A 56,872-nucleotide genomic window follows, 5' to 3' on the forward strand; every position below is an offset into this window, starting at 1 on the left:
GGGGCACCCCCTCTGACTTTGCCGATGGTCCTTGCCGCTGCGGCTTGTGGCGGCCCCCGGAGGAGACGCCCTCGCCGGGCACCGCAGCGCCTGTGCTAGCCGACGGCCCGGTCCAACTCCCCCGGGTCCCCCGCGTCGAAGTCGTCGACATCGTCAAGGTCGTCGAAGTCGTCGTTCCCGCCCAACGGCAGCTCCGCGGGCAGCGGATGCGCCCCGGGCGTGGCCGCGGCGTGGTAGCCGTGGCTGACTCCCGAGAGGAAGATGTTGGCGTCGTGCACCCGCGGGTAGCGGGACAGCGCCGCCTTGAACCGCGGGCCGTGGCCGTCGCGCGGCTCCACCAGGTGGGCGAGTTCGTGGGCCAGCACGTAGTCCTGCACCCACTGCGGCATGGCACGCAGCCTGTCCGAGAGCCGGATCCGGCGGCTCTGCAGGCTGGCCGAACCCCAGCGCCGGTTTTGGTTGGACACCCAGACCACCGAGGCCGGGTCGGCGCGCCCGCCAAAGAGCTCCGCGTCCATGGACCGCGCCCTGGCCGCCAGCAGCGCGTCCGGGTCGGCGGTGGTGCCGCGGGCGACCTTGCGCATGACCTTCTTGACCATGTCGGCCACCAGCATGCGTTCGGCATGCTCGCCCAGGCCGGCGGGGACGGAGACCACCATGGTGTCCTGCCGCCACGCCCCGGAGATCGTCTTCTTGCGCTTGGCCGAGCGCACCACGCGGATGCGGGTGCCTTCATCGTCCACGTATTCGATGGTGGATGGTTGGGTGCGCATGTTCGTGTCCTTTCCGCCGCTGCCTGGGTGCCGCCGCGTGTGCCGATGCCTTGCCGAAGCCTTTGCCGCCGACCTGTTCCCCGGTGCCGGAGCACTCTCCCGCTCCGGGGTGTGGATAGCCGGGGCGGTGCGTGCCGCCGGTGCCACGATGGGTTCATGCAGGGCGCCGGCGACGGGCAATCGCGCCGGTGCCGCCGTTCCCCCAAAGGAGCAACATCATGAGGATCAACCCGGGCTTGCAGGTACTTAGCCTAGTGGAGGGCGCCATCCAGATTGGCACCGGGCAGCGCGCGCGGTGGATAACCGGGCTCACCGCGGACGAGAAACGCTTCGTGCTCTCCCTGTGCGAGCGTGGCCCGCGCCCCGTCGGCCCCGCCCCCGACCTGCCCGACGAGCGGCGGCGCGGGGAGATCCTTCAGATGCTGGGCCCGGCGCTGCTCCGGTCCGCCGCACCACCGCCGTCCCCGGGGGCGACCGGCGCGGCAAGCGGGCTGGACACCGGCAACGGGTTGGGTGCGCGGTTGGTGCCCGATGCCCTGCAGTGGGGCGCCGCCTACCAAATGGATGCCGTCCCGGTGCTGCAGCGCCGGGCCGAGGCCAGGGTGGCCCTCTACGGCTGCGGGCGGATGGGCCAGCTGCTGGCCCACGTCCTGGCCGGCGCGGGCGTCGGGTCCCTGATGCTCTGCGACGGCGCCCCGATGGACGCCGGGGACCTGGGCGCCGGGACCACCGGCATCACCGGCGTGGGCGCCCCGCGTGCCCGCGTCACCGCCCGGGCGCTGCAATCGATCCACCCGCACCTGGTGGTGGCCGATGCCGCCGGGCGCAGCCCCGACGCCCCGGCCCTGGACATGGCGGTGGTGATCGCCGGGGGCATGCTGCCGCCGCTCGCTTCCCTGGCCGCCGATGCGGCGATGTTGCCGGTGCTGTTCACCGATTCCGGGATGCACCTGGGCCCGATGGTCATCGACGGGCTCACCATGTGTGCGCCATGCGCGTGGGAGCAATGCGACCCCACGCTGCGGATGCTCGACGCCAACGAGTATTCCGGGCAGGCCCCGGCGCTGCGCCCGGAGGCCTCGCTGGCGGCCGTGGCGGCGGGACTGGCCGCCATGGCTGTGCTGATGGCCCTGGACCGGATCAACGTCCCGGCGGCGGCCGGCTCGATGATCGTGTGCGACCTGCCCACCGGGTCCATCAGCTCGGTGCCGGCCCGAGCCCGGCCGCGCTGCGACTGCCTGGACCCGCTGGCCGCCTGATCTCCGACCCGGCTATTCCAGGGTGCCGCCGGCCAGGACCGCCAACACGGCCTCGCCGTAGCGCTCCAGCTTGCCCTTGCCGACCCCGGAAACACGCCCGAGTGCCGTGAGCCCGTCGGGCTTGGTCTCGGCGATGGCCATCAGCGTGGCGTCCGTGAAGATCACGAAGGCCGGCAGCGAGTTGGCCTGGGCCACCTGCAGGCGCCAGGCGCGCAGGGACTCGAACACCGCCTCGTCGTAACCCGCCGGGCAATTGCCGCAGCGCCCCAGCTTGCGTTCGGCGGCGGAAGTCAGCAGCGTGCCGCAGACCCGGCACATCGGCGGGCCCGCGGGACTCCGGCGCTTGGCGGCGCGCGGGGCCGAGGCCACGCGCGAGGTGCCCGCCGGCCGCAGCCCGTCCAGGAAGCGCGAGGGCCGCCGGTTGGCCCGTCCCCCGGGGGTGCGGGCCAGGGACCAGGACAATCCCAGGTGCATGCGGGCGCGGGTGATGCCCACGTAGAGCAGCCTGCGTTCCTCGTCGTACCCGGCCTGGTCGTCGGCGAAGGAGATCGGCATCAGGCCCTCGGAGAGCCCGACCAGGAACACCGCGTCCCATTCCAGGCCCTTGGCCGCGTGCAGCGAGGCCAGCGTGACGCCCTGCAGGGTGGGGGCGTGCTGGCTGGCGGCGCGTTCCTCCAGCTCCGCCACGAAGGTGTTCAACGTGAACGGGACCTCGGATCCGGCGCGGGAGGCGGCCATCTCGTCGGCGAGCGCCACCAGGGCGGAGAGCGACTCCCACTTTTCGCGCACCGCGCCGGAGGCCGCCGGGGCGGTGGCGCTGTAGCCCAGTGACACCAGGATGTCGCGGGTCAGCTGCGGGACGCTTACGCCGTCGGCCTCGGTGGTGGCGTGGCGGGCGGCGGAGCGCAGTTGCAGCATCGCGTCGCGCACCTCGCGCCTGGCGAAGAAGCGTTCCCCGCCGCGCAGCAGGTAGCCCACGCCCGCGGAGGCCAGCGCCTGCTCGTAGGCGGCGGACTGCCCGTTGGTGCGGAACAGGATCGCGATCTCCGCGGCCGGGGTGCCGTCGGCAATGAGCTTCTTGATGCGCGCGGCGATCTCGGCGGCCTCGGCCTCGTCGTCCTTGGCCTCGAAGAAGCTCGGCTCGGGGCCGTTCTCGCGCTGGGCGATGAGCTCGAGCGGGGTGGGCCAGGGGTGGTCGCGGTCCGGGACCCCGGCCTCCGGGCGGCGGGCGGCGAGCACGCGGTTGGCCAGGTGCACCACCTGCGGGGTGGAGCGGTAGTCGCGCACCAGCTTCACCACCGGGGCGTGCTCGTAGGTGGCGGTGAAGTCCAGCAGGTGGCGCGGGGTGGCGCCGGTGAAGGAGTAGATGGTCTGGGACGCATCTCCCACCACGCAAAGTTCGTCGCGCCCGCCGAGCCACAGATCCAGCAGGCGCTGCTGCAGCGGGGAAACGTCCTGGTATTCGTCGACCACGAAGTGCCTGTACTGTTCGCGCACCGAGGCGGCCACCCGCACGTCGTCCTCCAGGATCGCCACGGTCAGCAGCAGCACGTCCTCGAAGTCGATGAGCTGCCGGTCGGTCTTCACGTCCTCGTACGACTGGAAGATCCGCGAGACCGTGATGGGGTCCAGCCCGCCGGGCTGTCCGCGGTCCGCGGCGGCCGCCACGTAGGACTCGGGGGTCAGCATCGAGACCTTCGCCCATTCGATCTCGCTGGCCAAATCGCGCACCGTGGCGCGGTCGGCGCTGGTGCGCAGCCGGCGTGCCGCCTCGGTGATCAGCGGTGCCTTGTAGTCGACGATGGACGGCAGCTGCCCGCCGATGGCCTGCGGCCAGAAGTATTGCAGCTGGCGCAGCGCCGCGGCGTGGAAGGTGCGGGTCTGCACCGCACCGGCGCCCAGGTCGCGCAGCCGCGAGCGCATCTCGGCCGCGGCGCGCGCCGTGAAGGTCACCGCCAGCAGCGAACTGGGCTTGTACACCCCGGTGTGCACGCCGTAGGCGATGCGGTGTGTGATGGCGCGGGTCTTGCCGGTTCCGGCGCCGGCCAGCACGCACAGCGGTCCGCGCAGCGTGGTGGCGACCTGCCGCTGTTCCTCGTCCAGTCCGCCGAGGATGCGTTCTTCCAGGGCTCCCATGTCGGTGGTCTCGGTCATGTCCTAGTTTTCCAGGCGTTCGGGTTCGGGCAGCGTGCCGCCGTACCAGTGCTCGATCAGCGCACTGGCGATCGAGGTGCCGGTGGGCACGCCGATGGAACCGGAGCGGACGGCCTCGGCAAGTTCGGCGCGGGTGAACCAGCGCAGGTCGATGATTTCCTCCCCGTCCGGCATCAGCTCGGTGCCCACGGCGGTGGCGGTGAAGCCGAGCATCAGCGAGCGCGGGAACGGCCAGGGCTGGGAGCCCATGTAGCGCGGGTCGCGCACTATGACGCCGGATTCCTCGGCGACCTCGCGGATGACGGCGGACTCCAGCGATTCGCCCGGCTCCACGAACCCGGCCAGGGTGGAGAATCGCGTCCCGCCCCAGGCCTTGTTGGCACCCAGCAGCAGCCGGTCCTCCGTATCGGTGATGGCGACGATCACGGCAGGGTCGGTGCGCGGGAAATGTTCCAGGTCCTCCGCGGCGCAGTGCTTGACCCAGCCCGAGGCGCGCAGGCTCAGCTCCCCGCCGCAGCGCGGGCAGAAATTCACGAAGTGGTTCCAGTTGGCGATGGCAACGGCCTCCACGAAGAGCCCGGCATCGCGGGCACCGAGCCCGGCGGCCACGTCGCGCAGCCCCAGCCATTGCTCCGGATCCGTGGAACCGAGTGCGGCCTGGCCGTCGGCAGCGGCCGGCGCATCGCGGAAGGAATGCAGCACGATTTCGGAGCTGCCGTCAAAACCCAGGTAGATCTCCGTGCCGCCGGCGGGGACGCCTGCGTGGTCGATGAGCACCAGGTCGCCGTCGAGCACCCGGGCACGCCCGCCCACCAGCACCAGGTGGCGGGTCGCCGAATCCGCGCGCAGCGCATCGAGCCAGCCGTCGTCGGTGCGCCGTTCGCAGCCGCGATCGGTGGTGGCGCGGGCCAGGGGCAGGGCTCCTAGCGCCGGGAAGCTGGTCACTGGGTTCTGCACGGTATCGCTCATAGCATCAACCGTACTGACCGTTGCGGCCCAACGCCTACTTCAGGACCCCGGTTGTGGCCATCGGCGCACCGGACGGCGCCGCGGCACACCGTCCCCCGGATCCCGCCAAGGAGGGCTAGCGGGCAGTGATTGGTCGCAAATCATGCGACTCGCCGCCACACGGCAGGACTCGGGCATGGCATGCGGTCTACGGTGGAGGATGTGAAACGCTCTCCCATGGAACTCGCTGCCATCGCCACTGCTGCGGTCCCCGGCTTGGCGCCCACGGGCGTCGCCTCGCTGCCGGACGACGGCAATGATTTCGACTCGGTGCTCATCGTCGACGCTGCCAAGAACCGTTGGCGCGTGCGCTCCCCGCGCCATGAGGAAGCCAGTGTGCGCCTCGAAACCGAGCTTGCCGCCCTGCGTGCCTTCTCCGCCGGCATCCGCGCGTCGCTGCCCTTCCAGTTGCCCTCCGTCGCCGGAACAGTGCGACAGGGTCCGCTGCGGACCTTCGTCTACAACCACGTCCCCGGCAAGCAGTACTCCCTGGAGGACCTGGTGTCCTTGGGTTCGCGCTGCGCCCGCGACCTGGGCAGCGTCATGGCCGCCATCCACTCGATGCCCGCCTCCGCGATCGACCGCGCGGACCTGCCCTCCTACACCGCCGAGCAGGTGCGCCAGCGCCGCCTGAACGAGCTTGACGCGGCTGCCACCACCGGCATGATCCCCTCGCGGCTCTTGCGCCGGTGGGAACACGCCCTGGAGGACGTGGCCCTGTGGCGCTTCAATGCCACCGTCATCCACGGGGACCTGCATGAGGACCAACTGCTGGTCCAGGACGCCAAGGTCGTTGCCGTCACCGGGTGGACCGACCTGCAGGTCGGGGATCCGGCCGACGACTTCGCCTGGCTCGCGGCGGTGCACGAGCAGTCCTTCGCCGAGGCCGCCTTCGAAAGCTATGTCTCCGTGCGCGGGGACCGCGCCGATCCGCACATCATGCGCCGCGCTGCCCTGGCCGCCGAGTTTGCGCTGGCCCAGTGGCTGGTCAAGGCCATCGCCGGCGGCGAACCCGAGCGCATTGCCGAAGCCAAGCTGATGCTCGAGGAACTCGACTCGGACATTGCCGAGTACGGCGGGCAGCCCATCTCCGTGGTCGAGCCCCCGCGTGCGGCCCGGTCCGAGGAGGCCGAGCAACAGCCCGTGCCGGTGCCGGCCGCCGAAAAGGTCACCGTTTCCGGCATCGACCCCGACGAAGATGACGAGGCCGAAACGCCCGCACCGTCGGTGCCCGCCGAGCCGGAAACCTCGGCACTGAAGATCGTGCCCTCCCCCATCAGCGCCGCACCGGTGCCACCCGTGGCCCCGCCGGTCCCGGCCGCTTCACCGTTGAAGCCCCTCGACGCCCCCAAGCACGCATCGGAGAAAACCGGCACCGCGACGGAATCGACGGACAAGCAGCCCGGGGCTGCCGCTTCCCCGGACAAGACCGTCACCGAAGACGCGGATGCCGACACCGTGGAATCCACGGGCGACAAGGACGCGGCCAAGACCAAGGGTGCCGACCCTTCGAAAAGCGCCCCGACGACAACACTGTCAGAGGACGCCGACGAGGGCACCGCTGGCGCCGCCGAGCAGAAACACGACGGCCCCGCGAAGGACTCCGCCGGAACGGACACCACCGCGATCCCCGTACAGTCCGCCGAACCCAAATAACGGGCAGGAGGTCGCTTTTACGACCCTCCCGACACGGATCGGTTTCCGCTTCATATTAAATCCACTTGGTAGAGTGTAGGTTGAGCGACGATGCCTTTGGCATCGGATCGCGATTTCCAACTTCTTATGCATAGCGGGGACAAACGTATGAAAAATTTCAAGAACAGCACCATGCTGCTGTCAGCGACCGCCGGGGTACTGCTGGCCCTGACCGGATGTTCGGCCGCCGCAGACAAGCCTTCCGGTGTCGCGACTACCGGATCCGAGGCCGCCCCGGTGGAGGCGGAAATCGTAGTGCCGGAGGCCAAGGAAATCTTCCCCAAGACGTCCGCCGCCATTGAGAAGGCCACCTCGGCAACCGTCGTCGGTGACCTCACCAACGGTTCCGAGAAAGGCAATTTCGAGCTTTCGGGCACCGTCGATGGGACCAATTCCCTGATGAAGATGAGCCAGGACGACGCCTCCGTCGAACTACTGACCGTCAACAAGGTCTCATACATGAAGCCCAACAAGGCATTTCTGACCCAAACAGCAGGGGCCGAGGCCGCGAAGATGCTCGATACAGTCGCAGCGAACAAGTGGATTTCCACGAAGAAGGCCGACCAGTTCGGGGACTTCACGGTGGGTTCCTTCCTTGCATCGATGGACACCGATGAACTCGGAGCAAAGGAAGCCGCAAAGATCACCAAGAAGTCCCTCGACGACCTCAACGGCACCAAGGCCTTCAAGTACACCGGCGACGAAGTCACTTTCTGGATCGCGGCCGAGGGCGAACCCCTCCTGCTGAAGCTTGAAGGAACAGGATCCGCAAGCGACGGCACCGGAACCATGACCTTCAGCGAGTGGAACGCAGTCAAGCCGCACGAGGCTCCGGCCAAGTCCGACGTGGTCAGCGTCCCGGGCCTCTAAGCCGCAAAGCCAAGGGGCGGGGACGATCGGATCACATTTCCGATCGTCCCCGCCCCTTGCGCTTGCCCCGCGAAGTGTCGGCAATCAGCCGTTCAGTGCGCCCATTGAATTGCTGATGAGGCTCTCCAGCTCCGCCTCGTCGGCCAGGTCGTGCGGCCTGATGGTGGTGCCGGAGCCCACATAGTAGAACGCCGCACGGACCTCGGACACGTCGATGCCACGCAGCCGCGCCCAGCCCAGCCGGTACACCGCCAACTGCAGGGCCTTGATGCGCAGCTCCTCGCCACGCGGCACCCGTCCGGTCTTCCAGTCCACGAGCAGCCAGGCCCCGTCGGGTTCCTGGAAGATCGCATCGATGCGGCCACGCACCGAGACGGGGCCGATGCGGGTCTCGATTGCCGCCTCCACGAATGCCGGCTGGCGGTTGGCCCATTCGGAGTCCAGGAAGGCGTCCTTCATGTCCTCCAGGTCAAGCGCGTCGTCGATGTAGGCGTCGGCCGCCTCCATGTAGTCCCCCAGCTCCAGCATCCCGGTGGAGTCGAAGTACTCCTCCAGCCAGGCGTGGAACGCGGTGCCGCGGCGGGCTGCGGTCCCCGGGCGCCGGGGAACGGGACGGCGCAGCTCGGCCAGCACCGCTGAGGCGTCGGTGGCAAGGTCCACGAACACCGAGGCACGCACATGCTTGGGGATCACCGTGGTCCGTTCCTCGGCGGCCTCCTGTGCCTTGCGGGCCAGCAGCAGTTCAGCCTCCTTGAACCAGCCCCTGCCCGTCGGCGTGTGCCAGGGCCCCTGCTCCCCCGTCCAGGTGTCCCCATCGGTGGTCACGGCCACGGGACCGACGGGTGGCGCAGAGCCGTCCGCCGCGTCCTGGGCGGCCAGCAGCACTGCGGCCGCGGAGGCCTCCAGCTTGGCGCGGCGTCCGGGTGGCCGGGGGCGTTGCACGCCCCCACCGGTGATAACCGGTCCCTCCAGCGGGTCGTACGGCCAGCGGGCCTCCAGCGGCGCCTCGCGGAACGGGTTCGCCTCCGGCGCGTCCTCGTCCTCGATCCACGTCGTGGATTCGGCCGAGGGGTTCGGCTGATCGGCCAGCGGCAGCATGTCCAGCAGGAAGCTGGAGGGTTCGGTGAGCTTGGTGCGCGTGCCCGTCCACGCGGTGGCTGAACAGATCAGCAGCGACTTGGCCCGGGTCAGCGCGACATAGGCCAGGCGCCGTTCCTCCAGTTCGGCGTGGGCCAGCACCTCCGACTTGAACATGCCTTCGGCCTTGACCACGTCAAAGAGGCATTCCTGGTCGGTGTCCCACTGCGGCAAATCGTGCTTGTCCCCGCGCAGTGGCCACGGCAGGGCCGCGTCCCCGCTGGTCCAGCGCGAATCGCTGGCGCTGGGGAAGATGCCCTCGTTCATCCCGGTCACCGCCACCACGTCCCATTCCAGGCCCTTGGAGGCGTGGATGGTCAGCAGCTGCACCGCGTCCGGGTTCGATTCACCGGGCACGATCGCCAGCCCGCCCTCCTTCTCGGCCGCGGCCTCCAACCAGGTCAGGAAGCCCGCCAGGTCCACGCGGGCCGAGGTGCTGGAGTAGTCCTGCGCGATGTCGGCAAAGGCGTCCAGGTGGCGCCGGGCCTCGTGGATGCCGACGCCGGGCTTGGCCGCGACCTCGATGTCCAGGCCCATGGCGCGTTCGGTCTCACGCAGCAGCGCTTCGAGGTCGTCGTCGATGAAGCCGCGCAGGTAGCGCAGCTCGTCGCGCAACGTCCGCAGCCGCGCCAGCGCCTCGGGGCTCAGGGCGCGCCCGTCCCCGGACACCCAGTCGGGGTGCGGCAGGTGGTCCAGGGCCTCGACGAGGCTGGCGGCGTCGTTCAGTTCCGCCCGTGCCTCCCCGCGGGTGACTTCCTCGGCGCTCTCGGGCGCGTCAAGGTTCTCCGGCCCGCCGTCCTTGAGCGCAAACTCGCGGCGGCGGGCCAGGAAGCGCGACCAGTCGGCAAAGGCCATCAGGTCGGCCGGGCCGATGCGCCAACGGGCACCCGCCAGCAGCCGCACCAGGTGGTCGGAGCGGTTGGGGTCCACCAGCACGTTCAGTGTCGCGACGACGTCGGTGACCTCGGGCATGCTCAACAGGCCGCCGAGGCCCAGGATCTCGTAGGGGATGCCGGCGTCCTCCAGCCCTCGGGAGATGGGGGTCAGCTGCGACCGGGTGCGGCAGAGCACCGCCATGGACGGGTTGCGCCCGTGCTCGGCGGCGTAGGAATTGCGTTCGTCGATGAAGCGCTGGGCCAGGGCCGCCGCTTCCTGGGATCCGGTGGCGTAGCGGGCCAGTTCCACCGTTCCGGTTCCGGCAAAGGCGCTGGGTTTGAGCGAGGGCACCGAGATGCCCGAGGGGGCGACGGAGTTCAGCTTCGCAGAGACGGCGTTGGCCGCCTCAAGCACGTTGACCGAGTTGCGCCACGCGGTGCTCAGGTACGCCACCGAGGCGGGGCGCAGCCCGCCGTCGCCGTCCTGGCCGTCCCCGTCCGCCCCGGCCACTCGCGCCGGAAATTCGGTGGGGAAGCGGAAGAGCTGCCCGGCCGAGGCCCCACGGAAGCCGTAGATGGACTGGTTGGGGTCCCCCACCGCGGTCAGCGCGTGCCCGTCGCCGAAGATGCAGGAGAAGAGCACCATCTGCGCGTGGGAGGTGTCCTGGAACTCGTCGAGCAACACCACCTTGAACCGCGCGCGTTCGCTCTTCGCGGCCTCGGGGATTTCCCGGGCGATGCGCGCCGCGAGCGCCACCAGGTCCCCGTAGTCGAGCGCGCCGCGGGCGGCCTTGGCGTGCGCGTAGCCCACGGCCAGTTCGGCGATGGTGGAGCGGGTGCGCAGCTTGTCCAGCAGCTTGCGGGCCTCCAGCGAGGGTGCGGCGGGCTTGTCGATCCGGTAGGGCAGCGCTTCGAGCCTGCCGACCAGCTCATCGATCCACTCCTTGGCGTACACCGGGTCCACCAGGTGCTCGGCGCATTCCCCGGCGAAGGTCACCACGGCGTCGATGAGCGTGTTCTTCGAGGAGGCCAGGTGGTCGTAGTCCCCGGTGTAGCCCTCCACCACGGCCGCGGCGACCTGCCAGGCCTGCGCGGTGCCCAGCAGCGCGGTGTCGGATTCGACCCCGATGCGCAGCCCGTGTTCCTTCACCAGCGTGTTGGCGTAGGAGTGGTAGGTGGACACCGACGGATCCAGCAGTCCCTCCTCCTCGAGCTCCAGCAACCCGGAGCGCGCCAGCTTTTCCAGCTGCCCGCGGATTCGCTGGGCCAGCTCGCCGGCGGCCTTGCGGGTGAAGGTCACGCCCAGGATCTCCTCGGGGCGCACTTTCTTGTTCGCGACCAGCCAGATGACCCGGTCGGCCATGGTGGCGGTCTTGCCGGACCCGGCGCCGGCGATGACCAGCAGCGGTTCCAGCGGCGAGGAGATGATGGCGGACTGCTCGGGCGTGGGCTGGTGCTGGCCGAGGATCTCGGCGAGCTCCTCGGGCGAATACACGCGCGGGGGCGCGGCCGGCGAGTCGATGCCGGCCAGCGGTCCGGCGGGCGGGGTTGCTGCTTCGGTGCGGCTCACGGCTCGGTGACCTGCCTTCCTTCGGAACACAATGGACAGATGCCCGGCAACCGGCAGTTGCTGCCGCTGCGCCCGCCGCGGGCCGGGTCGTGGCGGGAGAGGAAGTCCGCATCGCCCATCAGTTGCGCGGCGGCCAGCACCATCGGGGTGGCCCAGTCCTCGTCGGTGATGGCAGGCTGGGCCTGTTCACGCGGGGACTTGGTGGTGGTGCCCAGCTGCACCAGGGACGCCCCGGCGGGCACGCGGGTGAGCTCCTCGGCGGTCTTTCCGACCAGTGCCCCGTTGATGACGGCGGCCTGGTAGGCGCCGAGCTGCGGGTGCTTTTCCACGTCCTTGCCGCTGGGCTGGGACTTGCCCGTCTTCAGGTCGACGACCCACGGGTTGCCGTCCGCGTCGGCTTCCACCCGGTCGACGACCCCGCGCAACAGTGCTGCGCGCGGGGCGTTGGGATCGGGCAGGGCCCCGGTTTCCGGTCCGGGCACCGAGGCGTCGGTGGCGGGCGGCGCGGGGATGGTGACCTCGAAGGGGATCTCCCGGCCGATGAGGCGCCGGTTTTCGGTGCGCATCATCACGTTGTACTGGGCCAGTTTTTTCAGCATCGACTCGGCGCGTTCCCGGTCCCTGGCGCCCTCCCAGTTCTCCGGCATCTCCAGCTCGCCCCAGCGTTCCTCGAGCACGTCCAGGTATTCGCCGCCGCTGGCCTCGGGGTGTTCCTCGGCGATGGAATGCACCAGGGTGCCCAGCGAGCGCGCGAAGTCGGTGGCCGCCTCTCCCCCGGCGGCCTGGACGAACCAGTTCAGCGGGGAGTTCATCACGGACTCGACCTTGGAGGGGGAAACCTTCACCGGATCCCCCGGCGGGACCACCGGCCCGGTGGAAGTCGATTCGGCCAGCCCCCACCAGCCGGCGGGGTGCGCCCCGCGGACCGGGTGCGGCGCGGCGACCAGGGCGCCGAGCACCGAGGTGGCGTCGCGGTGCAGCATCTCCCGGGCCTCGTCCAGCGCGGTGGCCTCGGCGGCCTGGCGCAGCTCGGCCACCAGGGCTCCGAGGGTGCGGGGCCGCGGGACGAAGACCGCCCGGCGCCCGTGGATCGCCCCGTCCGGGTCCACGATGTCCAGGAAGGAGGAGGGCTGGGTGTCCTCGGAGGCCACGGCGATGGCGACGACCTTGGACTTGGCGCGCGAGATCGCGTTGGCGAAGGTTCGCAGTTCGTCGGCCCGGGTCTCGCGGATCAGCGAGGCGATGTTGCGCACCGGGAGGATCTGCGGGCCGTGTTCGATCACGTCGCTCAGCGCTCCGCCGCCCAGCAGCTCGCCGCGCAGCTTGGTGTTGGGCCAGATGCCCTCCTGCATCCCCGGCACCAGCACCAGGTCCCATTCGCGCCCGGCCGCGGCCGCGGTGGTGAGCACCTGGACTGAGGCGGCGGACCCGCCCCGGCTGGCCAGGGTGTCCATGGGCAGTTCCTGGCCCAGCACGTGCTCGACGAACTGGGCCACGGAGGAACCGGGCAGCTGGTCGACGAAGCGTTCGGCCGATTGGAAGATCGCCAGCATCGCATCGAGGTCGTGGTCGGCGCGGGCGCCCAGGATGCCGCCGGCCAGCGCGGCCTGGGTCCACTTCTCGCCCATCCCGCTGGCCGCCCACAGCGACCAGAGCGCGGTCTCGGCGTTGACGTTGCTGCCCGCAAGCTCGGAGCGCAGCGCCTGGTACATCCTGGCCAGGCGCCTGGCGCCGGCGGCCTCGCGGCCCATGGTCTCGAGCAGTTCCAGCTGCTCCAGCATCCCGGTGAGCAGTTCGGCACTCGAGCGGTTGCCTCCCTGCGCGACCTCGTGGCGGCGCAGCCCCTGCCGCAGCCGGCGCACGTCCAGGGCGGAGGCGTTGGCATAGCGCGACATCAGCAATTCCTGCAGCAGCAGCGGGTCCTGCGGAGCCTCGGGTGCCAGGGCAAGCTGCATCAGGTCCAGAAGGGGCCGCACGGCGGGTTCCTCCCGCAGCGGGGTCTCGGCCGGCGGGGTGTTCACCGCGATGCCGGCCCCGGCCAGGTACTTGGCCATGGAGCGGACCTGGGATCCGTTGCGCAGGACGACGGCCATGGAATCCAGCGGCCGATGGTGGATCAGGTGTTCCTCCAGCAGTCGCTGGGCGACGAGGCGCTGTTCGTGGATCGGCGAGTCCACCAGCATCACCTCCAGGCTCCCGGGCGCGGGGGCGTCCGGGGCATCAACTTCTTCGTCGCCCACACGGCCCGGGTTCCCGGCGTCTTCCCGGACCCCGACCGGGTGCGGTGCCGTGACCCCGGAGGCTTCCTCCGCCTCGGGGAAGTCCAGGCTACGTCCGGCCCCGCCGGCGGCCACGGGGATGCGCCTGGCGACCCTGCCCCAGGCCGTCGCCAGTTCCGCGTTCAGGCGATAAGAGGTCTTCAGCTCCAGGATGCGGGCGGGGTAACGCTCGGTTTCCAGACGCCGGCCGAATTCGCCGAGCATGTCCGGGCGGGCGCCGCGGAAGCCCTGCACGACGTTGTCGGGTGCGGCGAAGGCCACCAGGTCGCGGCCGCGGGCCAGCAACGACAAGAGGCGGTGCTGCGCCGGGTTGGCCTCCTGGAGGTCATCGACCATCACCAGGTGCAGGCGTTCGTGCTCGGCTGCCAGGAACTCGGGGTTGTATTCCAGGATTCCGGCGGCGGCGGCCAGCAGCCCGGCCGGGTCGAAGGCTTCGGCGCTGCCCAGGTCCAGGAGGTCGCGGTACTCCTGGTAGAACTGGGCTGCGGCGACCCATTCGGGGCGGCCCAGGGACTCCCCAAGGTCCTGCAGGGCACCGGCTTCGAGCCCGTGCTCGGAAATCCTGTCGAAGAGTTCGCGCAGCTCCTTGCGGAAACCCCGGGTGCCGATGGCCTCGCCGAGGGACTCGGGCCAGTCCGGGCCGGGCGTGATCCCCAGGGCATGGCCCTCGAGCAGCTGCCCGATCAGGGTGTCCTGCTCCGGCCCCGAGAGCAGCCGCGGCGGCCGCTGCAGTGCAGGCAGCAGCCCGTCCAAGCGGGCCCTGCGGATCAGGTCGAACGCGTAGGCGGACCAGGTGCGCACGGCGGGTTCGGAGAACGTCTTCTCGGTGCCGGCCGAAAGGTCGTCGCGCAGCGTGGCCGCGGCGGAGCGAGTAGGGGAAAGCACCAGCACGTGCTGCGGATCCAGCCCGGAATCCAGGCGGGCGGTGAGCACGCGCAGCAGCGCCGTGGTCTTCCCGGTTCCCGGCCCGCCCAGCACCAGCACCGGTCCGTGGCCGGGTTCCAGCTCCAGCAGTTCCTGCTGCGCCGCATCGGCGGCAAAGGCCGTCTCCGCGGCAATGGCCGCGGGGTCCTGGGTGGATGCGAGGGTCTCCATATACTCCATCAGATCATTCGCGGGTGACGTTTTGGAATCGGCAGCAATTCGGCCACGCTATCGATGCGGGCGTGCTCTTCCTCGGTGGGTTCCCAGCGGGCCTGTCGCATCCGGACCCCGGCCGCGGTGCGGGGCGTGGATTCCCGTTCCCAGTGCACGGCGGCGACGGGCTGCAGGGCCTCGGGTAGGGTCCCGTTGGAGCGGATGACCCGCCACCAGGTGACATCGGCCCCGCCGCGGCCCATCGACTTTCCGACCTGGCGCGGGCCGCCGGAGCCCAGCAGCTCGGCGACGTCGCCATAGGAGAGGACCTTTCCGGCGGGGATCATCGCGACCACGGCAAAAACCGCTTCGTCGTAGTCCAGTGAGGCACTTTCGCCCGAGGGACCCGGCAGCGGTTCCCCGCTTCGTGGAATCAACGTGTCTCCTTCCGCTCCGCACACGTCCCGTCCCATTATCCGGGCTCGGACGCGGTGTTCATCCACAGGCGCGGCGCGGTGGGCCAAAGTGTCTGTGATTCCCGGTAGCGTTGGTGACATGAATTCTTGGCACAATCTCCCCCGCGCAGCATTCGACCTGGAAACCACTGGTCGAGATCCGCTCGACGCACGCATCGTCACCGCTTCCATCGTCGTGGTGAACGGCCGCTCGGAAATCCTGCAGACCCGGGAATGGCTGGTTGATCCCGGCGTGGCGATTCCCGAGGAAGCTGCGGCAATCCACGGCGTCACCACCGCCAAGGCCCAGGCCGAGGGCATGGATGCCGCCACCGCGGTCGCCGAGATCTCGGCGTTCCTGGCCGACCTGTTCCTGACCATGCCGGTCATGGCCTTCAACGCCGCCTACGACTTCACGGTGCTGGATCGCGAGGCCAAGCGCCACCTGGTGGCCCCGATCGTCGCTTCCCCGGTCATCGACCCGTACATCCTTGACAAGCAGGTCGACAAGTACCGCCGAGGCAAGCGAAACCTCTCGGTGATGAGCGATTTCTACGGCGTTCAGCTCGTCAACGCCCATACCTCGGCAGCAGACGCCGCGGCAACCATCGGGATTGCCGATGCACAGGCCGCGAAGTACCCGAAGCTGCAGGTTGATGCCGCGGAGCTTCACGCCTCCCAGGTCGTGTGGGCCGCCGAGCAGGCAGCCAGCCTGCAGGAATTCTTCCGCCGCAAGGATCCCGCCGCAGTCGTCGACGGGCAGTGGCCGGTCAAGTCCTGACCCGACGCCTCACAATTCATGACGGAGGGGACCCCACACAGGGGTCCCCTCCGTCATGCGTATCCCGGTCGTTGCGGTTTCCAGCCACGCGAGCCGCTGCCCACGAGGGCCGGATTCCGCCATGCGGAGTGCGCCATCGTCGCAACATGGTGCAACATTTCCCACCTGCGCAAGCCACGTGACGCGCTTCACCTTACGCTGGAGTAACCCGACCAACCATTTCAGCGATGCCGCATCGGCGACATCTTCGACAAAGCCATGGAATTCCCGCGCAACCAACAGTCGATCCCGCCGCGGTGGACAACGCTTGCAAAAAATGGCAGGGTATGGCCACGATTGCGCCGCATTCATTCGATAGTGATTGAATGTCCAGTACCCCTTTTCTTTTTTGATTGCTAAGGACACCCCTTTTGATCACAGTCACTGACCTGCGCAAGGTCTACCAGCAAGGCGGACGCACCGTCGTCGCCCTGGATGGCGTTTCCTTGCACGTCGACGCCGGCCAAATCCACGGCATCATCGGGCATTCCGGAGCCGGCAAGTCAACGCTCGTCCGTTGCCTGACCCTGCTGGACCGGCCCACCTCCGGTTCGGTTGCCGTGAACAACAAGGAACTGGCCAACGTGTCGGATGCCGATTTGCGCACCGCGCGGCGGCGCATCGGCATGGTCTTCCAGCATGCCAACCTCATGGATTCGCGCACCACGGCGCAGAACGTGGCATTCCCGCTGGAATTGATCGGCACCCCCAAGGCAAAGATCGCCGAAAAGGTCACCGCCCTGCTCGAACTCGTCGGCCTGACCCAGTTCGCCGACGCCTACCCCGCACAGCTTTCCGGCGGCCAGCGCCAGCGCGTGGGCATCGCCCGCGCCCTGTCCTCGGATCCCGACGTGCTGCTCTGCGACGAGCCGACCAGCGCCCTGGACCCCAAGACCACCGACGAGATCCTCGAGCTGATCAAGTCGGTGCGCGACCGCCTTAACCTCACGGTCCTGATCATCACCCACGAAATGAATGTCGTGAAGCAGGCCTGTGATTCGGTCTCACTGCTCGAAGCCGGTCGCATTGTCGAACACGGTGACATCGAAAAGGTCGTCGCCGACCCGGCGGGCCGCCTCTCCCAGGCGTTGCTGCCGATGCCCGGTGAATTGCCTGACGACCTTCCGGCGGGAACCGTCCTGGACCTGCTGTACTCTGGCGCCCAGGCCACCGAGCCGGTGATCTCCTCGATTGCCCGCACGTTCAACACCGACGTCAACGTCTTGGCCGGCTCCGTCGAGCATCTCGGCGAGCACCAATTCGCGCACATTCGCATCCAGCTTCCCGAGGGAGCAGACATCACCGCCATCACCAACCACCTGCTCGCCAACGGCGTCGCTGTCACCGTGAAGGAGGGCAAGTAAGCCATGGACTTCTTCAATGACCTGATGACCAACCCCGGCATCACCAAGGCCATGTGGCCTGCCTTCATCGAAACAATGCAGATGACCGCCATTTCGGCATTCTTTACGGTCGTGGTTGGACTGCCGCTGGGCATCCTGCTGCTTAACACCGCAAGAGGCGGACTGACCCCGAACCGCGGATTGAACGTCGTGCTCTCGGGCATCATCGTGAACATCACCCGTTCGATCCCCTTCGCGATCCTCATGGTCTCGCTGATTCCGCTGGCAGCACTGATGGTGGGCACCTCGCTGGGGCCCATTGCCGCTTCAGTCTCCCTGACCATCGGCACCATCCCGTTCTTCGCCCGTCTGGTGGAAACCGCCCTGCGTGACGTCTCGTCCGGGAAGATCGACGCGGCCCTGGTCATGGGTTCGACCAAGATGCAGGTCATCCGCAAGGTGCTGGTCCCCGAAGCGCTGCCGGGCATTATCGCGGCAACCACCACCACGATCGTGACGCTGATCGGCTATTCCGCAATGGCCGGTCTGGTCGGCGGTGGCGGCCTGGGGCGCCTGGCATACAACTATGGTTTCCAGCGCTACGAACCTGCAATCATGGTAGTCACCATCGTGATCATGGTGTTGCTGGTGCAGTTGGTCCAGATCGTGGGCGACTGGATCGCCCGCCTGGTCGACCACCGCTAGATCCCACCCGGAGTGCAAACGACGCTCCTCCACCCAGGCTTCCGGCGGTTCACACCGCCGGCGCGCAGCCAGTAGCCGCTAGCTGCGTTAGTTACCCGATGCCAACCAATATCGGGTCTAGATGAAAAGGAAACGCAGCCCATGCGTAAGAAGCTCGCACTCGCCCTTACCGGCGTCGCAACCCTGTTCGCACTGACGGCTTGCGGTGGCGGCACGGCCGTCGCCCCCAGTGCGACGGCAACGCTCGACCCGGCCAACCCCACGGTCGTCAAGGTCGGCGCCAGCCCGATCCCGCACGCCCAGATTCTCGAGTACATCGACGAGAACCTGGCCGCCGAGAACGGCATCGACCTGGACATCACCGAGATCGACGACTACCAGACGCCGAACATCGCCCTGGACGACGGCACCCTTGACGCCAACTTCTTCCAGACCGAGGCCTACCTCGCCGACCAGATGGCCACCAAGGGCTACAAGTTTGAACACGGCGCGGGCGTCCACATCGAACCGCTGACCGCGTTCTCCACGAAGTTCAAGGAAGTCGCCGACGTGACCGAGGGCAGCCTCGTCGTGTTGAACAACGACCCGGTCAACCAGCTGCGCGGCCTGCGCGTGCTGGAGTCGGCGGGCCTGCTCAGCGGCCTGGTCGACGGCGATTCGGCACTGACCGTGCAGGACGATGCGGCCAAGAACCCGAAGAAGCTCAAGTTCCAGGAAGTCAACTCGGAGCAGGTTCCGAAGTTCTACCAGGAAGACCCGACCGTGGGCATCGCCGTGGTGAACGGCAACTACATCGTCCAGGCCAAGCTGAACCCGGAAGAGATCCTGTTCCAGGAAGAGGCCAAGGACAACCCGAACGCCAACTTCCTGACCTGGCGCGAGGGCGAGCAGACCGCGGCGATCGCCAAGCTCGACGAGCTGCTGCGTTCGGACGAGGTTCGCGAGTACATCAAGACCACCTGGAAGGACGGCAGCGTTCTTCCTGCCTTCTAAGCCGCAAGGGTTCCCGTTCGCGGAAACCGTTGAAATGCGCCGTTCCGTTCCCTCCGCAGGGGAAAGGGACGGCGCATTTTCGTGTACAGGGGCCTTCCACGTTCGGCGCCACTTGCCCGGAATCCGAAACATGCACTTGACTGGAACCGTGTTGCCTACATTTTCGCTCCGAGCCGCCACGGACGCCGATGCCCGGTGGATCGCCGAGCTGCGGGCAGACGTGCTCAGGGACGACCTGGTACGTCTGGGCAGATACGACCCAGTGCGCGTGCGCCAGCGCTTTCTGGACGGCTTCGAGGCCGGACAAACGCAGGTCATACTTGTCGACGGCGTCGAGGCAGGCAGCCTCGCTCTCCGGCCGACCAGCGACTGCCAGTGGATCGAGCATTTCTATATCGATCGCTGCTTCCAGGGCAGGGGCCTGGGCGGATCGGTCCTGGCCCACGTCATGACACGGCACTCCGATGCACGGGCATTTCGCCTGAACGTGCTCGCCGGCAGCCCCGCGCAGCGGCTCTACCTGCGCCACGGCTTCACCATCGAGTCCGAGGACCCCATCGACGTGTACATGGTGGCCCCCGGACGCCCGGCCTGACCCACCCCCGTGTGCGAGGGACTCCCCCCTGCGCGCTTTCGTCAGGTACGAGCGGCTCGGCTCGTCGACCAGCGCGGTCGAAGCGGTCATGAACCAATGAAAAAAGAACCCGCCGCCTACTCCCCCTGTGTGGGTGGGAAAAGGCTGCGGGTTCTCTCGGCCCGAACACCGAGCCCGGTGCTCGGGCCCACGGACTACTTGCTGTCGACCAATTCGTTTTCGGTGCCGTCGATGATGGCGATCTGCTTGGCGAACTTCTCGTTCAGGCGCGAGTGCTTGCGGCCGTAGGAGAAGTAGATGACCACGCCAACAATGAGCCAGAGCACGAAGTAGATCCAGGTTTCCACGGCAAGGTTCAGCATCAGGTACGTGCACAGCAGCGCGGAGACGATCGGGATGACCGGGCCGAACGGAACCCGGAAGGCAGGCTTGAGGTCGGGGCGCTTGCGGCGCAGCACGATGATGCCCAGGCTGACCATAACGAACGCGGAAAGCGTGCCGATGTTGATCATTTCCTCGAGCACGTCCACGCGGGTGAAGCCGGCGGCCAGCGCCACCAGCGTGCCGCAGATGACCTGGATGCGCACCGGGGTGGAGCGCTTGGCGCTGGTCTTGGAGAGCTTGTACGGAAGCAGCCCGTCGCGGCTCATGGCCAGGACCACGCGCGAGAGGCCCATGAGCAGCACCATGACAACCGTGGTGAGGCCGATGAGCGACCCCACGGCGATTACCGAGGCCGCACCCTCGTTGCCCACCAGCGAGAACGCGGTGGCCAGGTTCGGGGTGTCCACGGCGGCCAGGTCCCGATAGGACACCATGCCGGTCAGCGCCAGCGAGACGCCGATGTACAGCAACGTCGTCAGCGCCAATCCGGCGAAGATCCCGCGCGGCAGGGTCTTGCTGGGGTTCTTGACCTCTTCGGCGCTGGTGGCCACGACGTCGAACCCGACGAAGGCGAAGAACACCAGCGCGGCGCCGGCGAAGACGCCCATGAGTCCGTATTGTGCCGGGGCGGCGCCGGTGGCGAAGGCAAAGAGGGATTGCTTGAGCACTTCTGTGGTGCCATCCCCCGAGGCCGGCATGGCCTCCGGGATGAACGGCGCGTAGTTCTCGGCCTTCACGTAGAAGAATCCGACGACGATCACGAAGAGCACGACGCCGATCTTGATGACGGTGAAGACGTTGGAGACGGTGGCCGAGAGCTTGGTGCCCAGGACCAGCAGGATCGTGAACAAGGCCACGATCAAGAAGGGCCCCCAGCTCATGGTGACGATGCCTAGTTCAATGGTGGGTGAGAGGTGTACTCCCACAAGCTGGAAGACTTCGGTGAGGTAGATTCCCCAGTATTTGGCGATCACTGCCGCTGCCGTGAACAGCTCGAGGATCAGGTTCCATCCGATGACCCAGGCCACGAATTCGCCCATGGTCGCGTAGCTGAACACGTAGGCCGATCCGGCGACCGGGATTGCCGTGGAAAATTCGGCGTAGCACATGATCGCCATGGCGCAGGTCAGTGCGGCGATCACGAAGGAGAGCGTGACCGCGGGCCCGGAGAAGTCGGCCGCCGCGCGGGCTCCGACGGAGAAGATTCCGGCGCCAACGGCGACGGCCACTCCCATGATCATCAGGTCCCAGGCGTTCAGGGACCGCTTGAGCTGTCGCCCAGGTTCCGCGGCATCGGCCAGGAAACTTTCCACGGGTTTGGTACGAAAAAGACTCACGGTTTTCCTCGGTGGCAATGAAACACGAAAACTAACCGGACAAGCCTAGCCGCGTCGGCTAGGTACCGCAGGAAGCCGGTGGCCTTCGGAGATCCCGGCGCACTCCCCCGTCCGGTGCCGCTGTCGGCACTTTCCGGTCCGGTTGCCGCGAGAGCTAAGTTCGGCTTGACATGGCTTTTTCCTCAAACATGGAGCACGTTTCCCCATCGGGATAATCCCCCGCCCCGGCAGCGTCAACGCTGCATCGGGTCGTGCTCGAAAGTGGCCTAGACCTCACCATTTTTTGGTTCTCCGGCCGGCGATCGGTCCCCGGAACGTGAAAACGCCCCCGATTGTTTCCACATCAAGCGGTTGATGCGTCAATAATCGGGGGCTTTCAAGGCGCCCAGAGGAATCAGGCGGCGGGGACCGCCGATGCCGCTGCGCGGGCTGCGGCCGGAAGTGCCGCGAAGATCTTTTCCATGGCCTCGTCGTCGTGCGCCGAGGAGAGGAACCAGGCCTCGAAGACGCTCGGCGGCAGGTAGATTCCCGACTCCAGCATCGAGTGGAAGAACGGCGCGTAGCGGTAGGCCTCCTGCGCCTGGGCCTGGGCGTAGTTGTGCACCCCGTGCTCCGAGGTGCCGAAGGCGACGGAGAACAGGTTGCCTGCACGCTGGATCGAGTGGTCGACTCCGGCTGCACCCAGCGCCTCGGCGAGGGCAGCCTGCAGCTGCAGGGACTTCGCATCGATGTGCGCGTAGACCTCGGCGGTGGCGTTGGTCAGCTGGGCGATGCCGGCGGCCATGGCCACCGGGTTGCCCGAGAGCGTGCCGGCCTGGTAGACCGGGCCCAGCGGGGCCAGGTAGTCCATGACCTCGGCGCGGCCGCCGAGCGCCGCGGTGGGCAGGCCTCCGCCGATGACCTTGCCGAAGGTGTAGAGGTCCGGGGTCCAGCCCTCGGTGCGTCCCGTCAGTCCCCAGTAGCCGGCATCCGAGGCGCGGAATCCGGTGAGGACCTCGTCGAGGATCAGCAGCGCGCCGTTGGCGGTGGTGGTCTCGGCCAGGAACTTGTTGAAGCCCTCTTCCGGTGTCACGACGCCCATGTTGCAGGGTGCGGACTCGGTGATGACGGCGGCGATGTTCACCCCGTGCTCGGCGAACGCCGCGGTGATGGCCTCGCGGTCGTTGTACGGCAGTACCAGGGTCTCGGCCGCGGTGGCCGCGGTGACGCCGGCGGAGCCGGGCAGGGCCAGGGTGGCCAGGCCGGAGCCGGCGGCGGCCAGCAGTCCGTCGAGGTGCCCGTGGTAGCAACCGGCGAACTTCACGATGAGGTCGCGGCCGGTGTAGCCGCGGGCCAGGCGCACCGCGGTCATGGTGGCCTCGGTGCCGGTGGAGACCATGCGCATGCGCTCCACGCCGCCGAAGCGGTCCATGACCAACGCGGCGAGCTTACCCTCGTCCGGGGTCGAGGCGCCGAAGGACAGCCCGCGGTCGACGGCCGCGTGCACGACGTCCTGGATGGCCGGGTGGGCGTGGCCCAGCAGCGCCGGGCCCCAGGAGCAGACCAGGTCGACGTAGGAGTTCCCGTCGGCGTCGGTCAAATAGGCACCCTTGGCGCCGACCATGAACGGGGGCACCCCGCCGACCGAGCCGAAGGCGCGCACCGGGGAGTTCACCCCGCCGGGCATCAGCTTCTGGGCGGTGGCGAAGAGTTCGGCGGAGCTGGTCATTATTTTCCTTCTTTCAGCCACTGGGCGAGTTCGGAGGCCCAGTAGGTCAACACGGTGTCGGCGCCCGCGCGGCGGATGCCCAGCACGGATTCGGTGATCGCGGCGCGGCGGTCGATCCAGCCGTTGGCGGCGGCGGCCTCGATCATCGCGTATTCGCCGGAGATCTGGTAGGCGGAGACGGGGACCGGGGACATCGCGGCCACGTCGGCCAGCACGTCCAGGTAGCTCATGGCCGGCTTGACCATGACCATGTCAGCGCCCTCGGCGAGGTCGAGTTCGACCTCGATCATGGCCTCGCGGCGGTTGGCCGCGTCCATCTGGTAGGTGCGGCGGTCGCCGGTGAGCTGGGAGTCCACGGCCTCGCGGAACGGGCCGTAGAACGCGCTGGCGTACTTCGCGGCGTAGGCCAGGATGGAGACGTCCTGGTGGCCGGCCTCGTCCAGGGCCTGGCGGATGACGGCGACCTGGCCGTCCATCATGCCCGAGGGGCCGAGCATGTGGGCGCCGGCCTCGGCCTGCGCCACGGCCATCCGCCCGTAGATTTCCAGCGTGGCGTCGTTGTCCACGTTGCCCTTGGCGTCGAGCACGCCGCAGTGTCCGTGGTCGGTGAATTCGTCCAGGCAGACGTCCGACATGATGACCAGTTCGTCGCCCACCTCGGCGCGCACGGCCTCGATGCCGAGGTTCAGGATGCCGGCCGGGTCCACGCCTGCGCTGCCGATGGCGTCGCGGGTCTCCGGGATGCCGAAGAGCATGATGCCGCCCAGGCCCAGCTCGACGGCTTCGGCCGCGGCGGCCTTGAGCGTGTCCAGGGTGTGCTGCACGACCCCGGGCATCGAGGTGATCGGGTTCGGTTCCCTCAGCCCCTCGCGCACGAAGGCAGGCAGGATCAGCTGCTGCGGGGCCAGCACGAGCTCGGCGGCGAGCCGGCGCATGGCGGGGGTGGTGCGCAGGCGGCGGGGCCTGCGGGCGGGGAATGACATTCTTCGCTCCTTGTGAAGCTGGTGTGGTGGTAGCTAAGTCTTAGGTGGCTGGATCGATGGGGGCTGCGTCGCTGGAAGCCGCGTGGGTGGAAGCCGCAACGGCGGATTCCCAGGCGTCGGCAAGTCCTTCGGGGGTGGGAAGGGCCGCGACGCCCGCGGGTTCCAGCCCGTGCTCGCGCAGCCGCTTGGCGGTGCTGTCGCCGATCGCGATCAGCTCCTGACCCCTTCCCGGGCGCGTTGCAAGGCCCGGGACCAGCGCCAGGAGCTTGTCGACGGTGCTCGGCGAGGAGAACATGATCGCCTCACACTTCTCCAGCGCGGCGGGAAGTTGTGCAACCTCCACCAGGTATCCGCCCTCGGGCAGCGAAACCGGGTTTGGGTTGGAGCCCGCCGGAAAATGCGTGTGCAGCGCGCGGGCCGGATCCGCCGGGGCGGTGACGGTGTTGTAGGCGATGACGATGTCCGCGTCCCAGCCGTGGGCCGCGAACCCGTCGCGCAGCGTGGAGGAGGCGATGTCCGCCTGCGGGGCGAACACCCGGGCCTCCGAGGTGCGCAAATCGTGCCAGTCGGCAAGCATGCCGCGGGCCGAGTGGTCGGTGGCGGGCATGAAATCGATGTGCGCCCCCAGGGAACGCACGGCCGCCGCGGTGGCCTCGCCGACCACCGCGACCCGGGTACCGGCGGGGATCGCCAGCTCCAGGCCCAGTGCTGCGGCCCGGCGGGTGAGCGCGGTGAGCGTGTTGACGGAGGTGAAGACGCACCAGTCGTAGTGCCCGGAAAGCATCCTGCGCAGGTGCGCATCGAGTTCCGCGGTGTCGGCGGGCAGCTCGAAGTCGATGAGCCTGCACACGGCGGTGCGCGCGCCGCGTGCCGCGAGGACCTTCACGGTCGCCGCGGCACGGTCGGCGCTGCGCAGCAGCAGGGCGGTGCGCCCCGCCAACACCCCGGGATTCGGCATGGTTGCTACAGCCCCGCCAGGTCGGCGGCGCCCTCGCGCAGCAATTGCTCGGCCAACGCCACGCCCAGGGCGTGCGCCCCGTCGAGGGTGAGCGTCCGCGTGGTGGCGGAGCGGCGCATGGTGTCGGAGCCGTCGGGGCTGCAGGCCACCGAGTCGAGCACCAGGGAATCGCCGTGCACCGTGGCCAGGGCGCCGATGGGCGCGGCGCAGCCGGCCTCGAGGCGTGCCAGCAGCGCGCGCTCGGCGGTGACCGCCAGGCGCGTGTCCCCGTCGTCCATGGTCTCCAGCGCCGCGTCGACGGACGGGTGTCCGCTGCCGCCGCTCCGGACCTCCACGGCCAGGGAGCCCTGGCCGGGGGCCGGGAGCATGATCTCCGGGTCCAGGTACTCGGTGATGTGCGATTCCAGGCCCAGGCGCTCCAGGCCGGCGGCGGCCAGGATCACCGCGTCCAGGTCGCCCTGCGCGGTGCGCCCCACTCCCCCGTCGTCCTTTTGCGCCGGCGAGCCCTTGACCCGGCCCAGCCGGGTGCCGACGTTGCCGCGGATGTCCACGATCTTCAGATCCGGCCTGAAGGCCAGCAGCTGCGCGGCGCGCCGCGGAGAGCCGGTGCCTACGCTGGCGCCCTCGGGCAGTTCGGCCAGGAAGAGCCCGTCGCGGGCGCACAGCGCGTCGCGCACGTCCGCGCGCTTCGGGGTCGCCGCGATGACCAGGCCTTCGGGCTGCGTGGTGGGCAGGTCCTTCAGCGAGTGCACCGCCAGGTCGCAGGTGCCCTCGTACAGTGCCTGGCGCAGGGCCGCGGCGAACACGCCGGTGCCGCCGAGCTGGGACAGCGGTCCGGTGGTCACGTCCCCCTCGGTCTTGATCAGGACGGTGTCGTAGGGGACCTGGGCGATTTCGTGCAGCTGCGCCGCGACGTGTCCGGTCTGCGTGGTGGCCAGCGCGGAGCCGCGGGTGCCGATGGTGAAGCGTGAGGCGCTCATGATGCGGGCACCCCGACCTCGGAGTCGACCGCGGCGATGGTCGGCTTGGTGGTCCCGTCGCGCATGACCTTCACGCAGCAGTTGGGGCGGCAGACATCGAACCACGGGCCGAGCTCGGCGACCGAGGCGCGGCCGGGCTTCAGCGCGTTCCCGTCCGTCCCTGCCAGGCGCTCGGAGAGCAGGTCGACCATGCCCGAGACGAACGTGGCGTGGGTCCCGGGGGTCGGGACGCGGTGGAAGGCCAGGCCGAGTTCGGCGCAGCTGTCCTTGGCCTCGGTGTCAAGGTCCCAGAGGACCTCCATGTGGTCCGAGACGAAGCCGATGGGCACCACCACTACCCCGGCGACTCCGGCGGCCTTGTAGTCGGCCAGGGCGTCGTTGATGTCCGGTTCCAGCCACGGCACGTGCGGGGCACCGGAGCGCGACTGGAAGACCAGGGAGTGCTCCAGGCCCGCGGCCTCGGGCACCCCGGCCAGGATCGCGTCGGCCACGGCCAGGTGCTGGGCCGAGTACAGGTCGGTGTCCAGCTGCGCGACCAGCTCGCGCGGGCCGGCGGCCTGCGCGTCGGAGGTCGGGATGGAGTGGGTGACGAAGACGATCTTGATCTCGCCCTCCGGGTTGCCGGCCTTCTCCAGCTGCGCCCGGACGTTGGCCAGCGAGTCGCGCAGCCCGTCCATGAACGGGTTCACGAACGCGGGGGTGTCGAAGTACTGGCGCACCTTGTCGACCTCGAGCTTGCCCTCCAGCCCGGTCTCGCGCAGGGCGACGCCCAGGTCCTCGCGGTACTGGCGACAGGAGGAATAGCCGGAGTACGCGCTGGTGGAGAGCATCAGCACCGTGCGGTGGCCCTCGGCGTGGATCTGCTCGATGGTTTCGGCCACGTAGGGCGCCCAGTTGCGGTTGCCCCAGTAGACCGGCACCTGAATGTTGCGGGCGGCAAGCTCCGCCTCGAGGGCCGCCTTGAGTGCCCGGTTCTGCGCGTTGATCGGGGAGACGCCGCCGTTGGCCCGGTAGTGGGTGGCGACCTCCTCGAGGCGCTCGTCCGGGATGCCGCGGCCTTTGGTGACGTTGCGCAGGAACGGGATCACGTCGTCCTGGCCCTCCGGGCCGCCGAAGGAGGCCAGCAGGATCGCGTCGTAGGCCTTGGGGGCCATGACGCCGTTTTCGTCGTACCCGGTGCGAGGATCGAAATCCTGGCTCATCGCAGGACCTCGGCGACCTCGGCGGTGGAGATGCGGCGTCCGGTGTAGAACGGGATTTCCTCGCGCACGTGGTTGCGGGCCTCGGTGTAGCGCAGGTGGCGCATCATGTCGACCAAATCGATCATGTCCGGGGCCTCGAGGCAGATCTGCCATTCGTAGTCGCCGAAGGCGAAGGCGGCCACGGTGTTGGCCAGCACCGACGGGAAGTCGCGGCCCAGGATGCCGTGGTCGCGCAGCATCTTGCCGCGCTCCTTGGGGTCCAGCAAGTACCAGTCGGTGGAGCGGACGAACGGGTAGACGGTCATCCAGGCCTCAGGGGCCACGCCGCGGGCGAAGGCCGGCGAGTGGTCCTTGGAGAACTCGGCCTCGCGGTGCACGGCCATGGTCGAGTAGACGATGGAGGTCTCGGCGAAGAGGTAAGAGCGGCGGATCTTGCGCACCGCGGCCTGCAGGGACTCGGCGGTCGGCCCGTGCACCCAGGTCATCACGTCGGCGTCCTCACGCATCGCCGAGACGTCGTAGGTGCCGCGCAGGGTCACGCCGTCGGCGGCGAGCTCGGCGATGAGCGCGTCGAACGCCTCGACGCCCTCGGTGCGGTCCAGGTCCGATTCACGCTTGAAGACGGTCCACAGGGTGTAGTACATGGTGGCGTCGGCCCCGGCTGCTTCGCGGTCGCGGATGACGGGTGAGTTGGATTCCACTGCACTCATGGGTTGGTTCTCCTGCTTTCTTTGCGGTACCTCGCCGGTGGGGGGCGAAGCGGTTCTCGTAAGTTTTGCGAAAGTCTGTTGCCGCCCGCCGGCACGCACCGGCGGGCGAGGTGGCGGGTCAGCTGGCGGTGATGCGCAGCCGTTTGCGGGTGTCGGCGACGACGGAGGCCAGGCCGGTGCCGGCCAGCCAGGCGCCGACCACGTCGAGGCCCGGGTGGGTGCCGGCGAGTTCGCGGATGGCTGCCACGCGCGCCGCGTGCCCGGTGGTGGCGAAGGGCAGCGCGCCCGAATAGCGCACCACGTCGAAGCCCAGCAGGTCCCCGGCGGTGATTTCGATGCCCAGCAGCACCGAGGCGTCCTTCAGCGCGGCGTTGCGCAGCGAGGCGTCGTCGGCGTTGACCAGGGCGGAGGCCACGTCGTTGAGCCGGCCGTAGGACAGGCGCAAGACGTGCGATCCGGGGCCCGATTCGTCTCCGAGCCAGTGCCACTTGGCCGTCGCGTGGGTCAGTGCCTTGGCCCCGACGTCGTCGACCGTGGGGGCCACCAGCAGCCCGGTTCCACGCGGCGCGGCGTCGAGCTCGGGCTTGTCGATCACCAGGGTGACCAGCGAGATCCCGGCGCCCGGGGCCGGGGCGTGGGCGGCGAATCCGGCGTCGATCCCGCTCAGCAGGGCGACCGCGGTTTCGCCGCCGGTGGCCACCACCAGGCGCTCGGCCACCACCTCGCGCGGCTGCCCGGCCTCAGCGCCGGCCTCCTTGGCCAGCCGGTCATGGCGCTCGTGCCTGGATTCCTTCTCGTGCTTGGCGTCCTTGGCCGCGGCTACGGACCGCGGGGCCAGTTCGATGCGGAAGCCGGTCCCCCCTGCGTTCGCCGCGATCCCCGCGACCCGGCTGTTGGCGTGCAGCTGCACGCCCGCGGCCTTGAGGTCTGCGACCAGGGCGGAGGTCAGCCGGTTCATGCCGCCGGAGACGGAGGCGACGGCGGATCCGGCCGGGGCAGCTGCGCGCATGGCCGCGACGGCGCGGGCCAGCGAGCCGTGCTTGAGCACCGAGGCGCGCAGCCCCGGCGCGATGGCGTCCACGTCGAGGGTGTCGGGGTCCGCCGAATGCACGCCGGAGACCACGGGGGTGACGAGGTTTTCCAGCACCGCGGAGCCCATGCGGGAGCGGACCAGTGCGCCGAGGGACATGTCGCCCTCGAGGAGCTTCTTCGAGACCGGGGTGATCAGGTCCGCGGCGGCACGCAGGGCGCCGGCGCGCCCCACGGCGCGGCGCACCTCCTCTGCCCACGGGTCCCCGGGGATGCCCAGGATCCCGGTGGCCGGAAGCGGCTGGGCGACGTTTTCGCCCCCGCGCTTGAGGTACAGCCAGGCGCCGCCGGGTTCGGGGGTGACGATGTCCTCGCCCAGGCCCAGTTCGCCCAAGAGGTCCGCGACGGCGGTGGAGCGGGTGGCGAAGGACTCCGCTCCCGCGTCCAGGGCCAGCCCGGCGACCTCGTGGAGTCCCACGCAGCCGCCGAAGACGCCTCCGGCCTCGTGGACCTGGACGCGGTGGCCGGTGGCGGCCAGTTCGCGGGCGGCCACGAGCCCGGAGATCCCGCCGCCGACGACCAGCGCCAGCGGGGCATCGGGAGCACTCGGGGACGGCTGTGCCGCCTCGGTGCCGCGGGCCCGGTTCAGCAGGCGCAGCGCGTGGGCGGCGGCGTTCGACGCCACCGGGGCGCGCTTGGCCTTGGCCGGGGCGGGCGCCTCTTCGGGCGCCGGTGCCGGGGCAGTGGCCGGTGCGTGGTCCGTGGCCGGTGCCGCATCGGCGGCGGGCAACCCGTCGCCCGAGCCGGCCTGGCCGCCCGGGACGGGCTGGGCAGGGCCGGCATCGTTGGCCGAGCCGCGGCGTGGCTGCTCTTCGACGTGTGGCACCATCAACTCTTTTCCGGGAAAACGAAGGTGTTGCTTGTGGGTCCGGGATGCGCTGCGCGTGGCGTCCGCGCGGGCGAATCGCCCCGCGCACCGCACCCCGGCGGTACTGCTGGTGGTTCTAGCTTAACGCCCGGCCACGGGGATCGAGTGAATCAGCTCGACCACGCGGGTGAGGACCTCCGGGTCGGTCTCCGGCGGCACGCCGTGGCCCAGGTTCGCCACGTGGCTCGGCGCGGTGTCGCCGGCGGCGAGCACCTCGCGCACGTGGGCCTCGAGGACCTCCCACGGGGCTGAAAGCAGGGCCGGGTCGATGTTGCCCTGCAGCGGGATGTCCCCGCCCAGGCGGCGGTTGGCCTCGTCCAGCGGCAGGCGGTAGTCCACGCCCATCACGTCGACGCCCACGTTGCGCATGGCGGGCAGCAGCTCCGAGGTGCCGGTGCCGAAGTGCACCAGCGGGACGCCGGTGTCGCGCACCAGGTCCAGGGCGCGGGCCGAGGCCGGGGCGACGAAGTTGGTGTAGTCCGCCAGCGAGAGCGATCCGGCCCAGGAGTCGAAGAGCTGGCCGGCGGAGGCGCCGGCCTCGATCTGGGCGCGCAGGAACGCGCCGGAGGCGTCGGCGGCCCAGTTGGCCAGTTCCTCCCAGACGCCGGGCTCGGCGTGCATCATGGTGCGCGGGCCCATGTGGTCTCGGGACGGGCGCCCCTCGACCATGTAGGCGGCGACGGTGAACGGGGCGCCGGCGAAACCGATCAGCGGGGTGTTGCCCAGCTGCTCGACGGTCATCGCGACGGCCTCGCGGATCGGGTCCAGCGCCGCGTCGTCCATCTTCGGCAGCGCGCGCACGTCGGCGGCGGTGCGCACCGGGGTGCCCAGCACCGGGCCGACGCCCGGGACGATGTCCACATCGATGCCCGCAAGCTTGAGCGGGATCACGATGTCGGAGAAGAAGATGCCGGCATCCACGTCGTGGCGGCGCACCGGCTGCAGCGTGATTTCCGAGGCCATCTCGGGGCGCAGGCACGATTCGAGCATCTCGGTGCCCTCGCGCAACTTGCGGTACTCGGGCAGCGAACGGCCGGCCTGGCGCATGAACCACACGGGTCTGCGGGTGGGCTTCTGGCCGCGGTAGGCGGAAATCAACGGGGAATTGGCGGTACGACCGTCCATCAGCGGGTGGTTCTGGCTCAACGTCATGCTACTGATTCTGCCAACATATCTGCCCGAACCGTAATCCACTCGCCCCCAGCGAACACGCTGCGAGCCCGGGGATAGACGAACTGGTCACAACTAATGCTCTACGGCACGTAGAAGCGCTATCATGGGATGCACTGTGGTTTTACTATCTCTCGTTGCCTCCCATTCAGACATCGACCTCGAGACCGTGGCAAAGATCAGTGCCGACGCCTCCCAGGTCGCTTCCGTCGTGCTCGCTTCGGCCAGCCCGGTCGCCGGCGCCATCACCCTGGCCACCTGCAACCGCTACGAAATCTATTGCGAAGTCCCGCAATCAGAGGACGTCGTTGCCGCCCGGTCGGAGGTGATCGCCCAGATCGCCGCCAGCACCGGCCTCAGCCAGGACACCATCTCCACCGCCCTGGTCTCCAAGACCGAGACCGAGGTCATCGAGCACCTCTTCTCCGTCGGCGCCGGACTTGACTCCGCGGTCATCGGCGAACGCGAGATCGCCGGGCAGGTGCGCCGCGCACTGAACGAGGCGCAGGCCGCGGGAACCGCCACTGGCTCGCTGGTCCGGCTCTTCCAGGCAGCCTCGCGCACCGCCAAGGACGTCGGCTCGCGCACCTCGCTGGGATCGCGCGGCCTCTCCGTCGTGTCCGTCGCCCTGGAACTGGCCACCGACCTGAGCCGCGACCCGGACTGGGGACCCAAGAACATCGTCATCTTCGGCACCGGCGCCTACGCCGGGGCCACCATGTCGCTGCTGCGCGAACGCGCGGCCCACAACGTTTCGGTCTTCTCCGCCTCCGGTCGCGCCGAGGCATTCGTCGCCACCCGCGGCGGAACCGCCCTGGACGAGACCACCCTCGAGGCGGCCCTGGAGCAGGCAGACGTCATCATCGGCTGTTCCGGCTCCGACCACCGCCTGATGGCCTCCGACATCGCGTCCCTGGACCGTGCCTCCCGCCCGCTGGTGGCCATCGACCTGGCGCTGACCCACGACTTCGATCCTGAACTCGGTGCCCTGGAGGGCGTGGAATTGATCAACCTGGAATCGGTGCGCATGGCCGCGCCCGAAGAACAGGCGCAGTCGCTGCGCCAGGCACGGAGCATCGTGCTCGATGCCGCCGAGGCCTTCGCCGCCGAGCAGCGCGAGCGCGCCGCCGATGCCGCCATCGTGGCCCTGCGCAAGCACACCCAGCGGGTGCTCGAGGCCGAGGTGGAGAAGGTCCGCGCCCAGCACGGCTGCACCGCCGCCGCCGAGGAAGTCGAATTCGCCATGCGCCGGATGATGCGCCAGCTGCTGCACGTGCCCACGGTCCGCGCCCGCGAGCTTGCCGCCGCCGGCCGCGCCGGGGACTACATCGACGCCCTGGAAACCCTCTACGGGCTCGAGGTCGAGCTGCCTGCAGCCCCGTCGGTGAAGAACGCCTCCCGCTGCCCCGTCACCGGGACGGGTTCGGCCGGCTCGGCTCCAGAGGCCGGGACCATATCAGGGCAGGCCGACCTGCAGCGCCAGGCCGTCTAGCTCCTCTTTCCATGCGCGCAAGGGCGCCGCGGGCAAGCACCAGGCTTTCCGCGGCGCCTTTTCCGTCCCCGCGACAGCCCCGAAGCCGCCCAAGCCGTCCGCGGCCCGTCGGGCAGCGGTCCTCAGTAGGTCGGCAGCGACGGATCCACGTCGCTGATCCAGTCCAGGATGCCGCCGGCGACGTGGCGCACCCGGGTGTAGTCGTTGCCCAGCAGGTGGCGCATCACCTCGGAGGAGCGCCCCCCGGACTTGCAGTGCAGGATCAGCTCCTTATCCCGCGGCAACTCGATCTCGCCGGCGAGGATCGCCCCGCGGGGGGCAAGGATGGCCCCGGGGATCGAGACGATCTCGGCTTCCCCGCGTTCTCGCACGTCGATGAGCAGGAAGTCTTCTTTGCCTTCCTCGCGCCCCTGGAGCAGCTCGGCCAGCCGGGAGGCCGTGATGCTGTGCTCGGCCGTGAGCCGCAGCCCGTCCGCGTCCAGCATCGGCATCGCGCAGAAGTCGTCGTAGCTGGGCAGCAGCGCGGTGATCGGCCCGACCTCGGGATCGGTGCGCAGCGAGACCTCGCGCCAGGTCATGTCCAGCGAGTCCAGGATCAGCAGGCGGCCCAATAGCGTGCGCCCCGCCCCGGTGATGAGCTTGATGGCCTCGGCCACCATGACGGATCCGACCTGCGCACACAGCACCCCGAAGACCCCGCCCTCGGAGCAGGAGGGAACCGTGCCCGGGGGCGGCGGGGTCGGGTAGAGGTCGCGGTAGTTCGGGCCGTAGGCGTCCCAAAAGACGCTGACCTGCCCGTCGAAGCGCAGGATCGAGCCCCAGACATACGGTATTCCGGCGAGCGCCGCGGCGTCGTTGACCAGGTAGCGGGTCGCGAAGTTGTCGGTGCCGTCCAGCACCAGGTCGTACTGGCCGAAGAGCTCCACCGCGTTCTCGACGTCCAGTCGTTCGTTGTGCAGCTTCACGTCGATGAGCGGGTTCAGCTCGCGGATGCGCCGGGCCGCCGATTCGGTCTTCAGCTCCCCCACGGTTGCGGTGGAGTGGATGACCTGGCGCTGCAGGTTGCCCAGGTCCACCACGTCGTCGTCGATGATGCCCAGCGTCCCCACCCCGGCCGCGGCCAGGTAGAGCAGGGCCGGGGATCCCAGTCCCCCGGCGCCGATGACCAGCACACGGGCGTTCTTGAGCCGGCGCTGCCCGCCCATCCCGATCTCCGGGATGATGATCTGGCGCGAATAGCGCATCATTTCCTCGGGCAGCAGTTCCTCCCCGGGCCCCACGAGGGCCGGGAGGCGGCCCGGGGCGTCGTTCCGGTTCGGGGTCGTGGGCTCGGTGCGGGGATCCATGTATTCACCATAGTGCTTGGGCGGCACGATGCGTCAGGTCCGGCATCCGTCGTTACCCAAGAGTAGACTTGTGCGAAATGTCGCCCGCTTTCGCCGGGCGGCCAGCTTCCGCGAAAGGGCCGACGTGACCATACCCCCAAGCCTCGGCGGCCGGACCCAACGGACCGTGCGGATGCCGCGCGAGGCCCGCCGCCGCCAGCTGCTCCAGGCGGCCCACCAGGTCTTCGTCGCCCACGGCTTCCACGGGGCGTCGATGGACGAGATCGCCGAAGTCGCCGAGGTGTCCAAGCCGGTGCTCTACCAGCACTTCCCGGGAAAGCGGGAGCTATACGTGGCGTTGCTCGATGCCCACATGGACGAATTCAGCGCGTTGTTGCAGCAGGCCATCAACTCCACCTCCGACAACAAGCTGCGCGTGGGCGCCACGATTCGCGCCTACTACGAATACATCGCACGCGATTCCCAGGCGTTCCGGCTCATCTTCGAGTCCGACCTGCTCAACGACGAGGAGATCGGCGGGCGCATCGAGGCGTTCAACGCGAAGTTCGCCGGTCGCATTGCCGATGTCGTTGCGGAGGACACGAAACTCCCCCCGGCGCAGGCGCTGCTCATGGGCCGTGCCATGGCCGGGATGGCCCAGGTTTCGGCCCGCTACTGGGTGGATATGGCCGACGAGGTGTCCATGGAAGAGGCCAGCGATTTGGTGTCGCGTTTAGCTTGGCGCGGAATCGGTCGATTCCCCAAGGAATCCTGACGTAAATTCGACACTAGATGTAGGTCGGCGCCACCGGGCCCCGGCACATGCACCAACCAGGAAGGCCGACATGGACGTTCGCATTGGAATTCAGAATGTTGCCCGCGAGATCGTAATCGAATCCGAAGAAAACGCCGAGGAGCTGGCCAAGCGCGTCTCGGACGCCTTGGCGGCGGGCGGGGAACTTCGCCTCACCGATGCCAAGGGCCGCCTCATGCTCGTGCCCGTTTCGGGCATCGCGTATGTCGAGATCGGTGTCGAGGAAGCACGCCGCGTCGGATTCGCCCATTAGGCGTTTTTCGTCCGGCAGCGGAAGGGGGGACGGGCAACCGTCCCCCCTTCCGACGTTTAACCGCCGCTACTCGAAGGCGGGCGGTTCCTGGCGTTGCTCGGTGCACAGGCAGACCCGGTTGCCGTCGGCGTCCGAGTAGATGGTCCAGCTCGGCTCGTGCGTCCTGTCCCCCATCCCGGCGCTTGGCTCCAGGGCTGCCTGCGCCTGCTCCAGCCCGGAGTGGGAAATGTACTTGTCGAGGTGGATGCGGTTGGGGTTCGGCGTCGCCGTCTCCTGGAACCAGATCCGCGGGTTGCGTCCCTCGGGGTCGATGAGGTCCCCGTCGCGGCCCTTGCGGTAGCCCATGACCTCGATCCAGAAGTCCTCCAGCCGCGCGGGGTCCTGCGTGTCGATGCCCAGGAACACGTCCTGGTGGCGCTGGGGCGCCGCGACGGCGGTGGAGTCCGAGGCGGCGAATTCGAGCAGCGTGGCCAGCGCGACGTCGCGCAGGGTGATCTCTCCGCCCACATCGTGGGAGGTGGTGCTCAGGAAGATGGTGTTCCACCGCCAGTCCACGTCCGGGTGGTGCCCCTGGTGCTCCGCGGCCTCGGCCACGATGGACAGGAAGTCGATGGCCTCCCGCGAGTCGGGGAACTCCCAGGCGCACACCAGTGCGCCCTGGCGTTCGCGCCAGGAGGGCAGCTCCTTCAGCGCCCTGGCGATCTCGTAGGCGGTCAGGACACGGAGGGGTGAATCCTTCTCAAGGCCCATGGTTCTTCTCGTTTCTCTTGGTTCGGGGGTGCCGGTCGCCGGGCACTTCTCAGGCGGTCATGCCCAGCTGGCGCATGCGCCGCGAGTGGTTCTCCACCAGCCGGGCGAACAGCGCGGTCATTTCCTGTCCGCGGTCGTTGCGGCCCTCGGCCTGCAACGCACCCCAGAAGTCATAGGTCTCGCCGATTTCCCGCGCCTGGGTCAGCGCCTCCCCCAGCAGCCTGCGGCCCCACAGGGCCAGGCGCGAGGCCCGCTCGGGGTGGTCGGAAATCGCCAGCTGCAGCCGCTCGCGCAGCCACTCGGTGTTCGTTTGCGAGGTCTTGACCTCCTCCACCAGCGCGCGGGCCTCCGGCTCCAGGCCGGACGCGATCAGCGCGTAGAAGTCGGCGGCGACCCCGTCGATCACGTACGCCTTGGTCAGCGACTCGTACCAGTCCCCCGGCTTGGTCCGCCGGTGCATCTCATCCAGCGATGCCATGAACGGCTCGATGACCTCCTGCGGGTCCAGGCCACGGGCGGCAATGAGCTCGCGCACCATTTCGAAGTGCCCGAACTCGGTCACCGCGAAACGGCCCAGCGTTTCGCGGTCGACCAGCGTCGGCGACAGGCGCGCGTCGGAGGACAGGTGCTCGAAGGCCGTGAGCTCCTGGTAGGCGATCAGCCCCAGCAGGGCCAGTTCCGCGTCCTGCGCGGCGGCCGCCGAGCCAAAGGTCAAAGGTGATTTGGTCATGGCTTCAGCGTACTCGCGGGCCAACACACGCAACACAACGACGTCCCGGCACGCGCGCGGTGGTTATGCTGGCGATGTGATCCACCAAAATATCGCCCTCACACCCGAGGCCCGCAGCACCGCACTGGCACAGGCCCTCGAGGCCCTGGAAACGGAGTTCGCCCTGCGCAGCGAATTCCCGCCCGAGGTGCTCGCCGAGGCCCGGCGCGCCATCGCCGACTTCGAGCGCCCCGCCATCGACCGGCGCGAGATCGAACTGGTCACCATCGACCCGGCGACATCCACCGACCTGGACCAGGCCGTCCACCTGGCCCGGCACGGCGACGGCTACGTGGTGCACTACGCGATCGCCGACGTGCCCGGCTTCGTCGCCCTGGGCGGGCGCCTCGATGCCGAGACCAGGCTGCGCGGCCAAACGGTGTACCTGCCGCACCGGCGGATCGCGCTGCACCCCGAGGCCATCAGCGAGGACGCCGGTTCCCTGCTGCCGGACCAGGAGCGCAGCGCCTACCTCTGGGCTTTCACCCTCGATGCCTCCGGTGCCGTCACCCACACCGCCCTGGAGCGGGCCATCGTCCGCAGCCGGGAAAAGCTCAACTACGTCGATGTCCAGGCCTCCCTGGACGACGGGAGCGCCAGCGAGATGCTGCAGCTGCTGCGCGAGATCGGCCTCAAGCGCATCGAGCTGGAACGGGCCCGCGGCGGCGCGTCCCTGCGCATCCCGTCCCAGGAGGTCGAGTGCGTCGACGGCACCTACCGGATCGTTGCCGACCCCCCGCTGCCGGTGGAGGACTGGAACGCGCAGATCTCCCTGATGACCGGGATGGAAGCGGCCCGCATCATGCTCGAGGCCAAGGTGGGGCTCCTGCGCACCATGCCGCCCCCGGCGGAAAAGGACATCCAGGTCTTCCGGCTCCAGGCCAAGGCGCTGGGAACCGTCTGGGAGACGAACCAGCCCTACGGCGAGTTCCTGCGCTCCCTCGATATGGCCGACTCCCGCCAGCTGGCCCTCATGCACCAGGCCACGAGCCTGTTCCGCGGCGCCACCTACACCGCGCTCGACGGCGAGGTCCCCGGGGAGACCATCCAGGCGGCCATCGCCGCGCCCTACGCCCACACCACCGCCCCGTTGCGCCGCCTCGTGGACCGCTTCGCGCTGCTGGTCTGCTCCTACGCGGTCCACGGCCAGGAGGTCCCCGCCGGCGTGCGCGAGGTGCTGCCCCAGCTGCCGGATCTGATGAACGACTCGAACCGCATCGTGAACAAGGTCGAACGCGCCGCCATCGACACCGTGGAGGCGGCCTCGCTGGCCCACCGCGTGGGCGAACGCTTCCGGGCAGTGACGCTGACCGGTTCCGAGGACCCGGGCAACGGCAACCACCGCGCCGGGGGCACCCTGCAGGTGAAGGACCCGGCGGTCATGGCGCCCTTCGAGGGCACCGCGGCGGCCGGCATGCAGGTCGAGGCCGAGCTGGTCCACGCGGACATGGCCAGCCGCAAGGTGCTCTTCCGCATCGTCGGTTCCTGAGCCCATCCTCCGGGGACCGCGGGCCGGTTACGGTCCCCAGTGGACGGGGCCGCGCCGGCCCGGGGACGGGTCCCGCGGCGGGCAATACCCCGAATTGCCCGGTCGCACGATATGCTTGAACGGTATACAAGGATGCCCGGTCGCGTACCTTGAAAAGAATTCATGCGGGATTACCCAGCGACTTCCGCGCCCCACGTGGTCAGTTCCACTTGACCGCTAGCTAAGCCTGCGATCGGCTCCGCTGGAAGCACCTCGATTGTGGTGGACCTCCGACCCCATACCCCCGGCATTGCCGGGGACGGTCGTCGAGCACCCCTTTCCCCAGGTGCCTAAACGAATGAGACCCCCTGTGTCGAATACAGAACACCTGCTCACCGCCGACTCGGCGTCCGAAGCAGTGGACATCGAAGAATCCCTGTCCACCGATGAAACCCCGCACGAAATCCCGCAGCTGACCTTTGCCGACTTCGGCGTGCGCGCCGACATCGTCGAATCCCTCACGGACGCCGGGATCATCCACCCCTTCCCCATCCAGTCGATGACGCTCCCGGTCGCACTGGGCGGGCACGACATCATCGGCCAGGCCAAGACCGGCACCGGCAAGACCTTCGGCTTCGGCATCCCCGCGCTGCAGCGCGTCATCGGGCCCGACGACGAGGGCTACGACAAGCTCCCGGCACCCGGCGCCCCGCAGGCCCTGATCGTCGCCCCGACCCGCGAGCTTGCCGTGCAGGTCGCCGCCGACATCGAAAAGGCCTCGACCAAGCGCAACGCCCGCATCGCCACGATCTACGGCGGACGAGCCTACGAGCCGCAGATCGAGCAGCTGAACAACGGCGTCGAGATCGTCGTGGGCACCCCCGGTCGCCTCATCGACCTGCACCGCCAGCGCCACCTGAACCTGAAGAACGTGCGCATCGTCATCCTCGACGAGGCCGACGAGATGCTGGACCTCGGCTTCCTGCCCGACGTCGAGACGCTGCTCGCCGCCACCCCGGCGATCCGCCAGACCATGCTCTTCTCGGCCACCATGCCCGGCCCGGTCATCGCCATGGCCCGGCGCTACATGACCAAGCCGACGCACATCCGCGCCGCGGACCCGGACGACGACTCGATCACCAAGAAGGACATCCGCCAGGTCGTCTACCGCGCCCACCAGCTGGACAAGGACGAGGTCGTCGCCCGCATCCTGCAGGCCGAGGGCCGCGGACGCACCATCATCTTCACCAAGACCAAGCGCTCGGCCGCCAAGCTGACCGACGAACTGATCGATCGCGGATTCGCCGCCGGCGCCATGCACGGCGACCTGGGCCAGGGTGCCCGCGAGCAGGCACTGCGCGCCTTCCGCAACAACAAGGTCGACGTGCTGGTCGCCACCGACGTCGCGGCCCGCGGCATCGACGTGGACGACGTCACCCACGTGATCAACCTGCAGTGCCCGGAAGACGAAAAGACCTACTTGCACCGCGTCGGCCGCACCGGCCGCGCCGGCAACAAGGGCACCGCGGTGACCTTCGTGGACTGGGAAGACGTCCCGCGCTGGGGATTGATCAACAAGGCCCTGGGCCTGAACGTCACCGAGCCGGTGGAAACCTACTCCTCCTCGCCGCATCTCTTCACCGACCTGCACATCCCGGCGGGCACCAAGGGCCGGTTGCCGCGCCACGCGCGCAAGCTCGAGGGCCTGGCCGGCGAGAAGCTCGAGGACCTGGGCGAGACCGGCAAGAAGCCCGCCTCGCGTTCCTCCGACGGCGGGCGCCGCTCTGAACGCGGCGGCGAGCGCGGCGGCAACAGCGGTGAGCGCGGCGGACGCCACGGCCATTCCCGCGGCCGTTCGGACCGCCCGGCACGCGAGGGCGAACGCCACCGCGAGACCGCGGCAGCCTCCGAGCACGCCGGCACCACCGAGTCCTCGGAGCAGGGCGCCACGAAGGCCGAGCGCCCGGCACGCACCCGCCCCAACCGCAGCCGCACCCGCCGCCGCGACGGCGAAGTCGTGAACCGCAACGACGCCGAGTAGATTGACGCCAAGCAACTAGATGACGTTGACCAGCATTCCCGACGGGCCCATCGCCGATCCCTCACCGGACGCCGATGGGCCCGCCGCTGCAACCCCTGCCCCCGCCTGGGCTCCCACGGGACCCAACCTGATCGTCCATGCCGAAAACGCGACGTTCCTGCCGACGTTGCCCGACGAATCCTTCACCCTGATCTACGTCGATCCGCCGTTCAACACCGGCCGGACGCAAAAGCGCCAGGTCATGACCTCGGTCCGCGCGGCCGAGGGCGAGGGCGACAGGGTCGGCTTCCAGGGCCGGAGCTACTCCACCTTGCGCGGGGACCTGCACAGCTACGACGACGCGTTCGACGACTACTGGTCCTTCCTTGAGCCGCGCCTGCGCGAGGCTTGGCGGCTGCTGGCCGACGACGGGACGCTGTACGTGCACCTGGACTACCGCGAGGTGCACTACGCCAAGGTCATGCTCGATGCGATCTTCGGGCGCGAGTCGTTCCTGAACGAGATCATCTGGGCCTACGACTACGGAGCCCGGGCAAAGTCCCGCTGGCCGGCCAAGCACGACAACATCCTGGTGTACGTCAAGAACCCCAAGACGTACCACTTCGACAACGCCGAGGTCGACCGCGAGCCGTACATGGCCCCCGGCCTGGTCACCGCCGAAAAGCGCGAACGCGGCAAGCTGCCCACCGATGTCTGGTGGCACACCATCGTCTCGCCCACCGGCAAGGAAAAGACCGGGTACCCGACGCAGAAGCCCGAGGGCATCCTGCGCCGGATCATCAACGCGAGTTCGCGAGAGGGCGACTGGGTCCTGGACTTCTTCGCCGGCTCCGGCACCACCGGTTCTGTTGCCCAGGCCTTGGGCCGCCGTTTTGTCTGCGTGGACGAAAACCCGCAGTCGATCTCCGTGATGACCAAACGCATCCCGAAGGCCACATTGCTTCGGGATCTGGCCGACTGATCGTTCCATAGCAGTCAGCTTCTCGGTTCGACGAGCGGCCCATCCGTCATCGACCGAATTCCTAATGCAAATCCCTTGATGCGCTAAGCCCCGTGCTGCCTTGAATTTCAGAGGCGACACGGGGCTTAGCGCTGTGTGGAAGTTACGGCGTTGCCAAGTCGAAATGCCGTTCCAGCTTCGCTCGCTGCTTGCGCCGCGAATATGGCAAACAGTTCGAATTCCGGCCACGATCTGCTCGGCCCAATGCCAGTTGCCGCTGGACCACCCATTTCACGAACCGTCTCTGACTCGGCAATGCCCTGTGGAAAACGCTCCCAAAGCCTTGGGAAGGGGGCTAGGATGTCTGCTAATTGACTCCGACCGAATCGTAGGCCTCTGGCATGTTTACGAAAATCAAGAAAGTCATTGTCGTCTTCTGCTCGGGTGCACTCGTGCTCGCAGCGGCGGGATGCACCGGAGAAGCGAACCCGGCCGAGCCCACGAACTCTTCTCCGACCTCCACGGCCACGGTATCCGCCCCTCCCCCTACGGTGTCCCCGAGCCCCACCGCGAAACCGACGCCCAAGCCAATCCCTGGCACTTCAAAAGGACCAGCAAAGTATTGGCCGGTCCCCAAGATGCCCGACGCAGCTAAAAAGAACTCCGACGCAGGAGTTGCGGCCTTTACCAAATATTGGTTTGACGTACTTGAGTACATGTACATTACTAACGATTCTCGCCCGTTGAAGGCGATCACCCGGCCCGCATGTGATCTTTGCGCGCGTAAGTTCATCGACCCAGCTGACGGCCTCGCAAAAAATGGCGCGTGGTCCGTGGGCGGAGCCTTAGACACAACGGTGACACTATCGGTGACAGAGGGAGATTCTGCAGGCGTTGCCAATTTCCAACTAGAACAAGAAGAACTACTCGTTTACAGCAAGAACGGCGAATATTACGGGAAACTGCCCGGCACCAAGAAACCTGATGCCGGCACCCTAGTTCTGATATTTGACGAGGGTTGGCATGTGATTGATCTTCAGTGGCTAGATGCGAGTTGATTCAGAATGAGATGCCACAAGTACTTGATATTGTGCGCCGCGGCAATTTTGCTGGCGTCCTTCAACGTTGTCGTTTCGGCGACTGTGGCTTACGCATGCCCGGAGGAAACGTTTGAAACAAATGATCGAGAATTTATCGCCAAGGGCCAGGGCTGCCAATTCAATAACGGCGGCACGACCTATGGTGACAAGCAGACCAGTCGTACGAAGACGATCAACAACGGTCCGAAAATTCGTTACGAAGTTACTTATTATCAGGAATGTAGTCCTGCGATGACACTGGTCAAAATCTGTGTGGCGAATGCAGATCCTCCATGCGCGGATGGCAGTTATACCCTTACTAGATTGATCAAGGCGTTGAATGGCCCACGCGCTGGGCAAGTTATTTCTGTGCGGCAATACTGCACCGTTGAACCAACGGTTGAAGTGCCAGGAGCAGAACAGGATATTGCCAAAGTTACGCCTGACCAGTTTCGAAGGATGCCGATAATCGCATCGACTATCGTAAGCCAGCCTGAGGGATTTTCTCTACGCAACGGAAACGCTCATTTATATGCGTCTTCAAAAACTCAGAACTTCAAAATCGAGCTATTCGACCAATCTGTCCGTGTACGAGCCATACCAATGACATACCTTTGGAGTTATGGTGACGGAACATCGCGGACGTTGAATTTCCCTGGATCTTCAGCCCCCATCCGCAGTTTTGACGAACCGACCAGCACGAGCCATGTCTACAAGGAAACTGGCGATTTCCGGGTCGGGCTGACCACGCGTTACCGCGGGGAATACTCGACCGAGGGCGGCCCTTGGACACCGATCCCCGGTGTCGCCAACGTGCCCAGCGAGTCAATCACGATGAGCGTGTGGCGGACCAAGAAGATCCTCGTGGCCGAGAACTGTAGTCAGAGCCCCAGCGCCCCCGGCTGCGCTTCGCTCTTCGATGACTAGCGTCCCCAAGACCCGCAACAGGCTCCACAAGGAAACAACCACCGCCACCACCCATATCCGACGGGGTTCGGGCGAGTTCGCTTCTCGCCGACCGAATGTGAGGTCCCGTGTTCCCGGATCCGGACGTGGGCGCGGTCCCAGGATTCGTCGTCGCCAAGGAATGCGCAGTACTGTGTTGGGAATTTCAAAAAAAGCGCTGGGAGTCTGCCAATGTCATTGGCAGACTCCCAGCGCTTCAAACAATCGGGCCCGCAGCTGGCCATTCGACCGGCTCTATCGTGCCCCGGCGCCTAGACCATGCCCCGGCCCTCGGCACGAGCCTGGCGCCATTCACGATAGAACGCGCGCACAATGACAAAAAGCGTACCGCCGACAATGACGGGCCAGATCAAGACATATACGGTCAACCAAAAAATACTCATGACAGTCTCCTTATTCCTTGTCTCTACTTGGCGGTGACTACGGGGTCGGAGTCGTTTGTGATCGTCTCGACGGGGTCGAAGTCTCCGACTCGGTCCTTGATGGTGCTGAAGTCGAAGTTCTGCTTCGAACGCACTGACATCAAGTAGCAGACCACGGTCGAGACCGAGTAAGCGACCAGTGAACCGCTAAGGACGGCGTATTCGTGCAGGTTGCCGAAGGCGAACGGCGCCACAATGACGATTGCGGCAATGCCAATGATCCGAGCAATCTTGAGCCCGAAGAATCCAAAGCTCATCAGGCCAAGGACGACGCCTACACCGACGATGGAGACGATGTCAACGAGGTAGCCGGTCGCGCCGGACATCGAGATCCATTCGAAGCGCACGAGAAGGAACAAGGCCAGCGCGACCAGCGTCGAAACGGTGAAGGCCATGTTTGTGACCTTCTTCCAATAGAAGCTAGCGATGACCGGGAACACCAGCGCACCCCAAAGCGCGCCAACGAACACCAGCAGGTCGAGGATGTTCATCTTGCCACTGGCAAAGAACAGACCCGCAGCCGTGGCCAGAATCATGGTGATTCGGCCGACCAGCAGCATTGTCTTCGGATTGGCGTTCTTCTTGCCCACGGACTGGCCGTAAATATCGGCCATGGCGATCGAGGAAAGCGCCGCCAAGTCCGAATCGGCCGTGGAGGAAAGCGATCCCAGGATCATGATGAAGAAGACACACAGCAGAACTGGGCCAAGGTAGGTGACGGCCATCTGCGGGATCAGGTTGTTGGTATCCCCGTCAATCGGCGTGATGCCTGCATAGAGGGCAATGACGCCGAGCATGCCGAATCCGATAATGGTGGCGCCATAGCCGATGGTCGCGGTGATGAAGGTCGGCTTGATCAGGTCCTCACGTACTGCGAAGAGGCGCTGGGCAATCGTCTGGTTGCCGATGGCGTAGGCCAGGACCGCCGCGATGTACGGGGCTCCTTGGTTCATGAACGCGTCGGAGGAGAAGAAGTTGCTCTGCTGCGCCGTCAGGTTTGAGGCACCGGCCTCGAAGAGACCGGGTCCACCAGCGGCAAAGAAGACCACAGGAATGATGATCACCACGGCGCCGAGCATTGCCACGACCTGGGCAAAATCGGTAAGCACCGAGGCCCGGAACCCGGACCACAGGGTGTAGAGCAGGATGCCGGCAGCGACGGCGATAATGCCCTGGCGGAAACTGAATGGGGAAAGCAGCGCAATCAGTGCCCCACCGGCGATGAAGTTGGAGGTAAGGGAAATAACGCTGCCGAGTATGTTGGACCCTGCAAGCATGAGCTGGCTGGAACGTCCGTGGCGGGCGTACATGACCTCTGCCAGGGTGTGCGCCTTTGGCGCAACCGCACGGATTCTCCGACCGAAGGGGTAGATGAATAGAATCATCAATGCACCCCAAAGTCCGTAGTGAATCGGCCCGGAAATGCCATAGGTATAGCCCGAAGTCGCAGAAGCGTACATCGATGAAGCCCAAATCCAAGTTGCGGTCATACTCGCCGCAGAGACACCGAAACCAATTTTGTTTCCGGCTGTCATATATCCATCGGCGTTTTCATTCTTCTTACCAATGAAAAGGGACATAACAAATGTCCCCCCATAAAACAGTACCAACAAACCCAGGACAACTGACCCTGCGAGAAGTTGATAATCCCCATTTTCGAGATCCATAACCATCCTCTCTTCGTAGGAACGCCGCCGGCAACAATTCCTAAGTTTGCGCGCTGGCCGACTAGGGCACAATTAATCGAATTCGCTTACACGAATCGAGCAGGCATCCGGCGTGGACGCATTTAGAGCGCGCAAAACCACCCGGCCCTCATGCCGGATACTTGGACAACGGAATATGGTCGCAGGGAGGTTATCCTCACCAGTGCACGACACCGATTTACATCCAAAATGACGGTGAATATCATTCCGTCGTGGTTGTGAGTTGCTTCGTGAAACGCTGGAACTAGGCTCAACAAAAACATTTCAATCAGCGAAGCAACTAGAATGATAGTAGCAGGTATCGGGAGCTCATGCGCCCAGAATCGATAACGTTCCGATACCACCCCCATGGCGGCCGGCCCCTGAAGCAGGGATATTTGCCCGTCCGAATGCTAATGTTTGGTAGATCACATTTTGAGTTTGCCACTAGATTATGGCTTGTTGAATTGCCATTCAGCGTGCACGTGATCACCCGACCGATGTCGGTGCACTACGGTCGCAATAAAGGGCTCCTGACCACGAGGTTAACGGTGTGGACGGGCACTCGCCGCCCATCAAAAATGCGCACCTCCATCACCCCTGACCGGGACGATGGAGGTGCGCGTCAAGCCGACCCCTAGAACAGGTCAGGCATCCCCACGGGCGCACTTCCGGTCCCTGCCTCCAGGATCCGCTGCAGCATTTCCGGGCTGGTGGTGTTCTCGCCCAGTCGATTTGGCTTGCCGGTGCCGTGGTAGTCGGAGGACCCGGTGACGATCAAGTCGTGCTTGCTGGCCAGAGCGCGCAGATATTTGCGCCCTTCCTCCGGATTGTCCCGGTGATCGATTTCCAGGCCCAGCAACCCGGCCTCGATCATCTGCTCGAAGGTCTCCTCCCCCACCACGCGGCCGCGGGCAGAAGCGACGGGGTGCGCAAACACGGGAACACCGCCCGCATCGCGCACCAGCTTGACCGCGGTGACCGGGTCCATGGCGTAATGCCCGACGTAGTAGCGCGAACGGGCAGTCAGCACCTCCGCAAACGCCTCGGTACGGGTTCGGACAACACCTGCGGTCACCAGGGCGTCGGCAATGTGGGGACGGCCGATCGTTCCGCCGGGAATCGAGTGGCGGGCGATCAGGTCCCAGTCCACCGGATAATCCTCGGCAAGCAACTCGACCATGCGACGGGCGCGGGTTATGCGCGCATCGCGTGCCTTCTCGATCTCCTCAATCAAGCCCGCATGCGCAGGATCATGCAGATAGCAGAGCAGATGGACACTGACACCGGCCTCGGTCTTGCAGGAAATCTCCATGCCCGGGACCAGCCCAACGCCGATTTCAAGCGCGGCCGCTCCCGCCGCCGCCCACCCAGCCGTCTGGTCGTGGTCGGTCAGCGCCACCACGTCCAGGCCGGCCGCCTTGGCCGCAGCAACCAATTCGGCGGGATGCTCCGTCCCGTCTGAAACATGTGAGTGAGCATGAAGGTCGATCCGCATAGCTCTCAGGGTAGTCCCTCGATGCGGCACCGTTGGCGGTGCCCCACCGTGTTCATCCCCCAACGAACACGCGAGTCCCAAAGGCACCTCGATCCACCGGGCCGATCACCCCGAAACCGTGCGGTTCAGGCTGACAGCCAATCCACTCACGGCACCGGCACCGCGCCGCGTGGCAGGCGCCTTGGCGTATGCGCCCGGGCTTTGAGACGATTGGTCAATGAGCACTGATGCAACCACCACCACCGGCAGCGACCAGCCCCTCGAAGAGCGCGTGAACAACCGTTCGCAGCGCCCCAACTCCGAGGCATTCAAGAAGTTCATGGCCTCATCATGGGCCCCCGACACCTCCACGCTTCCGGGCGCCGACGCGGTGGCCCCGTATGCCGCCGCCCGCCGCGCAGCGATCTCGGCCAGGTTCCCCGGCGAACGACTGGTCGTTCCCGCCGGACCGCACAAGGTCAGGTCCAACGACACCGACTACCGCTTCCGCCCCCACTCCGGCTTCGCCCACCTCACCGGGCTGGGCCTTGACCACGAGCCGGAAGCCGTCCTGGTGCTCGAACCCACCGAGGCGGGCGCCGGTGACAACGGCTCGAACCACGTTTCCACCCTGTACTTCTCCCCCATGGCCGGCCGCGATTCCGAGGAGTTCTACTCCAGCGCCCGCACCGGCGAATTCTGGATCGGCCCCCGCCCGACCCTTCCGCTGCTGCAGGCGCGCCTGGGCCTGCCCACCGCCGACCTGTCCGGCCTCGAGGTTGCAATCACCAAGGACGCCGGAGTGGTGGAATTCGGCGGCATGCGCATCCGCCTGCTGCGCGAGGTCGACATGAACTGCGACGCCCTGGTCGACACCTCCCGCATCAACACCGGAGTGGACCTGGAGGTCTCCGATTCCCTCGACGGCGAGCTCTCCGAAGCACTCAGCGAGATCCGCCTGGTCAAGGACGAATGGGAAATCGCGGAAATGAAGAAGTCGGTGGCCGCGACGGTCAACGGCTTCCACGACGTCGTTCGCTCGCTCGACCGCGCCATGTCGCACGAACGCGGCGAGCGCGTCGTCGAGGGCGCGTTCTTCGCCCGGGCACGCGAGGAGGGCAACGACCTGGGCTACGACACCATCGCTGCCTCGGGCAACAATGCCACGGTGCTGCACTGGATCAACAACAACGGCACCGTCAACGACGGGGACCTGCTGCTGCTGGACGCCGGCGTCGAGGCCGAGTCACTGTACACCGCCGACGTGACCCGCACCCTGCCGGTCAACGGCAGCTACACCGAGGTGCAGCGCAAGATCTACCAGGCGGTGCTCGATGCCGCAGACGCGGCTTTCGCGGTGGCCAAGCCGGGCACCAAGTTCCGCGACCTGCACACCGCCGCGGTGACCGTGCTGGCGCAGAACCTCGACGCCTGGGGCCTGCTCCCCGTGCCGCTCGAGGAGGCGCTCTCCCCCGAGGGCCAGCAGCACCGGCGCTGGATGCCGCACGGCACCAGCCACCACCTGGGCCTGGACGTGCACGACTGCGCGCAGGCCAAGGCCGAGCTGTACCTGGACGGAATCCTCGAGGAGGGCATGGTCTTCACCATCGAGCCCGGCCTGTACTTCAAGAACGAGGACCTGGCGGTGCCGGAGGAATACCGCGGCATCGGCGTGCGCATCGAGGACGACGTGCTCATCACCGCCGACGGCTGCGTGAACCTCTCCGCGGCACTGCCGCGCACCCCGGCCGAGGTCGAGGAATGGATGGCGCAGGTCCGCAAGGGCTAGTCCCGCCCTCCTGCCATCAACGCGAAGGCGGCCTCCATCCGAATGTGGATGAAGGCCGCCTTCGCGTTTCGTGCTTGTTGGGCTTGACGCCCGGGGCCGTGCCCCGCAGTGCGTTGCCGCTGGCTAGAAGTGCTTGCCGTGTTCCGGGTGTTTCGCATCCTCCGGTGCGGATTCCCCGTCTGAAGTCCCGGCGCCGGTTGCGCGATCCGCATCCCCGGTGCCATCTGTCGATTCGGTTTCCTCGGCTGCGGGTGAGGGTGCGGCTGCCGGCGTATTGGCTGCAGGCGCAGCCGGGGCCTCGGCCACCGGGGCTGCGGCCGGCGGCGGGTTGTCCCCGAGGCGGATGCCGAACTGCGGGCGCCCGTCAGGCAGATCCGAGTAGCTGCCCGACGTCGGGACGCCCTGGACAGGTTCCGCCGGCGTGGCGGATGATGAAGGCTGGACCGGGGCCGGGGGCTGCACCGGAGGGGTGTGCGCTCCGACGCCGTTGTCCGCGGCCGTGCGGCTCATCGGCAGCTTCGCCGCCATGGCGCGTGCCGCATGCGCGTGCGAGAACGCCACCACCACGTCATAGCTGGTGGCCAGGACCTGGGACTGCGAGGCGAAGTCGCGCTTGCCGCGCCTGAACGAGTAGCTCACCACGCCCACCAGCATCCAGATGGCCATGCCGATGCCCACCGAGGACAGGATCTGCGCCAGCGCGTTGGAGCCCGGGCTGAAGATGGTCAGCACCAATCCGACGAAGACACCGAACATCGCGCCCTGCGCGGCGCCGGCCGCGGCGACCTTCGGGTAGCTGAGCTTTGCGGTAACCCGCTCCACGGACTTGAGGTCGTTGCCCACGATGGTGAGGTTGGCGACCGGGAAGTCGTTGTCGGCCAGGTAGTCCACCACCTTCTGGGCGTCGAGGTAGGTGCTGTAGCGCCCCAAAAGCTCGCCGCGCGGCAGGCCGGGCGAGTTCGGGTTGGACGGGGACGCACCAAGTGGGGAAGACATATATCCATTGTGCACGCTGCCGCGCCCGAAGACCGGGCTTGATCGCTGAAGGTGAAAGCGACGCGGCGGGTAACGGCGCATGACGGCGTCGCGCTCAACACATTGCCCAAACCATCGCCGGGTGCGGCGCAGGCAGTAGCCTAGAGAGCGTGAGCAGCAATTCTACGAAGGTCTTCATCGCACGACTGCTGGGCCTGGACGTGTTCGACCCCCTGGGCGACCGCCTGGGCCGGTTGCGCGACGTCGTGGTCATTTCCCGCCTGGCCACCAAGCCCGCCCAATGCGTCGGCGTGGTCGTCGAGGTGCCCGGCAAGCGGCGCGTCTTCGTGCCCATGACCCGAATCCAGGCCATGGAGTCGGGGCAGATCATTTGCACCGGCCTGGTGAACATGCGCCGCTTCCAGCAGCGCGGCGCGGAGATCATGGTGGCCGCCGAGCTCTTCGACCGGCGCGTTGTGTTCGAGGACGGAAGCGGCAACGCGGTCGTCGAGGACATCGGGCTGGCCCGGGAACGCAACGGGGACTGGATCATCTCCGACTACTACGTGCGCCGCGGAGACCCCGCCGGAGGTCTGCTGGGGCTGCGCCGGGCGCGCGGCGAGCGGCTGCTGGTGCCCTGGGACGCGATCGTGCACACCGCGCTGCACGAACCCCAGGCCGCCAGCACCTACGTGGCGGCCCACGACGAGATGAAGCCGGCCGACTTCGCCGACGCGCTGCACGAGATGAACCAAAAGCGCCGCGTCGAGGTCGCTTCCGAGCTGCAGGACGAGCGCCTGGCAGACGTGCTGCAGGAGATGCCCGACGACGAGCAGGTCCAGATCATCTCCGCCCTGGACATGGAGCGCGCCGCGGACGTGCTGGAGGAAATGGACCCGGACGACGCCGCCGACCTGTTGGGCGAGCTCTCCGAGGACACCAAGCACGCGCTGCTGGAATTGATGGAACCCGAGGAGGCGCGCGACGTGCGCCGCCTGCTTGAATACGCCGAGGGCACCGCCGGGTCGATGATGACCCCGGTCCCGGTGATCCTCTCCCCCGAGGCCACCGTCGCCGAGGCCCTGGCCTCGGTGCGCCGCGAGGAGCTGAGCCCCGCGCTGGCCTCCACGGTCTTCGTCACCCGGCCCCCGCTGGAGACCCCCACCGGCCGCTACCTGGGCGCGGTGCACATCCAGGCGCTGCTGCGCACCCCGCCGCCGGAGTCCCTGGGCAACATCCTGGACTCCGACGTCGAGCCCATCGACGACCTGGCGGGGGTCGCCGAGGTCGCGCGCACCCTGGCCAGCTACAACCTGACCTCGCTGGCCGTGGTGAACGACGACGGCCGGCTGGTCGGCGCGGTGACCGTCGATGACGTGCTGGACCACCTGCTGCCCGACGACTGGCGCACCCACGACGACGACCCCGAACGCATTCCCGCTCCGGACCCGGACCCGAACGTCTCCGGCACCCCGCAACCACCAGTGAACGGAGGAACCCATGGCTGAGAAGCGCCAGGTGTCGACGGGCCTCGACACCCCGATGACCGCACGAGCCCGCTTCTTCCCGCGCGTTTCCCCGAACCCCGACGCGTTCGGCTCGACCACCGAGAAGTTCGCGCGCTTCATGGGCACCCCGCAGTTCCTCTTCTACATGACGATCTTCTGCGTGTTCTGGCTCATCTGGAACACGCTGGCCCCGGAGGGCTGGCGCTTCGACTCCGCGGCCCTGGGCTTCACGGCGCTGACGCTGATGCTTTCGCTGCAGGCCTCCTACGCCGCCCCGCTGCTGCTGCTGGCGCAGAACCGGCAGGACGACCGGGACCGGGTCTCGCTGAGCGAGGACCGCGGCCGTGCCGAACGCAACCTCTCGGACACCGAGTACCTCACCCGCGAGCTCGCCGCGCTGCGCATCGCCCTGCGCGACGTGGCCACACGCGACTATGTGCGCTCCGAGCTGCGCTCCGCGCTCGAGGACCTGTTGGAAACCACCGACGGCGAGGAGCTGAACCTGCGAGCCAAGACCACCAAGCGCCGCGACCGCGGCTCCACCAACACCGGACTCATCCCGCAGGTGCCCCCGCGCGCTCCGGGCCGCACGCCGCGGGCACGGAGGAACGACACACCATGACCCTCGAGCCCCGGCTCCTTGAAGCACTCTCCACGGTCCAGGACCCCGAACTGCGCCGGCCCATCACCGAACTCGGCATGGTCGAATCTGCCGGCCTCATCGAGGGCACCGCCCACGTCACGGTGCTGCTGACCATCGCCGGCTGCCCGATGCGCTCCACCATCGAAAACGACGTTGCCGCCGCCCTGGCCGCGGTGCCCGGGGTCTCCCGCGTCGAGGTCGTCCTCGGGGTCATGAGCCCCGAGCAGCGCGCCGCGCTGCGCGAGTCGCTGGCCGGACGGACCATCCCGTTCTCCGACCCGGCCTCGCTGACCCGCGTGATCGGCATCGCCAGCGGCAAGGGCGGGGTCGGCAAGTCGTCGCTGACCGCCAACCTGGCCTGCGCGATGGCAGCCGACGGGCTGCGCGTGGGCCTCATCGACGCCGACGTGCACGGCTTCTCCATCCCCGGGCTGCTGGGCATCCCCGGGGCCAAGCCGACCCGCGTAGACGAGATGATCCTGCCGCCGGTGGCGCACGGGGTGAAGGTCATATCCATCGGCATGTTCGTCCCCGACAACAAGCCGGTGATCTGGCGCGGCCCGATGCTGCACCGGGCGCTGGAGCAGTTCCTGACCGACGTGCACTTCGGGGACCTCGACGTGCTGCTGCTGGACTTGCCCCCGGGCACCGGGGACATCGCCATCTCGGTCTCCCAGCTGCTCCCCGGCTCCGAGCTCGTGGTCGTCACCACCCCGCAGGCGGCCGCCGCCCAGGTGGCCGAGCGCGCCGGGTCCATCGCCGTGCAGACCGGGCAGAAGGTCGTCGGAGTCATCGAGAACATGAGCTGGCTGGTGTTGCCCGACGGGTCCACGATGGAGGTCTTCGGCGCCGGCGGCGGGGCCGAGCTGGCCCAGCGCCTGTCGCTGGTGCTGGGCACCGAGGTCCCGCTGCTGGGCCAGGTGCCCCTTGACCCGCTGCTGCGTGCCGGGGGCGACGCCGGCGTGCCGCTGGTGCTCTCCGACCCGCAGTCCCCCGCGGCCGCGCAGATCATCGACATGGCCCGCGGCCTCACGCGCCGCCCACGCGGCCTGGCCGGCCTGAAACTGGGCGTCACCCCGCGATAGGCACCACGGGCCGCGCGGCAGGCCCCTGGGGGCCGGTCACATGTAGGCCCGCACGCCGCCTCAACCGTCCCGGCCGGCCTTCCGGTCCGAAACCACCGCCCGGCAACGTCCCGGGCATGAATAAGGCGGCATCCCCCGGTTGTGGGGATGCCGCCTGTTGGATTCGGCGTCGGGGTGTTCTCCCGCGTCCGGGCTACGTCGCCTCGTTGTCAAAGGGCGCCGGCTCGTGCGGGGCCAGCGGGGCGACCCTGGCGATCGCCACCGGGCGCTGCTGGACGGCGGGGACTTCCTTGACGGCCGCCACGGCATCCTCGAAGTCCTCGAGCAGCGCGTCCTTGATGATCCGGCGCGGATCGTACTGTCGCGGGTCAAGCTTGCGCCAGTCCATGTCGGCGATGTCGTCGCCGACTTCCTCGCGCAGCTGTTCCTTGGCGCCGGTGGCCATGCGGCGCAGTTCCTTGACCAGGCGCGCCAGCTGCGCGGCATACTCCGGAAGTTTCTCGGGTCCCAAAATAACCACCGCGAGCACCGCTAGCACCAGCAGTTCACTGCCATTGATTCCCAGAAACACCCTTGTAGACTACCTGCTTTCGAGCAAAGATGAGGCCACTGCCTATTTGAAGTCCAAAACCATGAGCCGGGAAAAACCCCGCAGCAGGCGCTGTGAGAATTTCTCGGTGGAGGGATCCAGCGACACGATGCGCGTGTGCTCCCCCACCACCAGCCGTTGCAGGACCCGTTCCACGTCCGCCTTGGAAAGGTCGGAGGAAACCTCGTACCTCACGCCGTCCATGCTCAGCGTGGCGGTGCCCTCAGCATACGTGACGGCGGCAGCCGCCTTGGCGCCCAGGCGGTGTCCCAGCTCGGTCAGCATGCCCGAGGTCGGATCCGTGCTGGCCGAGGCTGCCATGGACTTCTTCAGTGGCACATCCTGGGCCCCGGCCAGGGCGCGTGTCTCGGCCAGCTCGACGATGTGCACGTCGTCGCTGAGCACCAGCGTCACCGTCGCCTCGCCCTTGTCCAGGACCCCGGTGGCGGAGGAAAGGCTGAACCCCGCCGCCTCGATGACCGGGCAGGTCCAGCCTGCCTGACGCAATTGGTTCAGGGCCCCCGCATCCAGGCTGCGGGCGGAGGTGTTCCAGGATTCGGCGGGATCCCGTTCCGGGGCGCCCTGTGCGGCGGGCGCACCGAGGAACCAGGACATCGCCGCGATCGAGCCCACCAGGGCGAAAAGCAGCAGCAACACGGCCATCGGCACCAGTCCGTTGGTGCGGGAGCGTCCGGCGCCTCGTTCCCGCGGCAACGAGTAGTGGGTGCCAAGCAGCGTCTGCGCGTTCAGCGGCACCGATGGCCCGGCCTGGGATTTCGAGACGGCCCCGGAGCCCCGCTGCATCGCTTCAAGGGCAGCCGAACACGCCGCGCAGTGCCGCACGTGCTTTTCCAGGGCGCCGGCACGGCGAGAGTCCAGCCGGCCGTCCACATATTCACCCATCCAACGCTCAAACCGATGCATGCCCTAGCGCACTCCCGGGATCGTCCGCCGGATCTTGGGCAACGCCATGGTTGCCGCGGGCCTGACGGCCGGGTTGCGGTGGGCCAACTTCTCGCGCAGCATCCCCCGGCCACGGTGGATGCGTGAACGGACCGTGCCCAGCTTCACGTTCAGGGCCTCGGAGACTTCCTCATAGGAAAGGCCCTCGAGGTCGCACAAGACCACCGCCGCCCGGAATTCGGGACTGAGCGCGTCCAGTGCCGCCTGGACGTCGACATCCAGGTTGTTGTATTCGAAGCTTCGTTCCGGGCCGGGCGAGGTACCGGGAATCTTCGCCTCGGCATCCTCTGCCAGGCCGTCGAAGCGGATCCGGGACTTGCGCCGCGCCTGGTCCAGGAACAAGTTGGTGGTGATGCGGTGCAGCCAGCCCCCGATGGTGCCGGGGGTGAAGGTGTGTAGCGAGCGGAAGACCCGCACGAATGTTTCCTGGGCCAGGTCCTCGGCGTCCTGGCGGTTCCCGGTCAAGCGATAGGCCAGGCGGTAGACCCGCGGCGAATGGTCTCTGACGATTTCGTCCCAACTTGGAACCTCGAGCTCCGCAGGCTCGTCAGGGGAGCGTACGCCGCTGGCCAAGGAGAGATTCGATGCATTCACGTCATCAAGTCTCGCGCAGGCTCCTGAGCAGAAGCTGAAAGCAAGCTGTGTCGCTTCATTGTTTTGGGTTGGCCCCTGACTGGGCCCTCGACAAGGATAGGATTGGCCTGTCGGCATCAGCAAGAAAGCCGCATCGTGCCCCTGCCGCCTCACCGGGCGGGCCACGGAACCACCCCGCAACGCACCGCTTCCGCACCTCAAAGGATTTGCCGCACACCCATGAACCTGGACATCTTTAGCAGCTGGACATACTCACAGGCCCAGGCACAGGAGGATGCGGTGCTTGAGCGTGCCCGGGAACGGGGCCGCGAGCTGGGCGTGGAATCCGTCGGAGCGGCCACGGCCAATTTCCTGACGCTCCTCGCCGCCATCTCCAAGGCCAGGAACATGGTGGAGATAGGGACCGGCGTCGGGGTCTCGGGCACCAGCCTGTTGCGCGGGGCGGGAAGACAGTCGGCGTTGACGACAATCGACATCGATGTCGACCACCTGGCCGCGGCACGTACGGCCTTCCATGACGCCGGGGTCGACAGCTCACGCACCCGGGCCATTTCCGGCCGCGCCCAGGCCGTGCTGCCCCGGCTGACCGACGGAGCCTACGACCTGGTGTTCATCGACGCGGACAAGGCGCACCTTCTGGAGTACGTCACCCAGGGCATCCGCCTGGTCAAGGTCGGCGGCTTGGTCATCGTGCACGACGCCTTCGACCAGCATCGCGTCCCCAAGCCGGCCGTGCGCCAGCCCAGCACCGTGGCCACGCGCAATGCGACCCGCCTGCTGCGTGAGGACGAACGATTCGTCAGCTCGCTGGTGCCCACCGGCCTTGGCCTGCAGCTCGCCGCCCGAATCAGCTAGCCCACCCCGGTAAGTCCAGGGAGGAACCCCTCGCCCTGGTTTCGATCGCTTCATGACGCACAGCGGGGCGGACACCTGACCAAACCGGCCAAGTCCCCGCCCCGCGACGTTCCGACCCCGAGTGCTACTCGGTGGCACCTACCAAGCAATCGCGCAGCTCGGCGGCTTCGTCGGCATTAAGTTCAACAACCAGACGTCCGCCACCGTCAATCGGTACGCGCATGATCAGGCTACGGCCTTCCTTGGTGACTTCCATCGGACCATCCCCGGTACGTGGTTTCATCGCAGCCATTAGCGCTGTTCCCTTTCATTTGAGGTAAAGGACATTTGGGCCTTCACCCGGTGGTGAGTTAATCGGCGAATCTGGTTATTCGTGATCCGCTTTCAACTTGCTACGTCCCATTATTCCGAAGAATGGCTCGTGTTGCTAATCACAGGATCTTTTCCGTGTGCCGCGATGACCTCATGCAACCGGCTTATCTCGGCCGAAAGGGCACCGAGGACCTCGTCGACCTGATCGCAGCGATATCCTCGCAGCGCCAGAGAAAAGCTCACATTCTCCACGTCTTCGGCGCTCGGCCGCTCGGGCAGGAGCACCGGAGGCAGGGTGGCCACCGGCTCGACCAGCCCGTGTATCGGGCCGCGGATCGGCTCAAAACGTTGCCCCTCCCGGCCCGCCCGGCTCCGTTTGCTCCCCACGCCCAAGCACACTGCCGCGCCAAGAATTACGATGGCGACCACCAGCAACATGTAGACCAACCCGCGCTCCTTTGCTGTTAGGGATCAGTGACAGAGATTTAATCGGCCGCGACAAAGCCACTGGGCCGGGCCGATTCGACGACGATATCCACGGCTTCTTCGATATCGTCGGTTACGCGGATTAAGTCCAGATCGGAAACGGAAATGGCACCGCCTTCGGCAACGGTGTTTCGAAGCCATTCCAGAAGCGGGGTCCAATACGCGATGCCTACCAAAACAATGGGGAATCCTGTGACCTTTTCGGTCTGCACCAGGGTCAGCGCCTCAAAGAGTTCATCCAATGTTCCGTAACCGCCAGGCAAGACGATAAATCCTTGGGAGTACTTGACGAACATCGTCTTCCTGGCGAAGAAGTACCGGAAATTGATACCCAGGTCCACCCACTCGTTGAGCCCGGTTTCGAATGGAAGCTCGATGCCCAGTCCGACCGAGATGCCGCCTGCGGCCACTGCGCCCTTGTTAGCGGCCTCCATGGCCCCGGGTCCACCACCGGTTATCACAGCCACCCCGGCGGCGGCAATGAGCTCGCCGATCTTTTCGGCCTGCACGTAGCGTTCCGATCCGCGCGGAGTACGGGCGGAACCGAACACGCTGATTGCCGGTCCCAGCCCGGCAAGGGCTCCGAAGCCCTCAA

General features: G+C 67.6%; 49 protein-coding genes (1 of these 49 cut by a window edge). 21 read left to right on the forward strand and 28 right to left on the reverse strand.

Going from position 1 to position 56,872, the window contains the following annotated elements; genetic code table 11:
• Positions 1-95: 95 nt before the first annotated feature.
• The gene (locus ACIPVK_RS11710) at positions 96-773 is read right to left on the reverse strand and encodes a SprT-like domain-containing protein (protein ID WP_407612155.1); all 678 of its coding nucleotides are present in this window, start codon (positions 771-773) and stop codon (positions 96-98) included.
• A gap of 218 nt (positions 774-991) precedes the next feature.
• On the opposite strand from ACIPVK_RS11710, the gene ACIPVK_RS11715 reads away from it, so the two are divergent.
• A complete protein-coding gene (locus ACIPVK_RS11715) occupies positions 992-2,032 on the forward strand; it encodes a ThiF family adenylyltransferase (RefSeq protein ID WP_407612156.1) in 1,041 nt (346 codons plus the stop codon).
• A gap of 12 nt (positions 2,033-2,044) precedes the next feature.
• Here the strand turns inward: ACIPVK_RS11715 and ACIPVK_RS11720 are convergent, their stop codons facing one another.
• On the reverse strand, positions 2,045-4,186 hold the full coding sequence (locus ACIPVK_RS11720; RefSeq protein WP_407612157.1) for an ATP-dependent DNA helicase UvrD2: 2,142 nt from the start codon (positions 4,184-4,186) through the stop codon (positions 2,045-2,047).
• A 3-nt stretch (positions 4,187-4,189) separates the two neighbouring features.
• Entirely contained in the window at positions 4,190-5,155 is a 966-nt protein-coding gene (nudC, locus tag ACIPVK_RS11725; protein ID WP_407612158.1) for an NAD(+) diphosphatase, read from the reverse strand.
• 216 nt (positions 5,156-5,371) lie between these two features.
• Here nudC and ACIPVK_RS11730 point away from each other — a divergent pair, with 216 nt between their 5' ends.
• Complete coding sequence (locus ACIPVK_RS11730) at positions 5,372-6,850, forward strand: phosphotransferase (RefSeq protein WP_407612159.1); 1,479 nt, start codon at positions 5,372-5,374, stop codon at positions 6,848-6,850.
• 171 nt (positions 6,851-7,021) lie between these two features.
• A complete protein-coding gene (locus ACIPVK_RS11735) occupies positions 7,022-7,759 on the forward strand; it encodes a hypothetical protein (RefSeq protein WP_407612160.1) in 738 nt (245 codons plus the stop codon).
• A gap of 84 nt (positions 7,760-7,843) precedes the next feature.
• On the opposite strand, the gene ACIPVK_RS11740 is transcribed toward ACIPVK_RS11735, so the two are convergent.
• From ACIPVK_RS11740 to ACIPVK_RS11750, 3 genes are read right to left on the reverse strand one after another with little or no spacing between them, the layout of a single operon-like run.
• On the reverse strand, positions 7,844-11,302 hold the full coding sequence (locus tag ACIPVK_RS11740; protein ID WP_407612222.1) for an ATP-dependent helicase: 3,459 nt from the start codon (positions 11,300-11,302) through the stop codon (positions 7,844-7,846).
• Between the two features lie 35 nt (positions 11,303-11,337).
• Positions 11,338-14,715, reverse strand: a complete 3,378-nt coding sequence (locus ACIPVK_RS11745) for an ATP-dependent helicase (protein WP_407612161.1) — start codon at positions 14,713-14,715, stop codon at positions 11,338-11,340.
• Positions 14,716-14,723: 8 nt separating this feature from the next.
• On the reverse strand, positions 14,724-15,134 hold the full coding sequence (locus ACIPVK_RS11750) for an MGMT family protein (RefSeq protein ID WP_407612162.1): 411 nt from the start codon (positions 15,132-15,134) through the stop codon (positions 14,724-14,726).
• A 118-nt stretch (positions 15,135-15,252) separates the two neighbouring features.
• Between ACIPVK_RS11750 and ACIPVK_RS11755 the strand changes: the two genes are divergently transcribed.
• The 5 genes from ACIPVK_RS11755 to ACIPVK_RS11775 all read left to right on the forward strand — a co-directional run bounded on the left by ACIPVK_RS11755 (position 15,253) and on the right by ACIPVK_RS11775 (position 19,608).
• On the forward strand, positions 15,253-15,933 hold the full coding sequence (locus ACIPVK_RS11755) for a 3'-5' exonuclease (RefSeq protein ID WP_407612163.1): 681 nt from the start codon (positions 15,253-15,255) through the stop codon (positions 15,931-15,933).
• 410 nt (positions 15,934-16,343) lie between these two features.
• Positions 16,344-17,336, forward strand: a complete 993-nt coding sequence (locus ACIPVK_RS11760; RefSeq protein WP_407612164.1) for a methionine ABC transporter ATP-binding protein — start codon at positions 16,344-16,346, stop codon at positions 17,334-17,336.
• A 3-nt stretch (positions 17,337-17,339) separates the two neighbouring features.
• On the forward strand, positions 17,340-18,020 hold the full coding sequence (locus ACIPVK_RS11765; RefSeq protein ID WP_407612165.1) for a methionine ABC transporter permease: 681 nt from the start codon (positions 17,340-17,342) through the stop codon (positions 18,018-18,020).
• Positions 18,021-18,161: 141 nt separating this feature from the next.
• The gene (locus ACIPVK_RS11770; protein ID WP_407612166.1) at positions 18,162-19,013 is read left to right on the forward strand and encodes a MetQ/NlpA family ABC transporter substrate-binding protein; all 852 of its coding nucleotides are present in this window, start codon (positions 18,162-18,164) and stop codon (positions 19,011-19,013) included.
• Between the two features lie 148 nt (positions 19,014-19,161).
• Positions 19,162-19,608, forward strand: coding sequence for a GNAT family N-acetyltransferase (locus ACIPVK_RS11775; protein WP_407612167.1), 447 nt, complete (start codon positions 19,162-19,164; stop codon positions 19,606-19,608).
• Positions 19,609-19,802: 194 nt separating this feature from the next.
• Here the strand turns inward: ACIPVK_RS11775 and ACIPVK_RS11780 are convergent, their stop codons facing one another.
• The 9 genes from ACIPVK_RS11780 to hemE form a co-directional block, all read right to left on the reverse strand.
• Positions 19,803-21,329, reverse strand: a complete 1,527-nt coding sequence (locus tag ACIPVK_RS11780; protein ID WP_407612168.1) for an APC family permease — start codon at positions 21,327-21,329, stop codon at positions 19,803-19,805.
• A gap of 394 nt (positions 21,330-21,723) precedes the next feature.
• Complete coding sequence (hemL, locus tag ACIPVK_RS11785) at positions 21,724-23,037, reverse strand: glutamate-1-semialdehyde 2,1-aminomutase (protein WP_407612169.1); 1,314 nt, start codon at positions 23,035-23,037, stop codon at positions 21,724-21,726.
• A complete protein-coding gene (gene hemB / locus ACIPVK_RS11790; RefSeq protein ID WP_407612170.1) occupies positions 23,037-24,020 on the reverse strand; it encodes a porphobilinogen synthase in 984 nt (327 codons plus the stop codon). The genes hemL and hemB overlap by 1 nt, the downstream gene beginning before the upstream one ends.
• Positions 24,021-24,060: 40 nt before the next feature.
• A complete protein-coding gene (locus tag ACIPVK_RS11795) occupies positions 24,061-24,978 on the reverse strand; it encodes a uroporphyrinogen-III synthase (protein WP_407612171.1) in 918 nt (305 codons plus the stop codon).
• Between the two features lie 5 nt (positions 24,979-24,983).
• Positions 24,984-25,958: a hydroxymethylbilane synthase gene (gene hemC, locus ACIPVK_RS11800; protein ID WP_407612172.1), complete on the reverse strand. Its 975-nt coding sequence runs from the start codon at positions 25,956-25,958 to the stop codon at positions 24,984-24,986.
• Positions 25,955-27,160 (reverse strand): ferrochelatase, encoded by a 1,206-nt coding sequence (locus ACIPVK_RS11805; protein ID WP_407612173.1) that lies wholly within the window; start codon positions 27,158-27,160, stop codon positions 25,955-25,957. Before ACIPVK_RS11805 ends, hemC begins: the two co-directional genes overlap by 4 nt.
• Positions 27,157-27,870: a hydrogen peroxide-dependent heme synthase gene (gene hemQ, locus ACIPVK_RS11810; protein ID WP_407612174.1), complete on the reverse strand. Its 714-nt coding sequence runs from the start codon at positions 27,868-27,870 to the stop codon at positions 27,157-27,159. The genes ACIPVK_RS11805 and hemQ overlap by 4 nt, the downstream gene beginning before the upstream one ends.
• A gap of 118 nt (positions 27,871-27,988) precedes the next feature.
• On the reverse strand, positions 27,989-29,788 hold the full coding sequence (locus tag ACIPVK_RS11815; protein ID WP_407612175.1) for a protoporphyrinogen/coproporphyrinogen oxidase: 1,800 nt from the start codon (positions 29,786-29,788) through the stop codon (positions 27,989-27,991).
• 120 nt (positions 29,789-29,908) lie between these two features.
• Positions 29,909-30,979, reverse strand: coding sequence for a uroporphyrinogen decarboxylase (gene hemE, locus ACIPVK_RS11820; RefSeq protein WP_407612176.1), 1,071 nt, complete (start codon positions 30,977-30,979; stop codon positions 29,909-29,911).
• Between the two features lie 136 nt (positions 30,980-31,115).
• Here hemE and ACIPVK_RS11825 point away from each other — a divergent pair, with 136 nt between their 5' ends.
• Entirely contained in the window at positions 31,116-32,489 is a 1,374-nt protein-coding gene (locus ACIPVK_RS11825; protein ID WP_407612223.1) for a glutamyl-tRNA reductase, read from the forward strand.
• A gap of 122 nt (positions 32,490-32,611) precedes the next feature.
• Here ACIPVK_RS11825 and moeB read toward each other — a convergent pair whose 3' ends face one another.
• Positions 32,612-33,835 (reverse strand): molybdopterin-synthase adenylyltransferase MoeB, encoded by a 1,224-nt coding sequence (gene moeB / locus ACIPVK_RS11830; RefSeq protein ID WP_407612177.1) that lies wholly within the window; start codon positions 33,833-33,835, stop codon positions 32,612-32,614.
• 172 nt (positions 33,836-34,007) lie between these two features.
• Between moeB and ACIPVK_RS11835 the strand changes: the two genes are divergently transcribed.
• Both ACIPVK_RS11835 and ACIPVK_RS11840 read left to right on the forward strand, forming a co-directional pair.
• Positions 34,008-34,589, forward strand: coding sequence for a TetR/AcrR family transcriptional regulator (locus ACIPVK_RS11835; RefSeq protein ID WP_407612224.1), 582 nt, complete (start codon positions 34,008-34,010; stop codon positions 34,587-34,589).
• 70 nt (positions 34,590-34,659) lie between these two features.
• A complete protein-coding gene (locus ACIPVK_RS11840; protein ID WP_407612178.1) occupies positions 34,660-34,881 on the forward strand; it encodes a DUF3107 domain-containing protein in 222 nt (73 codons plus the stop codon).
• Positions 34,882-34,947: 66 nt separating this feature from the next.
• On the opposite strand, the gene ACIPVK_RS11845 is transcribed toward ACIPVK_RS11840, so the two are convergent.
• Positions 34,948-35,631, reverse strand: a complete 684-nt coding sequence (locus ACIPVK_RS11845) for a 4a-hydroxytetrahydrobiopterin dehydratase (protein ID WP_407612179.1) — start codon at positions 35,629-35,631, stop codon at positions 34,948-34,950.
• A gap of 49 nt (positions 35,632-35,680) precedes the next feature.
• Positions 35,681-36,361: a ferritin-like fold-containing protein gene (locus ACIPVK_RS11850; RefSeq protein WP_407612180.1), complete on the reverse strand. Its 681-nt coding sequence runs from the start codon at positions 36,359-36,361 to the stop codon at positions 35,681-35,683.
• Positions 36,362-36,437: 76 nt separating this feature from the next.
• On the opposite strand from ACIPVK_RS11850, the gene ACIPVK_RS11855 reads away from it, so the two are divergent.
• The 5 genes from ACIPVK_RS11855 (at position 36,438) to ACIPVK_RS11875 (ending at position 42,855) form a co-directional block, all read left to right on the forward strand.
• The gene (locus tag ACIPVK_RS11855) at positions 36,438-37,889 is read left to right on the forward strand and encodes an RNB domain-containing ribonuclease (RefSeq protein ID WP_407612181.1); all 1,452 of its coding nucleotides are present in this window, start codon (positions 36,438-36,440) and stop codon (positions 37,887-37,889) included.
• Positions 37,890-38,226: 337 nt separating this feature from the next.
• Positions 38,227-39,909, forward strand: a complete 1,683-nt coding sequence (locus ACIPVK_RS11860; RefSeq protein ID WP_407612182.1) for a DEAD/DEAH box helicase — start codon at positions 38,227-38,229, stop codon at positions 39,907-39,909.
• A gap of 19 nt (positions 39,910-39,928) precedes the next feature.
• The gene (locus tag ACIPVK_RS11865) at positions 39,929-40,870 is read left to right on the forward strand and encodes a DNA-methyltransferase (protein ID WP_407612183.1); all 942 of its coding nucleotides are present in this window, start codon (positions 39,929-39,931) and stop codon (positions 40,868-40,870) included.
• A 380-nt stretch (positions 40,871-41,250) separates the two neighbouring features.
• Positions 41,251-41,907 carry a DUF6318 family protein gene (locus tag ACIPVK_RS11870; RefSeq protein WP_407612184.1) on the forward strand — a complete coding sequence of 219 codons (657 nt, stop codon included), beginning with the start codon at positions 41,251-41,253 and terminating at the stop codon, positions 41,905-41,907.
• A gap of 6 nt (positions 41,908-41,913) precedes the next feature.
• Positions 41,914-42,855 carry a hypothetical protein gene (locus ACIPVK_RS11875; protein ID WP_407612185.1) on the forward strand — a complete coding sequence of 314 codons (942 nt, stop codon included), beginning with the start codon at positions 41,914-41,916 and terminating at the stop codon, positions 42,853-42,855.
• Between the two features lie 290 nt (positions 42,856-43,145).
• On the opposite strand, the gene ACIPVK_RS11880 is transcribed toward ACIPVK_RS11875, so the two are convergent.
• The 3 genes from ACIPVK_RS11880 to ACIPVK_RS11890 all read right to left on the reverse strand — a co-directional run bounded on the left by ACIPVK_RS11880 (position 43,146) and on the right by ACIPVK_RS11890 (position 46,499).
• Entirely contained in the window at positions 43,146-43,277 is a 132-nt protein-coding gene (locus ACIPVK_RS11880; RefSeq protein WP_407612186.1) for a putative transporter small subunit, read from the reverse strand.
• A 23-nt stretch (positions 43,278-43,300) separates the two neighbouring features.
• Positions 43,301-44,983 carry a sodium:solute symporter family protein gene (locus tag ACIPVK_RS11885; protein WP_407612187.1) on the reverse strand — a complete coding sequence of 561 codons (1,683 nt, stop codon included), beginning with the start codon at positions 44,981-44,983 and terminating at the stop codon, positions 43,301-43,303.
• A gap of 655 nt (positions 44,984-45,638) precedes the next feature.
• Positions 45,639-46,499: a PHP domain-containing protein gene (locus ACIPVK_RS11890; protein WP_407612188.1), complete on the reverse strand. Its 861-nt coding sequence runs from the start codon at positions 46,497-46,499 to the stop codon at positions 45,639-45,641.
• 217 nt (positions 46,500-46,716) lie between these two features.
• Here ACIPVK_RS11890 and ACIPVK_RS11895 point away from each other — a divergent pair, with 217 nt between their 5' ends.
• The gene (locus tag ACIPVK_RS11895; RefSeq protein ID WP_407612189.1) at positions 46,717-48,267 is read left to right on the forward strand and encodes an aminopeptidase P family protein; all 1,551 of its coding nucleotides are present in this window, start codon (positions 46,717-46,719) and stop codon (positions 48,265-48,267) included.
• Positions 48,268-48,390: 123 nt separating this feature from the next.
• On the opposite strand, the gene ACIPVK_RS11900 is transcribed toward ACIPVK_RS11895, so the two are convergent.
• A complete protein-coding gene (locus tag ACIPVK_RS11900) occupies positions 48,391-49,263 on the reverse strand; it encodes a general stress protein (protein WP_407612190.1) in 873 nt (290 codons plus the stop codon).
• Positions 49,264-49,412: 149 nt separating this feature from the next.
• Between ACIPVK_RS11900 and ACIPVK_RS11905 the strand changes: the two genes are divergently transcribed.
• The 3 genes from ACIPVK_RS11905 to ACIPVK_RS11915 are packed head-to-tail and all read left to right on the forward strand — an operon-like array spanning position 49,413 to position 52,478.
• A complete protein-coding gene (locus ACIPVK_RS11905; protein ID WP_407612191.1) occupies positions 49,413-50,750 on the forward strand; it encodes a magnesium transporter MgtE N-terminal domain-containing protein in 1,338 nt (445 codons plus the stop codon).
• Positions 50,743-51,372, forward strand: a complete 630-nt coding sequence (locus tag ACIPVK_RS11910; protein WP_407612192.1) for a DUF1003 domain-containing protein — start codon at positions 50,743-50,745, stop codon at positions 51,370-51,372. The genes ACIPVK_RS11905 and ACIPVK_RS11910 overlap by 8 nt, the downstream gene beginning before the upstream one ends.
• Positions 51,369-52,478 carry an Mrp/NBP35 family ATP-binding protein gene (locus ACIPVK_RS11915; protein ID WP_407612193.1) on the forward strand — a complete coding sequence of 370 codons (1,110 nt, stop codon included), beginning with the start codon at positions 51,369-51,371 and terminating at the stop codon, positions 52,476-52,478. The genes ACIPVK_RS11910 and ACIPVK_RS11915 overlap by 4 nt, the downstream gene beginning before the upstream one ends.
• A 193-nt stretch (positions 52,479-52,671) precedes the next feature.
• Here ACIPVK_RS11915 and ACIPVK_RS11920 read toward each other — a convergent pair whose 3' ends face one another.
• From ACIPVK_RS11920 to sigE, 3 genes are read right to left on the reverse strand one after another with little or no spacing between them, the layout of a single operon-like run.
• Positions 52,672-53,049, reverse strand: coding sequence for a sec-independent translocase (locus tag ACIPVK_RS11920; RefSeq protein ID WP_407612194.1), 378 nt, complete (start codon positions 53,047-53,049; stop codon positions 52,672-52,674).
• Between the two features lie 42 nt (positions 53,050-53,091).
• A complete protein-coding gene (locus ACIPVK_RS11925; RefSeq protein ID WP_407612195.1) occupies positions 53,092-53,970 on the reverse strand; it encodes a zf-HC2 domain-containing protein in 879 nt (292 codons plus the stop codon).
• Positions 53,971-53,994: 24 nt separating this feature from the next.
• The gene (gene sigE / locus ACIPVK_RS11930) at positions 53,995-54,624 is read right to left on the reverse strand and encodes an RNA polymerase sigma factor SigE (RefSeq protein ID WP_407612196.1); all 630 of its coding nucleotides are present in this window, start codon (positions 54,622-54,624) and stop codon (positions 53,995-53,997) included.
• A gap of 219 nt (positions 54,625-54,843) precedes the next feature.
• Here sigE and ACIPVK_RS11935 point away from each other — a divergent pair, with 219 nt between their 5' ends.
• Positions 54,844-55,479 (forward strand): O-methyltransferase, encoded by a 636-nt coding sequence (locus ACIPVK_RS11935; RefSeq protein WP_407612197.1) that lies wholly within the window; start codon positions 54,844-54,846, stop codon positions 55,477-55,479.
• A 124-nt stretch (positions 55,480-55,603) separates the two neighbouring features.
• Here the strand turns inward: ACIPVK_RS11935 and ACIPVK_RS11940 are convergent, their stop codons facing one another.
• From ACIPVK_RS11940 to ACIPVK_RS11950, 3 genes are all read right to left on the reverse strand, one after another.
• Positions 55,604-55,771, reverse strand: coding sequence for a DUF3117 domain-containing protein (locus ACIPVK_RS11940; protein ID WP_264270931.1), 168 nt, complete (start codon positions 55,769-55,771; stop codon positions 55,604-55,606).
• Positions 55,772-55,881: 110 nt separating this feature from the next.
• Complete coding sequence (locus ACIPVK_RS11945) at positions 55,882-56,229, reverse strand: DivIVA domain-containing protein (protein ID WP_407612225.1); 348 nt, start codon at positions 56,227-56,229, stop codon at positions 55,882-55,884.
• A gap of 47 nt (positions 56,230-56,276) precedes the next feature.
• On the reverse strand, positions 56,277-56,872 hold the 3' portion of the coding sequence (locus tag ACIPVK_RS11950; protein WP_407612226.1) for a TIGR00730 family Rossman fold protein. It continues 193 nt past the right edge of the window; 596 of the gene's 789 nt are visible here — the last part of the coding sequence; the start codon falls outside the window, past its right edge — the gene reads right to left on this strand; its stop codon occupies positions 56,277-56,279.

Source organism: Paeniglutamicibacter sp. MACA_103 (genome assembly GCF_045798555.1).
Lineage (GTDB): Bacteria > Actinomycetota > Actinomycetes > Actinomycetales > Micrococcaceae > Paeniglutamicibacter.

Excerpts from the sequence above, each read along its gene's own strand:
- ACIPVK_RS11710 (WP_407612155.1), bottom strand. The coding sequence starts at position 773 with ATGCGCACCCAACCATCCACCATCGAATACGTGGACGATGAAGGCACC.
- ACIPVK_RS11715 (WP_407612156.1), top strand. The coding sequence starts at position 992 with ATGAGGATCAACCCGGGCTTGCAGGTACTTAGCCTAGTGGAGGGCGCC.
- ACIPVK_RS11720 (WP_407612157.1), bottom strand. The coding sequence starts at position 4,186 with ATGACCGAGACCACCGACATGGGAGCCCTGGAAGAACGCATCCTCGGC.
- nudC (WP_407612158.1), bottom strand. The coding sequence starts at position 5,155 with ATGAGCGATACCGTGCAGAACCCAGTGACCAGCTTCCCGGCGCTAGGA.
- ACIPVK_RS11730 (WP_407612159.1), top strand. The coding sequence starts at position 5,372 with ATGGAACTCGCTGCCATCGCCACTGCTGCGGTCCCCGGCTTGGCGCCC.
- ACIPVK_RS11735 (WP_407612160.1), top strand. The coding sequence starts at position 7,022 with ATGCTGCTGTCAGCGACCGCCGGGGTACTGCTGGCCCTGACCGGATGT.
- ACIPVK_RS11745 (WP_407612161.1), bottom strand. The coding sequence starts at position 14,715 with ATGGAGACCCTCGCATCCACCCAGGACCCCGCGGCCATTGCCGCGGAG.
- ACIPVK_RS11755 (WP_407612163.1), top strand. The coding sequence starts at position 15,253 with ATGAATTCTTGGCACAATCTCCCCCGCGCAGCATTCGACCTGGAAACC.
- ACIPVK_RS11765 (WP_407612165.1), top strand. The coding sequence starts at position 17,340 with ATGGACTTCTTCAATGACCTGATGACCAACCCCGGCATCACCAAGGCC.
- ACIPVK_RS11770 (WP_407612166.1), top strand. The coding sequence starts at position 18,162 with ATGCGTAAGAAGCTCGCACTCGCCCTTACCGGCGTCGCAACCCTGTTC.
- hemL (WP_407612169.1), bottom strand. The coding sequence starts at position 23,037 with ATGACCAGCTCCGCCGAACTCTTCGCCACCGCCCAGAAGCTGATGCCC.
- hemB (WP_407612170.1), bottom strand. The coding sequence starts at position 24,020 with ATGTCATTCCCCGCCCGCAGGCCCCGCCGCCTGCGCACCACCCCCGCC.
- ACIPVK_RS11795 (WP_407612171.1), bottom strand. The coding sequence starts at position 24,978 with ATGCCGAATCCCGGGGTGTTGGCGGGGCGCACCGCCCTGCTGCTGCGC.
- hemC (WP_407612172.1), bottom strand. The coding sequence starts at position 25,958 with ATGAGCGCCTCACGCTTCACCATCGGCACCCGCGGCTCCGCGCTGGCC.
- ACIPVK_RS11805 (WP_407612173.1), bottom strand. The coding sequence starts at position 27,160 with ATGAGCCAGGATTTCGATCCTCGCACCGGGTACGACGAAAACGGCGTC.
- hemQ (WP_407612174.1), bottom strand. The coding sequence starts at position 27,870 with ATGAGTGCAGTGGAATCCAACTCACCCGTCATCCGCGACCGCGAAGCA.
- ACIPVK_RS11815 (WP_407612175.1), bottom strand. The coding sequence starts at position 29,788 with ATGGTGCCACACGTCGAAGAGCAGCCACGCCGCGGCTCGGCCAACGAT.
- hemE (WP_407612176.1), bottom strand. The coding sequence starts at position 30,979 with ATGACGTTGAGCCAGAACCACCCGCTGATGGACGGTCGTACCGCCAAT.
- moeB (WP_407612177.1), bottom strand. The coding sequence starts at position 33,835 with ATGGATCCCCGCACCGAGCCCACGACCCCGAACCGGAACGACGCCCCG.
- ACIPVK_RS11835 (WP_407612224.1), top strand. The coding sequence starts at position 34,008 with ATGCCGCGCGAGGCCCGCCGCCGCCAGCTGCTCCAGGCGGCCCACCAG.
- ACIPVK_RS11840 (WP_407612178.1), top strand. The coding sequence starts at position 34,660 with ATGGACGTTCGCATTGGAATTCAGAATGTTGCCCGCGAGATCGTAATC.
- ACIPVK_RS11845 (WP_407612179.1), bottom strand. The coding sequence starts at position 35,631 with ATGGGCCTTGAGAAGGATTCACCCCTCCGTGTCCTGACCGCCTACGAG.
- ACIPVK_RS11850 (WP_407612180.1), bottom strand. The coding sequence starts at position 36,361 with ATGACCAAATCACCTTTGACCTTTGGCTCGGCGGCCGCCGCGCAGGAC.
- ACIPVK_RS11860 (WP_407612182.1), top strand. The coding sequence starts at position 38,227 with ATGAGACCCCCTGTGTCGAATACAGAACACCTGCTCACCGCCGACTCG.
- ACIPVK_RS11865 (WP_407612183.1), top strand. The coding sequence starts at position 39,929 with ATGACGTTGACCAGCATTCCCGACGGGCCCATCGCCGATCCCTCACCG.
- ACIPVK_RS11870 (WP_407612184.1), top strand. The coding sequence starts at position 41,251 with ATGTTTACGAAAATCAAGAAAGTCATTGTCGTCTTCTGCTCGGGTGCA.
- ACIPVK_RS11875 (WP_407612185.1), top strand. The coding sequence starts at position 41,914 with ATGAGATGCCACAAGTACTTGATATTGTGCGCCGCGGCAATTTTGCTG.
- ACIPVK_RS11880 (WP_407612186.1), bottom strand. The coding sequence starts at position 43,277 with ATGAGTATTTTTTGGTTGACCGTATATGTCTTGATCTGGCCCGTCATT.
- ACIPVK_RS11885 (WP_407612187.1), bottom strand. The coding sequence starts at position 44,983 with ATGGATCTCGAAAATGGGGATTATCAACTTCTCGCAGGGTCAGTTGTC.
- ACIPVK_RS11890 (WP_407612188.1), bottom strand. The coding sequence starts at position 46,499 with ATGCGGATCGACCTTCATGCTCACTCACATGTTTCAGACGGGACGGAG.
- ACIPVK_RS11895 (WP_407612189.1), top strand. The coding sequence starts at position 46,717 with ATGAGCACTGATGCAACCACCACCACCGGCAGCGACCAGCCCCTCGAA.
- ACIPVK_RS11900 (WP_407612190.1), bottom strand. The coding sequence starts at position 49,263 with ATGTCTTCCCCACTTGGTGCGTCCCCGTCCAACCCGAACTCGCCCGGC.
- ACIPVK_RS11910 (WP_407612192.1), top strand. The coding sequence starts at position 50,743 with ATGGCTGAGAAGCGCCAGGTGTCGACGGGCCTCGACACCCCGATGACC.
- ACIPVK_RS11915 (WP_407612193.1), top strand. The coding sequence starts at position 51,369 with ATGACCCTCGAGCCCCGGCTCCTTGAAGCACTCTCCACGGTCCAGGAC.
- ACIPVK_RS11925 (WP_407612195.1), bottom strand. The coding sequence starts at position 53,970 with ATGGGTGAATATGTGGACGGCCGGCTGGACTCTCGCCGTGCCGGCGCC.
- ACIPVK_RS11935 (WP_407612197.1), top strand. The coding sequence starts at position 54,844 with ATGAACCTGGACATCTTTAGCAGCTGGACATACTCACAGGCCCAGGCA.
- ACIPVK_RS11940 (WP_264270931.1), bottom strand. The coding sequence starts at position 55,771 with ATGGCTGCGATGAAACCACGTACCGGGGATGGTCCGATGGAAGTCACC.
- ACIPVK_RS11945 (WP_407612225.1), bottom strand. The coding sequence starts at position 56,229 with ATGTTGCTGGTGGTCGCCATCGTAATTCTTGGCGCGGCAGTGTGCTTG.